Source organism: Streptomyces sp. NPDC006368 (assembly GCF_040612535.1).
Taxonomy (GTDB): Bacteria; Actinomycetota; Actinomycetes; order Streptomycetales; family Streptomycetaceae; genus Streptomyces.
Window position 1 is genome coordinate 1 of record NZ_JBEXQK010000042.1, and the last position, 57,671, is coordinate 57,671.

A 57,671-nucleotide genomic window follows, 5' to 3' on the forward strand; every position below is an offset into this window, starting at 1 on the left:
GGTCGTGCTCGACGGCGACGACCTGGGGCGGCTGTCGCGCCGCGCCGCCGCCCGCCGGGTCGCCCTGCTGCACCAGCAGGCCCCCGCCGTACCCGGCATGACGGTTCGCCAGCTGGTACGGCAGGGGCGGTACGCCGCGCGCGGGCCGCTCGGCATGCTGCGCGACGGGGACGACGCGGTGTGCGCCCGCGCGATGGCCGACGTCGGCGTGACGGAGTGGGCGGACCGGCCGGTGGACGCGCTGTCGGGCGGTGAGCGGCAGCGGGTGCGGCTGGCCATGGCGCTGGCCCAGGACACGCGCGTCCTGCTGCTCGACGAGCCGACGACGTACCTGGACCTGCGCCACCAACTGGAGGTCATGCAGACCGTGGTGCGGCTGCGCGAGGAGCGGGGGCTCACCGTCGTGATGGTGCTGCACGACCTGGGGCACGCGGCGCGGTTCGCGGACCGGATCGTCGCCCTGCGCGACGGCCGGGTGGCGGCGGACGGCCCGCCCGCCGAGGTCGTCACCCCCGCCCTCCTCGCGGACGTGCTGGGCGTGGCCGGGCGCGTGGGGCGGGATCCGGAGGGCGGGTGGCCCGTGTGTTACCCGGATCACCCTCTTCCTTCGCCCCAAGTCTTGAAAAATGAAAATCATATTCATTAGTGTCTGTGGTGCGTCGCCGGTCCGGCGGCGCGGTCACCCGTATGGAACGGAGGCTCAATTCATGGAGCACACCAAGGTGTTCACGCCGATCGCCGAGCAGGGCCAGCTCGCCCACCTGTCGGCGACCCACTCCAACGCCCTCGTCGAGAACCCCTTCGACGACGCGGTCGAGGCCGACGCGGACACCGAGAAGTAAGTCCCGCGCCATCCCGAACAGCGGGCCCGCCCGGATCGCCTTCCCGGGCGGGCCCGTCCCGTCCCCCTACCGCCCCTTCCCCGCTCCCGTCCCCTCTTGGAGGAACCTCGTGGCCACCGCGCGGCTCGCCCCCGGCACCGTCCTCGTCACCGTCCCCGGCCGGGGCCTCGCCGTCCGTACGCCCGACGGAACGTTCCTCCGGGTGGACACCGGAGCGGTCGACGCGCAGGCGCTGGTGGACCATCTGACGACGGGTCGGCCGGACGTCCCCGGACTCGGGCCCCTCGTGACGGCGTTCGAGGACGCGGGCTACGCGCGCCGCGCCGACGACACGCCGCCCCCGCTCCACGGACGCACCGTGGTCGTGCTCGGGGACCCCGAGCTGACAGGGCCGCTCACGCGGTGCGTCCGGGACGCGGGGGCCACCGTCCGCACCGACCTCGCGGAGATCGACACCCCGGCCCCCGGCGCCCCGGTCTCCGGTACGGGTGCCCCGGCCTGCGGCGCCGACACCCCCGTCTCCGGCCACGATCTGGCCTCCGGGACAAGAACTCCGGTGCCGGGGACAGGAACTCCGGTCCCCGGCGCCGGCACTCCGGTCTCCCGCGCCGGCGCCCCGGTCCCCGGCCGCACGCCGGTCTCCGGCGCCCCGGCCCTCGGCGCCGGCATCGGTGCCCCGGGCCGTACCGCCGTCGTGTGGTGCCTCGACCGGCCGGGCGACGCGGCCCTCTGGCAGGAGGCCGACCGGCTCCCCGCCCGGGGCATCGCCTGGTTGCGCTGCCACCGCGAAGGGGCCCACGCCTGGCTGGAGCCCCTCGCCTGCGCGCCCGGCGACGTCACCTCCGCGCACGTACGGCTCCGCAGGCTCGCCGCCACCCCCGCGCACCGCGAACTCGCCGCCTACTGGGCCGGCCACCGCACCCCCGACCGCACGCCCGCCCACACCGAGGCGTCCGCCGCCCTCACCGCCGCCCTGCTCACCGGCGACCTCATCGCCTGGGCGAACGGCGCGCCCCTGTCCGTACGGCGCCGGCTGCGCCGGATCGACCTGCGCGACCTCACCGTCACCGAACACCCCGTCCTGCCCGTGCCGGACGTCGCCCCGCTGGACGCGCCGCGATGACCACGACCGTCCGCATCGACGGCCTCGCGACCGACGTCTGCCTCCCGCCCACCCCCGCCACCCACCCCGCGGTCGTCATCCGCACGCCGTACGACCGCCGCCACCACCGCGCCGAACTGCGCGGCTGGGCCGCCCGGGGGTTCGCCGCGCTCGCGCAGGACGTCCGCGGCCGGCACGGCTCCCCGGGCGACTGGCAGCCCTACGGCGACCACGAGAAGAAGGACGGGGAGACGACCCTGCACTGGCTGCGCGCCCAGCCGTGGAGCAACGGACAGGTCGTCACCGCGGGCGCCTCGTACGCCGCGTACTGCGCCCTGGCCGTCGCGGACCTTGCCGACGCGGTGATCGCGGCCGTACCCGCGCTCGGCCTCGCCGAGACGGCCCGCGAGAGGACCGGCCCCGAACGGCTCCAGGCGCGCGCGGGCTGGTGGTCCACCCACGGCGCGTCCGGGGACCCCGCGCCCCTCGACCACCTCCCCGTCACCGGGATCCTGGACCACCCCTCCTGGCGCGCCCTCTGGCGCGCCCGGCGCCGCGACCTGCCGGCCGCGGAGATCCCGCTGCTCGCCGTCGGCGGCACCCGCGATCCGTTCGCCGGCGACACCGTCGAGCTCTGGCGCCACTGGCCCGGCCCCGCGCGCCTGCTGCTCGGTCCCTGGGGCCACCGCCTCACCGCCGAACCCGCCCCCGAAGCCCGTCCCGCCCACCGCGTCGACCTCGGCGCCCTTTACACCGGCTGGGCCCGCGCCGCCCTCGCCGGCACCCTCGCGGGCCGCACCGGGGCCGTGGCGCTCGGCGGCAGCGACCACTGGTGCCCCGCCGGCCACACCACGCTGCCCACCCGGCACACGTTCGGCACCGGCACCGGTCCGCGCCTGGTCCGGGGAGCGGCGTTCGTCGCCCACCCCGACCACCCCGTGCGCTCCGACGACCTGAACGTCTCCGAGCGCGGCGTCCCGGACCGCTGCCTCCTGGTGACGCCACCCCTCGCGCGCCCCCTCGACCTGCTCGGCCCCGCCGAAGCCCGCCTCGACGCCACCGCCGACGCCCCGTCCGCCGACTGGGCCGTGCGGCTCGTCGCCCTCGACCCGGCCGGCCGGGCCGACCCGCTCACCACCGGCATCGTGCGCCGCACCCGCCCCGGCCCGTTCACCGTCCCCCTGGGACACCTCGCCCGGCGCCTGCCCGCCGGCACGCGCGTCCGTCTGGAAGTGGCCGGCCACCACTTCCCCGCGCACGCCCGCAACCCGCACACCGGCGAGGACCCGGTGACCGCCACGCGCCTGGAGCCCTCGCACCGCACCGTACGCATGCGGGGCAGCGCCCTCTGCCTCCCCGTCGTCCGGGGTGTCCCGCACATCGACCCCGTACAGGAGATACAGACGTGAACCTCGAAGCGCTGGTGGACCCGGTCTGCGGGCTGATACGGGGCGTCGAACCCGTACCGCACCCCACCGGAGCCCCCTCCCGCTACACCGCCATGACCGCCGACGTCTCCGACGCCCGCCGCTTCGGCGCCTGGCCCGCCGACCGGGTCTCCCTCGGCACCACCTTCGGCGACCCCGAAGGCGCCCGGATCGCGGCCATCGCCGAGGCCGTCGAGCGCTACTGCGGCAACCGGCTGCCCCCGCCCGGCCACCCCGACGAGCCGCGCCGCGCCACCGCCGCCGAACTCGCCGCCGAGGGGCTGCGCTTGTACGGCCCCGGCGACCTGCCCGCCTACGCCCCCTGGCAGTACGAGCGGGCGGGTTTCCCCTACCGGCCGCTCACCCCCGACACCCCCGCACTGTGGGCGCGCGCGACCGAGGACGGCGAGGAGTGCTGGGCCCCCGTCGCCCTCACCCACCTCAACTGGCGTCAGGGGGCCCACCGTTCACTGCCGCGCACCCACCACCTCAACTACGCGGGCATCGCCACCGGCCAGGGCTTCGACGACGCCGTCGAGCGGGCGCTGCTGGAGGTGGTCGAGCGCGACGCCCTCGAACTGTGGTGGCACCTCGACGGCCCCACGCGCGGCATCGACCCGGCGAGCGTTCCCGGCCTCCTGGACGACCTCACCGACTCCGCCCTGGACGTGTGGATCGTCGAGATGCCCTCCGCGCTCGCCCCCTGCATGGCCGCGCTCGTCCACGACCCGGCACGCGGCATCCACGCCGCCGGGTTCGCCTGCCGCTTCGACCCGGCGGAGGCGGCCCGCAAGGCGGTCCTGGAAGCGGTCCACACCTGGGTCTTCACCCAGGGCGCCACCGAGGCCGACGGCTGGGTCTTCCGGGCCATCGAGGCGGGCATGCTGGCGCGCGGCCTCTACCTCGACCACCGTCCCGACCGCCGCTACCTCGACGACTGCGGCGAGGACTTCCGAGCCGTACGCGACCTGGGGGCCCACGTCCAGGTGTGGCTGGACCCCCGCATGGCCGCCTACGCCCGGCGCTTCACCGACCCGGCCCTCGGCACCGTCGCGGTCACCGACATCACCCCCGCCACCCGAGCCTCACTCGACACGGGCCTCGCCGAAGGCGGCCACCGGGTCATCACCCTGGACCTGACCACCGAGGACATCGCCGAGACACCCCTGCGCGTCGCCCGCGTCCTCGTCTCCGGCCTCGTCCCCAACCAGCCCGCCGCCTTCGCCTACCTCGGCTGCCCCCGGTTCGCCGAAGCCGCCCTCAGCCGGCACTGGCGCACCAAGGCACCCGGCGGACCGGCGGACTTCACCCTCGCCCCGCCGCCCCACATGTGAACCGCGCCATGACACCCTCCCTGACACCGCCCCTGACACCGTCCCTGCGCACCGCGCTGGCGCGCGCCCGCTCCGCGGAGCCCCCGGGCCCCGACTTCCCGGCCGGCCGCCAGGTCACCCCCTGGCCGGGCGAGCCGCTCCCCGTACCGCCCTGCCTCGACCGCCTCCTGCGCCTGTCACTGGCCGGCGGCCGGCTGCGCCCCGCGGCTTCAGCGGGCGCCCTGCACCCCGTCAACGCCCATGTCCTCCTGGGCCCGGGTTCCGCCCTCCCGCCCGGCCGGTACGCGTACGACCCCGTACGCCACCGGCTGCGCCGGCGAGGGGCCGCACCCGCGGACGCGCCGCGCGGGGCGATCACCGTCCTGACCGTCACCGCGCGGCGCACCGTCTCGCACTACGGCCACCGGGGCTGGCCGCTGCTGCTCCTCGACACCGGCCACGCGGCCGCCGCCCTCGCCCTCGCGGGCGCGCCCGAGTGGTGCCCGGACGCGGACGGCGCGCTGCTCGCCGCGGCGGCCGGCCTCCCGGCCGACCGGCACGACTGGCACGGCGCCGAACCGGAACACGCCCTGGCGGCCGTCCGCCTGACGCCCGGGCCGGCCGATGCCCTCGCCGCCTGGGCCGCGTACGCACCCACCCCGCCCCCGCCTCCGACACCGCACCCGCCACCTCCCGCCCTTGAGGAGACCTGGCACCTCCTGGCCGCCCTGACCGGCCCGACCGGCCCCACCCGGGCCGCCGACCCCGTGCCGGGGGCTGCCGGGGCCTGGCAGCCGACGCGCGCCCCCGCGGTCCCGGCCGCCGTCCTCCTCGCCCGCCGCAGCGCGACCCCGCCCTTCCGGGGCGTACCGGAAGACACGGTCCTCCAGACGCTCCTCACCACCGCGCGGACAACGGGCGCCCCCGCCTGGTCCCTGGCGGTGGCACCCCACCCGTCGGAAGGGGCACCGCCCGCAGCGGGACCGCGCGGGGCCGCCCCCGCCGGATCCACCGGCCCCCGGGAGCCGTGTCCGCAGGAGCCGTGTCGGCAGGGGCCGCGTCCGGAGGGGCCCCGCACCACCCCCGCCGGACTCGCCGGCCGGGCCGCGCGGCAGGCCTGGCCGACCGAGGCCGGCGCCCTCCTGCTGGCCCACGGCTGCCCCGACGACGCGCCACCCGACCGGATCCGCCGCGACCACCTGCTCGCCGGGTACGGCGTCGGCCTCGCCCAAGCCGTGGCCACCGCCCTGGGCCTCGCCTCACGCCCCGTCGGCTCCTGGCAGGACGGGCCGCACGGCCCCGCCCACATCGTCCACGCCCTCGCCCTGGGCCTCCGCACAGAAGGGACCGACCGGTCATGATGCTCCACCCGGAGCTGCTGCGCGCCGCCCGGATCGCGCGCCGCCCGCTGCTCGGGGCCACCGCTCTGCTCGCGGCCGTGGCCGTCACCCACCTCGCCCAGGCGGTGCTGCTCGCACTCGCCCTCGCCCGCATCGCGCGCGGTGACACGGCGGGACTGCCGGCCCTGCTGGGCGCCGTCCTCGCCGCCGTCGCCGTCCGCGCCGCACTGACTCACCGTCAGCGCACGCTCGCGGCCCACGCCGGCGCCCGCGTCCGCACCGGTCTGCGCGACGCGCTCCTCGCCCGCCTCGGCACCGTGGGCCCCCTGCGCGGCAGCGACGCCCGCGCCGGAGCCGTACGCGCCACACTCGTCGACGGTGTCGAGGGCGTCGACGCGTACGTCTCCCGCTACCTCCCCCAAGCCCTGATCACCTGCGCGCTGCCGCCCGTCCTCCTCGCCGTCATCGCCTTCGCCGAGTCCCGCGCCCTTCTCGCGCTCGCCCCCGCGCTCCTCCTCGCGCTCCTCGCACCCCGCTGGTGGGACAGGCTGCTCGCCCGGCGCGGCCAGGAGCACTGGGAGTCGTACGAGGCGCTCGCGGCCGACTACCTGGAAGCGCTCCAGGGCATGCCGACGCTCCGGGCCACCGGAGCGGTGTCCCGCGTCCGGACCCGGCTGGAGGCGCGCTCCGCGGCCCTGCACCGGGCGACCGTCGCCAAGCTGCGGGTCTCGCTCGTCGACACGGGCATCACCGATCTCGCCGTCCAGGGCGGCACCGTCGCCGCCGCGCTGGTCGCGTGCGCGTCGGCCGCGTCCGGCCGGACCGCCGCCACCGGCACCTACCTGGTCCTGATGCTGGCGTCGGAGTGCTTCCGCCCCATCCGCGACCTGTCCCGCGAATGGCACGCGGGCTACCTCGGCGTCTCGGCGGCCGACGGCATCACCGCGCTGCGCACCGCGCCCCCCGCCGTCCCGGACACCGGCACCGCCCAGCCGCCCGCCCACCCGCCCCGCATCCGCTTCGAGAACGTGCGCTTCACCTACCCCGACGCCGCCCACCCCGCCCTGCGCGGCGTGTCCTTCACCGCCGAAGCGGGCCGCACGACCGCCGTCGTCGGGCCCTCGGGCGCCGGCAAGTCCACCCTGCTGGCGCTCCTCCTGCGCCAGTGGGACCCGGACGGCGGCCGGGTGACCCTCGACGGAACCGACCACACCGCGTACGCCCTCGACGCGCTGCGGCGCGGCATCGCGGTCGTGTCGCAGGACACGTACCTCTTCCACGCCTCCGTCGCCGACAACCTCCGCCTCGCGCGCCCCGACGCCTCCGACGAGGAGCTGTACGCCGCCGCGCGGGCGGCCGGCGTCCACGACGAGCTCATGGGCCTGCCCGACGGCTACGCCACGCAGGTCGGCGAGCGGGGCGCGACGCTCTCCGGCGGCCAGCGCCAACGCCTCGCGCTGGCCCGGGCGCTGCTCGCCGACGCGCCCGTCCTCGTCCTGGACGAGGCGACGAGCGCCGTCGACGAGCGCCGCGAGGCCCGCATCGGCCGCGCCCTGCTGCGCGCCGCGCGCGGCCGTACCTGTCTGGTGGTCGCCCACCGGCTCGCGTCCGTGCGGGACGCGGACCGGATCGTCGTGCTGGACGGCGGCCGGGTCGACGCGACCGGCACCCACACCAGCCTGCTGGCCCAGCGCGGCCTGTACGCGCGGCTGGTCGCCGCCGGCCGCACCCACGAGGAGGCAGCGTGACCACCGCTACGACCAGCACCACCGCCGGCGCCACCGTCACCGGCCGGGAACGCGGCGCCCTGCGCGCCCTGCTGCCGGTCCTCGCGGCGCACAAGGCGATGACGGTACGGACGTTCGCCGCCGCCCTCGTCGACCAGGCGGCGCTCGTCGCGCTGGTGACGCTCGCCGCGCACACGGTCGGCACCGCGGTCGTGGACCGCGCCGCCCCCGGCGCCGGCACGGTCGCCGCCCTGATCGGGCTCGTCCTGCTCCGCTCGGTCGCCACCTGGCGGGAGATGGACCTGTCGCACGACCTGGCGTACCGGGTCCTGGCCGAGCTGCGGGTACGGGTCTTCGACGGGCTCGCCCGCAGCGCGCCCGCGCGGATCGCCGGCCGCCGCAGCGGTGACCTCGCGGCGGCGGCGCTGGGCGACGTGGAGGCGCTGGAGTTCTTCTACGCGCACGCCCTCGCGCAACTCGCCGCCTCGGTCACCGTCTTCGCGGGCGGCACGGTGGCCCTCGCGGTCGTCGACCCGTCGCTCCTGGCCGCCGTCCTCCCCGCCGCGGGGCTGCTGATGCTCGCCCCGCTGCTGGACGGCCGGGGCCGGGCGGCACGCGGTGCCCGCACCCGCCGGGCCGCCGCCGACCTGTCCGCCGAGGCCGTGGAGACGGTCGACGGCCTGCGCGAACTCCTCGCGTTCGACGCCCTGGACCGGCGCAGGGCGCGGCTGCGGGAGCACGGCGAGCGGCTGGGCGCCGCGCAGCGCGCCGAGCACACCTGGGAGGCGGGCGCGTCCGCGGTCCGCGACCTGCTCGTGGTCGCCGCGGTCGTCGGGGTCGTCGCCCTGGTCGCCGCGGCGCCCACCGGGGCGTGGGCGCCGGCCGCGATGGCTCTCGCGCTCGGGGTCCTCGCGCCGGTCGCCGACTCGGCCGCGGCGCTCGGCCAGGCGGGCGGCCTGCGCGCCGCGGCGGCCCGGGTCGGCGCCGCCGTCCGGGCCCGCGCCGGGGCGCCCGCGCCCGCGACCCCGCGCCCGGCGCCGGCCGGCCCGCTGGGGATACGGTTGCGGGGGGTGCGTTTCGACTACGGCGCCGCGCCGGTCCTCGACGGCGTCGACCTCACCGTGCGCGCGGGGGAGACCGTCGCGCTCGTCGGGGCGTCGGGCGCGGGCAAGTCCACCTGCGCGCATCTCCTGGCCCGCTTCTGGGACCCGACGGACGGCACGGTGGAACTGGTGGGTTCGTACGGCGACCCCGTCGACGTACGCGAGCTGGCGGAGGACGAGCTGCGCCGTACGATCGCGGTCGTCGGCCAGGACGCGCCGCTCTTCCACGGCACCCTGGCGGACAACCTGCGCCTCGCCCGCCCCGGCGCCGGCGACGAGGAGCTGTACGCCGCCGCCCGGCTCTGCGGCGTCGACCGGATCGCCGACGCCCTGCCCGACGGCTACGCCACCCGGGTCGGTGAGCGGGGCGCGACCCTCTCCGGCGGCCAGCGTTCCCGCGTCGCGCTGGCCCGCGCGCTGCTCTCCCGCCCCCGGGTCCTGGTCCTCGACGAGACGACGGCCCACCTGGACACCGAGGGCGACGCGGAGGTCTCGGCCGCGCTGTCGGCGGCGTCCCGGGGGCGTACGACGGTGGTCATCGCCCACCGCCCGGCGACGGTCCGCCGGGCCGACCGGATCGCCGTCCTGGAGGGCGGCCGGATCGTGGAGGAGGGCACCTGGGACGAACTGGCCGGCCGAGAGGGCGCGTTCACCCGCGTGCTGACCCGCTGACGCCCCATGGACGCGGGACGGTCCCCGTGAGCCCCGCGCCGGGCGGCGCCTCCGCCGTCCCGGCCGGCTAACACTCCCAGTGGGCCGGGCGGGTGAGCGTCCCGGGCAGCACCGTGCGGGCGTCGCCGCGCGCCGCGTCGATCTGCGGCTGGGTGAGGAACAGAGCGCCGGTGAGGTCCGCGCCCGCGAGCCGCGCGTCGCGGAGGTCCGCGCCGAGGAGGTCGGCCCGGCGCAGGTCGGCGCCGGTGAGGTCGGCCGCGATGAGGTACGCCCCGCGCAGGGTGGCGCCCCGCAGGTCGGCGCCCTTGAGGCGCGCGCCCATGAGGTCGGCGCCGCGGCGGTCCTTCTTCCGGCCGTTCGCGCCGGGGACCTCGGCGCGGGCGAGCGCGCTGGTGCGCAGCAGCAGGTCACCGACGGTCCGGCGGTGGGCCGGGACGTCGAGGACGGCGAGCTCGTCGGGGGAGAGGAGGGTGAGGCGTTCGGTCTCGTCGAGGAGGCGGCGTGTCTCGCCGCGCAGGTCGCGGGCGGACGGGAGCGTCAGCGCCTCGGTGAGGTACCAGAGCAGCTCGTGGAGGTGGCGGACGACGGGGAAGGCCGCGAACATCCGCCGGGCCGTGCCGGGATCCCGCCGCCAGTCCCGGCCGCCGAAGGTGACCTGGGAGACCTTCTGGCCGGCGCCGAAGCAGTCGTACACCGTGCACCCGGAGAACCCCCGGTCCCGCAGGCGGGTGTGGATGCCGCAGCGGGAGTCCTCGCGCAGATTCGTACAGGGGGTGCCGGCGGGCTTGTCGACGGCGAAGTCCGCCGACGCGGAGAAGGGCAGGGCGACGCAGCACAGGCCGAAGCAGTTCGCGCAGTCACCGCGCAGGGCGTCGCGCGTGTCCTCGTGTCCGGACATCAGGTGGGGCTTCCAGCCTTCCGGGTTCGAAGTGCTCCCGGTCGAAGGGACGGGGAGAAGTGGAGAGGGGAGAGGGCGTGCGGTGAGGTGAGGCGGGGATGGGGGGCCGTCAGGACATGCGCAGGGCGAGGAAGAAGTCCAGCTTGTCCTCCAGGCGCGACAGGTCACGCCCCGTCAGCTGCTCGATGCGCCCCACGCGGTACCGCAGCGTGTTCACGTGCAGGTGCAGCCGGGTCGCACACCGCGTCCAGGACCCGTCGGAGTCCAGGAACGCCTCCAGCGTCGGGATGAGCTCCGCGCGGTGGCGCCGGTCGTAGTCCCGCAGCGGGTCCAGCAGCCGCGCCGTGAACGCCCGCCGCACGTCGTCCGGCACGAACGGCAGCAGCAGCACGTGGGACGCCAGCTCGTGGTGCCCCGCCGCGCAGACCCGCCCGGGCCGCGCCGCCGCCACCCGCCGCGCGTGCCGCGCCTCCTCCAGCGCACCGCGCAGCCCCTCGGCGGAGTGCACGGCGGCGCTCACGCCCAGCGTGAGACGCCCGTCGTCCGCGAGCCCGGCCGACAGCGGTGCCCGCACGCTTGCCAGCAGGGCGTCCGCGTGCAGACCGGGCCCGCCGGTGCCCGCCGGGCCCGCCTCCTCGTCGGCGCCGTCCTCCGGGGCGGTGCCGTCGGGCACCACGGGCAGCGGCACCAGCGCGATCGCCTCGTCACCGGTGTGCGCCACCGCGATCCGGTCGGCCGAGTCGGGGCCGACCGTCGCGGGGTCGACCAGGATCTCCTCCAGCAGCGACTGGGCGACCTGCCCGGGGTCCGCGCCCGGCGCGCCCTTGCCGCCCCCGGCCGCGCCTTCCTCGCCCCACTCGACCCGGGCCACCACGACCTGCCAGTGCGGCGCCGTCCCGAGGCCCGGCAGCAGCACGGGCGCGGCCACCCGCAGGCGCGCGGCGATCTCCGCCGGGGCGGCGCCCGTCTGGACGAGCTCCAGGACCTCCTGGGCGAGCCGTCGCCGTACCGTCCGCGCCGCGTCCCGCCGGTCGCGCTCGACGGCGATCAGCTGGGTGACGCCCTGGAGGAGGTCCAGGCGGGCGGCCGGCCAGTCGCTCGCGTCCGCCTCGACGGCCAGCAGCCAGTCGGAGAGCACGGTCTCGCGGACGTCCCGCGACGCGGGCGTGGCGCCGCGCCCGGTGTTCCGGATCGGGAAGAGCGAGTACGTCGCGCCGCCGGTCACCGCGCGGTGCGGCCCGCGCCGCCCGGTGCGGGTCGCGGCCAGGTGCTCACCCGCGAGCGTGGCGCTCACCTCGGCGGGCAGCGGGGCGCCGGCGCCCGCGATCTGCCGCCCGGTCGGCGAGAGCACCCAGGCGCGAAGGTCCAGGTCGGAGCCGAGGAGGTCCAGGACGACCTCGGGTCCGCCGCCGGCGGGGCCGGAGGTCATCAGCCTTCTGTGGCGATCGACGACAGCCGCGAGGTCTCCGGCCCGCTCGCCCGACACCTGTCGAACAACATGCTCCGTAATGGTTGCGAAAGCAACGGATTCGTTTACTGCGAACAGGGGGAGGCGGTGGCGCAAACAGGCCTGGACCAGATCGTCCGGGATGGCCCCGAGCTCGGCCTCGCCGGCCGCCAGCCCCGCGACGCCGGCCGCCGACAGGATCCGGACGAACGGCTCGGAGTCGGCGGCGTCACGCCGCCAGGCCAGCCCGGTGAGCACCAGTTCTCCGCCGGACAGGTAGCGGCTGGGGTCGCGGAGGTCCGTCGTCATCACGCCGCGGACCGTGCGGTCGAGTTCGTCCTCGCCGCCGAGCAGCCGCAGCCCCAGCGCGTCGGTTTCCAGCAGTGCGCGCAGCCGCATCTCGTCGCCGCCGATCTCTTTCGTGGGTGTCTGGTTGTGGCCGGTGACCCGTGGCCACCGTTTCCGGGGGGAAACGGAGAGGTTACCGATGCTCTCCTTTCGTTCGAATCTACAAGACGAGGGGGGCGACCAGCCAACTCCTTCATGGTTTCGGTGACTGCACCGGGTGGAGCACCGCTGGGTGTACTTGGCCCACGACGCGTCAACAGCACGTGAACATGAAGACGAAGACGTGGGCCCGGCCGTCCCCCGTGCCCCAGCGAACGAACGATCACGCAGATCACGGACCACGTCGATCACTCGGATCACGTAACACCGGATCACGTAGAAGAGAGCCACTCATGGACTTCCTTCGCCCCGCAAGCTGGGAGGAGGCGCTCGCCGCCAAGGCGGAGCACCCCACGGCCGTGCCCATCGCGGGTGGCACCGATGTCATGGTCGAGATCAACTTCGACCACCGGCGTCCCGAGTACCTGCTCGACCTCAACCGCATCGAGCTGCTGAACGAGTTCGAGGTCGGCGAGGAGAACGTCCGCCTCGGCGCCTCCGTCCCGTACACGCGGATCATGGAGAACCTGCGCGAAGAGCTCCCGGGCCTGGCCCTGGCGTCCCACACGGTCGCCTCGCCGCAGATCCGCAACCGCGGTGGCGTCGGCGGCAACCTGGGCACCGCGTCCCCGGCCGGTGACGCCCACCCGGCCCTGCTGGCCGCCGGCGCCGAGGTGGAGGTGGAGTCGGTACGCGGCTCCCGCCGCATCCCGATCGACGAGTTCTACACAGGCGTGAAGCGCAACGCGCTCGCCCCCGACGAGCTCATCAGGACCGTCCACATCAAGAAGGCGGACGGCCCGCAGCAGTACTCGAAGGTGGGTACCCGTAACGCCATGGTCATCGCGGTCTGCGCGTTCGGCCTGGCGCTCCACCCGGAGACCCGGACCGTCCGCACCGGCATCGGGTCCGCCGCCCCCACCCCCGTGCGGGCGAAGGCGGCCGAGGAATTCCTGAACGCCGCGCTCGAAGAGGGCGGTTTCTGGGACAGCGGAAAGATCATCACTCCCTCGATCGCCAAGCAGTTCGCGGAGCTCGCCTCCGCCGCCTGCAACCCGATCGACGACGTACGGGGCACCGCCAAGTACCGCCGTCACGCCGTCGGCATCATGGCCCGCCGCACGCTCGGCTGGACCTGGGAGCAGTACCGCGGCACCGGCCGCACCCTTGAAGGAGCTGCATAACCATGCGCGTCAATTTCACGGTCAACGGACGTCCGCAGGAGGCAGACGACGTCTGGGAGGGCGAGTCCCTCCTGTACGTCCTGCGTGAGCGCCTGGGCCTGCCCGGCTCCAAGAACGCCTGCGAGCAGGGCGAGTGCGGCTCCTGTACGGTCCGCCTGGACGGCGTCCCGGTCTGCTCCTGCCTCGTCGCCGCCGGCCAGGTCGAGGGCCGCGAGGTCGTCACCGTCGAGGGCCTGGCCGACTACGCCAAGCAGCGTGCCGAGCACAGCGGCGCGTGCGGCACCGGCGCGTGCGGCTCCGCCGCCCCCGACGGCAAGCAGGGCACGCCCCTCCAGGCCGCCCAGCAGTGGTCCGCTCGCCCCTCCGACGGGGCCGGCGACTCCCGGACCGGCGAGGGCGGCACCTCCCCGCGTGCGGCACTCTCGCCGATCCAGCAGGCGTTCATCGACGCGGGCGCCGTGCAGTGCGGTTTCTGCACCCCCGGCCTGCTGGTCGCCGCCGACGAGATGCTGGAGCGCAACCCGACCCCGTCCGACGAGGACATCCGCGAGGCGCTCTCCGGCAACCTCTGCCGCTGCACCGGCTACGAGAAGATCCTCGACGCGGTCCGCCTCGCGGCCGCCCGTCAGGGAGAGGCGGTCTGACCATGTCGCAGAACACCCGCGTCGCGTCCGCTCCGGCGGGCACGCCCACCAAGGTCACCCAGGGCTCCAAGACCAAGGGCGGCATCGGCGAGTCGACGCTCCGCCCCGACGGCACCCTCAAGGTCACCGGCGAGTTCGCCTACTCCTCGGACATGTGGCACGAGGACATGCTGTGGGGCCAGATCCTGCGCTCCCCGGTCGCGCACGCCGAGATCGTCTCCATCGACACCTCCGAGGCCCTCGCCCAGGCCGGCGTGTACGCCGTCCTCACCTACGAGGACCTGCCGACCGAGGTGAAGAACTACGGCCTGGAGATCCAGGACACCCCGGTCCTCGCCAACGGCCGGGTACGCCACCACGGTGAGCCCGTCGCCCTGGTCGCAGCCGACCACCCGGAGACCGCCCGCCGCGCCGCCGCCAAGATCAAGGTCGAGTACCGCGAGCTTCCCGTCGTCACCGACGAGGCCTCCGCGACCGCCCCCGGCGCGCCGCTGCTGCACCCCGGCCGCGACGACCACCACGCCGGTCACGTCCCGCACCCGAACATCGTCCACCGCCAGCCGATCATCCGCGGCAACGCCGACGAGGCCGCCGGGCGCGCCGACGTCATCGTCTCCGGCGAGTACACCTTCGGCATGCAGGACCAGGCCTTCCTCGGCCCCGAGTCCGGCCTGGCCGTGCCCGCCGAGGACGGCGGCGTCGACCTGTACGTCGCCACCCAGTGGCTCCACTCGGACCTCCGCCAGATCGCGCCCGTCCTCGGCCTGCCCGAGGAGAAGGTCCGCATGACGCTCTCCGGCGTCGGCGGCGCCTTCGGCGGCCGCGAGGACCTGTCGATGCAGATCCACGCCTGCCTGCTCGCCCTGCGCACCGGCAAGCCCGTCAAAATCGTCTACAACCGGTTCGAGTCCTTCTTCGGCCACGTCCACCGCCACCCGGCGAAGCTGTGGTACGAGCACGGCGCCACCAAGGACGGCAGGATCACGCACATGAAGTGCCGGATCGTGCTGGACGGCGGCGCGTACGCCTCCGCATCCCCGGCGGTCGTCGGCAACGCCTCCTCGCTGGCCGCCGGCCCGTACGTGATCGACAACGTGGACATCGAGGCCATCGCCCTCTACACCAACAACCCGCCCTGCGGCGCCATGCGCGGTTTCGGCGCGGTCCAGGCCTGCTTCGCGTACGAGGCCCAGATGGACAAGCTGGCGGCGAAGCTGGACATGGACCCGGTGGAGTTCCGCCGGCTCAACGCCATGGAGCAGGGCACGCTCATGCCGACCGGCCAGCCGGTCGACTCGCCCGCCCCGGTCGCCGAGCTGCTGCGCCGCGTCAAGGCCCGCCCGCTGCCGCCGGAGCGCCAGTGGGAGACCACCGAGGGCGCCGACGTCCGCGCGCTGCCCGGCGGCCTGTCCAACACCACCCACGGCGAGGGCGTCGTCCGCGGCGTCGGCTACGCGGTCGGCATCAAGAACGTCGGCTTCTCCGAGGGCTTCGACGACTACTCCACCGCCAAGGTGCGCATGGAGGTCATCAACGGCGAGGCGGTCGCCACCGTCCACACCGCGATGGCGGAGGTCGGTCAGGGCGGCATCACCGTCCACGCCCAGATCGCCCGTACGGAGCTGGGCGTCACCCAGGTGACCATCAACCCGGCCGACACCCAGGTCGGCTCCGCCGGTTCCACCTCGGCCTCCCGCCAGACGTACGTCACCGGCGGCGCGGTGAAGAACTCCTGCGAGCTCGTCCGCGAGAAGGTCCTGGAGATCGGCCGCCGCAAGCTGGGCACGTACCACCCCGCCTGGGCCACCGCCGAGCTGCTGCTCGAAGGCGGCAAGGTCGTCACCGACGGCGGCGAGGTCCTCGCCGACCTGGTCGACGTCCTGGAGGACGAGGTCGTCGAGATCGAGGCCGAGTGGCGCCACCGCCCGACCGAGGCGTTCGACCTGCGTACCGGACAGGGCAACGGCCACGTCCAGTACTCCTTCGCCGCGCACCGCGCGGTCGTCGAGGTGGACACCGAGCTCGGCCTGGTCAAGGTCATCGAGCTGGCCTGCGCCCAGGACGTCGGCAAGGCGCTCAACCCGCTGTCCGTCATCGGCCAGATCCAGGGTGGCACCACCCAGGGCCTCGGCGTGGCGGTCATGGAGGAGATCATCGTCGACCCCAAGACGGCGAAGGTGCGCAACCCCTCCTTCACCGACTACCTGATCCCCACCATCCTCGACACGCCGACCATCCCGGTCGACGTGCTCGAACTCGCCGATGACCACGCCCCCTACGGGCTGCGCGGCATAGGAGAGGCCCCCACCCTGTCGTCGACCCCGGCCGTCCTCGCGGCGATCCGGAACGCGACGGGTCTGGAACTGAACAAGACGCCGGTACGCCCCGAGCACCTCACCGGCACCCAGTGAAGCCCTCCGGGCGGTGCGCGCCTCCCGGGAACGTCACACTTCCACAGCCGCACCGCCCGGAGTAACCGCACCGCTCGCGGTATCCGCCCCACCAGCCCCCACCACCCCATCCCCACCACCCCATCCCCCCCACGAAGTACCCCCACGTACCACCCCGTTCGTCTCGGGCCGTCCCCCGGGTCGTGCAGCCCACGCACCATCCCAAATCCCGCAGCTTTTGCCCCCGGGCAGCGGGTGCCCCTTTGAACCTTGGGAGTAGGCACCATGACCCAGTCGTCAGTGGAGCCGAAGACCGTCGCCGAAGACGCGGGACCCGGTTCCCGCGTCCCCGCCGGACGGTCTTGGCTCGACCGGTACTTTCACATAACCCACAGAGGATCCACGGTCGCGCGTGAGGTGCGCGGCGGCATCACCACCTTCATGGCGATGGCCTACATCCTCCTGCTCAACCCGCTGCTGCTCGGCGGTGAGGACTCGCTCGGCGACAAGCTGAGCCAGCCCGCGCTGATCACCGCGACCGCCCTCGCGGCAGCGGTCACCACTCTGGCGATGGGTTTCATCGGCAAGGTCCCGCTCGCCCTCGCGGCGGGCCTGAGTGTCGCGGGCGTCATCTCCACGCAGGTCGCCCCGGACATGACCTGGCCGCAGGCCATGGGCATGTGTGTCATCTACGGCGCCGTGATCTGCCTCCTGGTGGTCACCGGCGTCCGTGAAGTCATCATGAACGCCATCCCGCTGGCGCTGAAGCACGGCATCACGATGGGCATCGGCCTCTTCATCGCGATGATCGGTTTCGTGAACGCCGGCTTCGTCGGCAAGGGCGAGGGCGGCGGCCCGGTCACCCTCGGTGTCGGAGGATCCCTGACCGGCTGGCCGGTCCTGCTCTTCTCCTTCACGCTCCTGCTGATCTTCATGCTCCAGGCCCGCAAGGTGCCCGGAGCCATCCTCCTCGGCATCGTCGCCGGCACCATCGTCTCCGTCGTCGGCACCGCCACCGGCCTCATCGACGAGGCGTCGTGGGGCGGCAAGGCGCCCGTCCTGCACGGCAGCGTCGTCTCGATGCCGGACTTCTCGCTCATCGGCATGGTCGAGTTCGGCGGCTGGGAGAAGATCGGCTACACCACCGTCTCGATGATCGTCTTCACCCTGGTGCTGGCCGGCTTCTTCGACGCCATGGCGACCATCATCGCCGTCGGCCAGGAGGCCAAGCTGGCCGACGCCCAGGGTCGTATGCCGGGCCTGAGCAAGGCGCTGTTCATCGACGGCGCGGGCGGCGCGATCGGCGGTGTCTCCGGCGCCTCCGGCCAGACCGTCTTCATCGAGTCCGCCACCGGAGTCGGTGAGGGCGCCCGAACGGGCCTGTCGGCCTCGGTCACCGGTCTCTTCTTCGCCGCGTGTCTGTTCTTCACGCCGCTCACCCAGCTGGTGCCGGGCCAGGTGGCCTCCGCCGCCCTGGTCGTCATCGGCGCGATGATGCTGCAGAACGCCCGGCACGTGGACTGGAGCGACTGGTCCGTCGCCGTTCCGGTCTTCCTCACGGTCGTGCTGATGCCGTTCACGTACACCATCACCACGGGTGTCGGCGCCGGTGTCATCGCGTACTGCGCGATCAAGGCCGCCCAGGGCAAGTGGCGCGAGCCCAGCATCCTGATGTGGGTGCTCTCGGCGGTGTTCGTCTTCTACTTCGCCACGGGTACCGCCCACTGACGCGGGCCCTCCCCACCTCACGCTTCTCGAAGGAGGCCGACATGCTGGACATCGCCGAGGAACTCACCCGGTGGGTCGAGCAGGGACGCGACTTCGCCGTCGCCACCGTGGTGGCGGTCGGCGGCAGCGCGCCCCGGCAGCCGGGCGCCGCCCTCGCCGTGGACAGCGAGGGCACCGCGATCGGGTCGGTCTCGGGCGGATGTGTGGAGGGCGCGGTCTACGACCTGTGCAGGCAGGCGCTCCAGGACGGCGAGACCGTCCTGGAGCGCTTCGGCTACAGCGACGAGGACGCCTTCGCGGTCGGCCTGACCTGCGGCGGCATCATCGACATCCTCGTCACCCCGGTCCGCGGCGGGGTCTGCCCCGCCGCCCTGAGGGCCGCCGCCGGAGGGGAGGCGGCGGCCCTCGCCAGGATCACGGAAGGGCCGGCGGACCTGTTGGGGCAGGCTCTGCTGGTCCGCCCGGACGGCTCGTACGAGGGCGGCCTCGGCGGCCACCCCGAACTGGACCGGACGGCGGCGGGCGAGGCCCGCGCCATGCTCGACGCCGGCCGCACCGGCACCCTCACCATCGGCGAGGACGGCTCCCGCTGCGGGCAGCCGCTCACCCTGCTGGTGGAGTCCAGCGTCCCCGCCCCCCGCATGATCGTCTTCGGCGCGATCGACTTCGCGGCGGCGCTCGTCCGGGTCGGCAAGTTCCTCGGCTACCACGTCACCGTCTGCGACGCCCGCCCCGTCTTCGCGACCCCCGCCCGCTTCCCCGAGGCGGACGAGGTCGTCGTCGAGTGGCCGCACGAGTACCTGGCGCGCACCGAGGTCGACGGCCGCACCGTGCTGTGCGTCCTCACCCACGACGCCAAGTTCGACGTCCCCCTGCTCGAACTGGCGCTCAGGCTTCCCGTCGCGTACATCGGCGCGATGGGCTCCCGCCGCACCCACGAGGACCGCAACAAGCGCCTGCGCGAGATCGGTGTCACCGAACTCGAACTCGCCCGCCTGCGCTCCCCGATCGGCCTGGACCTCGGCGCCCGGACGCCCGAGGAGACCGCCCTGTCGATCGGCGCGGAGATCGTCGCCAACCGGCGCGGCGGCAGCGGCGTCTCCCTGGCCGGCGCCCACACGCCCATCCACCACGACGGGCCCGACGCCCCGGCGGGGCGGATCGGGTCCGTGGCCTGACGCCCGGCTCCACATAGCCTCCCCGCAGTCCCCTCCCCGGCACGGCGGAAAACCCCCGTGCCCGTCCGCTATCCGGAGACTAGAGTCCGGCGCATGGACATCCGCGATGTGCCCGAGGCCCATCTCGACCGAGCGCTGGAGCTCGCCTACCTCGTCTTCCATGAGAAGCCGGACGAGGAGAAGCGCAAGCACCACCGCGAGCTGATGCGCCCGTGCGAGCGGATCGGCGCGTACGACGGGGACACCCTGGCCGGCTTCGTCGCCGCCCACCCCTTCACCCTCTCCGTGCCCGGCGGCGAACTGCCCTGCCCCGGACTGACGTTCGTCTCCGTCGCCCCCACCCACCGCAGGCGCGGTGTGCTGTCCGCGATGATCGCCGAGCTGTTCCGGCGCGCCACCGCGCAGGGCCGCCCGCTCGCCGCGCTGTGGGCCTCCGAGGACGCGATCTACGGCCGCTTCGGCTTCGCCCCCGCCACCCAGGGGCTGAGCGTGGAGATCGACTCCCGCCGGCCGCTCGCCCTGCGCGTCGACCCCGACGAGCGGCCGCTGCGGCTGGTCGACCCGGCGGACGCGCCCGCCGTCGTCGGCCCGTACTTCGACGCCACCCGCGCCGTCCGGGCGGGCCGCATCGCCCGCGACGCGGAGCGCTGGCGCGGCGAGTGGCTGCCCGAGGACGCCGAGGAGGACGCCGAGCTGTCCCCGCCCCGGATCGTCGCGCTCGGCGACCCCGGCGGCCCGCTCGCCGGGTACGCCGTCTACCGCACCAAGGGCGGCAACGACGACACCGGCACGCCCGGGGTGGTCCGGGTCGACGAGCTGGAGGCGGACGACGCCGCCGGCGCCGCCGCGCTGTGGCGGTACATCGCGTCGATCGACCTCACCGGAACGGTCCGCGCCTGGGGCCGCCCGGTCGACGACCCCCTGCTGCTGTTCGCCGCCGACCGGGACCAGGTGCGCGTGACGGGGCTGCACCCGGGCCTGTGGGTGCGGCTCATCGACGTACGGGCGGCGCTCACCGCCCGTGCCTGGGCGGCCGGAGCCGACCTCGTGCTGGAGGTCCGCGACCCGCACCTCGCGGCCAACGCCGGACGCTTCCGCCTCACCGCCACGGCGCGCGGCTGCGCGTACGAACCGACCGGCGACGCCCCCGACCTGACCCTGGACGTGCGGGAGTTGTCGGCCTGCTACCTGGGCGGGACCCGGGTCCGCCACCTGGTACGCGCGGGTCTGGTGGACGAGCACACGGCGGGTGCGGCGGACCGGCTGGACGCGGCCCTGCGCACGGACCCGGCGCCCCACACGGCCGACGAGTTCTGACGGGCGGGGAGAACCGCCGACGTCCCGGGGGCCGGGGGTCCCCGGGTTCCGGCCGGAAGCGACGGGAACGCGCCAGACCTGGTAGGCGGTGGTGTGCCTCGCGTCCGGAGCCGGGATGATGGTGCGTCCCGCGCGGTCCCCGCCGGATGCGATGGAAAGGTGGTTTCCGTTGCGCACTGTCGGAGTGGAAGAGGAACTTCTGCTGGTGGATCCGCGGAGCGGAGAGCCAGTCGCCCTGTCCGCGGCCGTCCTGGACGCCGCCGCCAAGGAGAGCGGAGACGGCCGCGCCCACGTGTTCCAGAAGGAACTGCAAGGACAGCAACTGGAGTTCGCCACCCGCCCGCAGTCCGACATGGGTGAGCTGGCCGCCGAGATCGAGCGCTGCCGCGCGGAGGCGGCCCGGCACGCGGCCGAGGTGGGAGGCGCGGTCGCCGCCCTGGCGACCTCTCCGCTGCCCGCCCGGCCCGCCCTCGGCGAAGGTGAGCGCTACCGGTGGATCCAGGAACAACTCGCCCTGAGCGCCCAGGAACAGCTCACCTGCGGCTGCCATGTGCATGTGTCCGTCGTGTCCGACGAGGAGGGCGTCGCCGTCCTCGACCGCATCCGGCCCTGGCTGTCCGTGCTGCTCGCCCTGAGCGCCAACTCACCGTTCTGGCAGGGCCAGGACAGCGGATACAGCAGCTACCGCAACAGGGTCTGGGGCCGCTGGCCCGGCACGGGACCCGTCGAGCTCTTCGGCTCGGCGGACCGCTACCACCAGCAGGTCCGCGACCTCGTCGGCACCGGCGTCCTGTACGACGAGGGCATGGTCTACTTCGACGCCCGGCTGTCGCGCAACTACCCGACCGTCGAGGTCAGGTCCCCCGACGTCTGCCTGGACGCCGCCACCACCGCCCTCGTCGCCACCCTCACGCGCGGCCTCGTCGACACGGCGGCCCGCCAGTGGCGCGAGGGCGTCCCCCCGGAGCGCCATGGCATCGGCCTGCTGCGCGCGGCGGCCTGGCGGGCCGCCCGCTCGGGCCTGGACGACACGCTCGTCCACCCGCTGACGATGCGGCCCGCCCCGGCCGAGCGGGTCGTCCACGCCTTGCTCGGCCACATCGAGGACGCCCTGGAGGACAACGGGGACCTGCCGTACGCCCGCAAGGGCATCGCCGAGCTGCTGAGCCACGGGAACGGCGCACGCGTACAGCGCCGGCTGCTGCGCCGCACCGGCAGCCTCCGGGAGGTCGTCGCCGCGTGCGTCCGCCGCACCCAGGAGGGCGGATACCGGGACGACGGGTACCAGGCCACCCGGGCCGCCCGCGCGAAGGGCAGGGCGGTGCGGGGGACGTCACACGGCGGGGCGGCATGATCCGCGGGACCACGGGCAGGTGGCGGGAGGCCGGGCGGCGCCCCGGCCCCCCAGCAGTCCCCGCACCGAGGAGATCCGCACATGGCCGTCCGTTCCGCGAACCACCCCGGCTCGCCGATATACGACCAGCTGGTCGAGGAGCACGGAGACGTGCTCGTCGAGGTGAGAGAGCTCGCCGACCGCACCCGTCGGCAGGCCGACCGGCTGCTGCACTGGGATACCGGCTCCCGGAGCCGGGGCCACTTCGAGGAGGCCTGAGGGGCCCGGTCGCGTTTGGCCCGCGCCGCGCCGGGCACGCGGTCCGTCGTACGGGGGTTGGCTCGGCACCGAGGAGCGCGACCATGGACAAGGACAGGAAGAGGACCTCCGGGAAGTTCGACCAGATCAGGGGCGCGGTCAAGGAGACCGTCGGTCGCCGGACCGGCAACGAGCGGATGACCACCGAAGGTCGCGGCGGGCGCGCCAAGGGCGACCTGCGCGGAGCCGGCAGGAAGCTCAAGGACGCGTTCAAGCGGTGAGCGAAGAGGTGCGTGAGCGCACCCCCCGTCGACGGCGGGTGCGGGGGCGCACCCACGCCCGTGGTGGCCCGGCGGACACGTCCGCCGGGCCACCACGCGTTCCGACCCGTTCCCACGCTGTTCCGGCCCCGTACCGCTTCGCCCGGAATGCCGGGATGTGTGACCTGTTCCAGGCTGGATACGCGATCAGGCGTACAGCCGTAGAGCCGTGAAGCAGCGCGCGGCCAGGAGCAGGCGAGCAGACACGGGAGCCACGCCATGGGAACCGAGAACGCGATGGGCGACGACGTCTACCAGCCCGACGGCACCGAGGGCCGGGAGGACGACGGCATCCTCGACCCGGAGGACACGCTGTCGGACCGGGAGGCCAACCCCTACGACGAGGGCTGGTCGCCGCCCGAGCGGCCCCTCGCGGTCGAGCACGTCGGCACCACCGCCCGCGAGCAGCACGAGGGCGAGACGCTCGACCAGCGGCTCTCCGAGGAGATTCCCGACCCGGCCCTGCAGGAGCCCGACGACTCCAACGGCATCGGCGACCTGCCCGGCGGCGACGGCGAGCCCTATGACGACCAGGTCGGCCGCGAACGCTCCGGACGCCTCGTCGCCCCGGACGAGGGGGCCCACCCGGACACCGAGAAGGACGTCGTGGCCCGGGACGTCGGCATCGCCGGCGCCGCGGCCTCGGCCGAGGAGGCCGCCATGCACACCGTCCCCGACGAGGGCGACGAGAGCCTCTGATGCGCACGGAACACCCGCGCCCCACGCACTCGCGCATCGACCTGACGGTGAACGGCGCGCCGCACACCCTGGCCGTCGACCACCGCACGACGCTCCTGGACCTGCTGCGCGAACACCTCGGCCTGACCGGCGCCAAGAAGGGCTGCGACCACGGCCAGTGCGGCGCCTGCACCGTCCTGGTCGACGGCCGCCGCGCCAACAGCTGCCTGCTCCTCGCGGTCGCCCAGGACGGCGCCGCGATCACCACCGTGGAGGGGCTCGCGGCGGGCGACGAGCCGCACCCCCTCCAACGCGCCTTCCTGGACCGCGACGCCTTCCAGTGCGGCTACTGCACGCCCGGCCAGCTCTGCTCGGCCGCCGGCGTCCTCGACGAGGCCGCGGCGGGGCATCCGTCGTACGCCACCGACCCCGCGGCACCGCCCGGCCAAGGGCCCGCCCGCCTCACCGCCGACGAGATCCGCGAGCGGCTGAGCGGAAACCTGTGCCGCTGCGGCGCGTACCCGAACATCGTCGCCGCCGTCGAAGACGTGGCGAGCACGTGATGCGTGGTGAGGACGTGATCAAGTGAAGTTGCGTGGTGAGGACGTGATCAGGTGAAGCCCTACGCGTACGTACGCGCCACCAGCGTCGAGGAGGCCACGGCCGCCCACGCGAGCAGCCCCGGGGCCCGCTACCTCGCGGGCGGCACCAACCTCGTCGACCTGATGAAGCACGGCGTGGAGAGTCCCGGCACCCTCGTCGACATCAGCCGGCTGCCGCTGGACGCCGTCGAGGAGCAGCCGGACGGGGGGCTGCGCGTCGGAGCGACGGTGCGCAACAGCGACCTCGCCGCCCACCCGCTGGTACGCGTTCGCTACCCCGGTCTGTCGCAGGCGCTGCTCGCCGGCGCCTCCGGACAGCTGCGCAACATCGCCACCACCGGCGGGAACCTGTTGCAGCGCACCCGGTGCCCGTACTTCCAGGACACCTCCAAGCCCTGCAACAAGCGCAGCCCGGGCAGCGGCTGCGGCGCCCGCGACGGCATCCACCGCGACCACGCCGTCCTCGGCCACTCGCCGCACTGCGTCGCCACGCACCCCTCCGACATGGCCGTGGCCCTCGTGGCCCTCGACGCGACCGTCGAACTGCACGGCCCGGACGGCGCCCGGTCCGTACCGGCGGCCGACTTCCACCGCCTGCCCGGCGACCACCCCGAGCGGGACACGGTGATCGCGCCCGGCGAGCTGATCACCGCCGTCGTGCTGCCCACCCGGACGGCGGGCCTGCCCTCCGCCTACCTCAAGGCCCGCGACCGCGCCTCGTACGCCTTCGCGCTCGCCTCGGTGGCGGGCGTCCTCGACGTCGGCGAGGACGGGACCGTACGGCACGTGGGGCTCGCGTTCGGCGGCCTCGCCCACCGGCCGTGGCGGGCCCGCCTCGCCGAGACGGCGCTGCTCGGTCGCGCCCCGACCGCCAGGAACATCGACCACGCGGTCGACGCCGAACTGGCCCTGGCCGAGCCGCTGCGGGACAACGCCTTCAAGGTGCCCCTCGCCCGCAACCTCGCCCGCCGCGTCCTCGCCGCACTGGCCGAGCCCGCCCGGCCGGCCGAACCGGCCGCCCGCTGACACCCCCGGAGGGTCCCGCGATGCGCCCCACCGCGCCCACCACCGCGCCCGCCCTGGGCGCCCCCGCCGAGCGGCTCGAAGGCCGCGACAAGGTCACCGGCACCGCGCGCTACGCCACCGAGCTCGCGCACACCCCGCCCGACTGCGCCTACGCCTGGCCCGTCGCCGCCACCGTCGCCCGCGGCCGGGTCACCGCCGTCGACACCGCCTCCGCCCTCGCCGTCCCCGGTGCCCTCGCCGTCCTCACCCCCTGGACGGCGCCGCGGCTGGCCGAGCCCGACGACCCGACGCTCGCCGTCCTCCAGAACGACACCGTCCCGCACCGCGGCTGGTACGTCGCCCTCGCCGTCGCCGAGACGCCGGAGGCGGCCCGCGCCACCGCCGAGGCCGTCGACGTCACGTACGCCACCGAGCCGCACGACGTCACCCTCACCCCCGACCACCCCGACGCCTACGCACCCGAGGAGGCCAACGGCGGGCAGCCCGCGCGCACCGAACGCGGCGACGCGGACGCCGCCTTCGACGCGGCGCCCGTACGGGTCGACGTCACCTACCGCATACCGCCGCTCCACAACCACCCCATGGAGCCGCACGCGGCCTACGCCCGCTGGGACGGCGCCACCGGCGGCGAACACCTCACCGTCTACGACTCCAGCCAGGGCGCGGGACCGGTCCGCTCCGTCCTGGCCCGGATGTTCGGCCTGCCCGAGGAGCGCGTCACGGTCGTCTCCGAGCACGTCGGCGGCGGCTTCGGTTCCAAGGGCACGCCCCGTCCCCACGTCGTCCTCGCCACCATGGCCGCCCGCCACACCGGCCGCCCCGTCAAACTCGCCCTCCCGCGCAGGGACATGGCGGCCGTCGTCGGCCACCGCGCCCCGACCGTGCAACGCCTGCGCCTCGGCGCCGAGCGCGACGGCACCCTCACCACCGTGAGCCACGACGTCACCACGTACACCTCCCGCATCAAGGAGTTCGTCGAGCAGGCCGGCGTCCCCACCCGGGTGATGTACGCGTCACCGCACGGCCGGACCGCCCACCGGGTCGTCCCCCTCGACGTACCGAGCCCCTCCTGGATGCGCGCCCCCGGCGAGGCGTCCGGCATGTACGCCCTGGAGTCCGCCATGGACGAACTGGCGGACGCCCTCGGCCTCGACCCCATCGAGCTGCGCGTCCGCAACGAGCCCGTCACCGAACCGGACAGCGGCCTGCCCTTCAGCAGCCGCAACCTCGTCGCCTGCCTGCGCGAGGGAGCCCGCCGCTTCGGCTGGCACGACCGCGACCCGCGCCCGGGCATCCGCCGCGAGGGCGCCCACCTCACCGGCACCGGCGTCGCCGCCGCCACCTATCCCGTCCTGTTGTCCCCGTCCACCGCCACCGCCACCGCCCACCCCGACGGCACCCGCACCGTGCACGTCAACGCCACCGACATCGGCACCGGAGCCCGTACCGTCCTCGCCCAGATCGCCGCCGACGCGCTCGGCGTCGGTCTCGACTCCGTACGCATCCACATCGGCAGCACCCGCCTGCCGCGCGCCCCCCTCGCCGGAGGCTCGTCCGGCACCGCGTCCTGGGGGTCGGCCGTGCACGCCGCCTGCACGCGCCTGGTGGAGCGGCTCACCCGCCACGAGGGCCCGCTGCCCGTGGAGGGGCTGTCCGCGTCGGCCGACACCACCGAGGAGGCCGGCCGCACCCCGCCGTTCGCCCGGCACGCCTTCGGCGCCCACTTCGCCGAGGTCGGGGTCGACACCGGCACCGGCGAGGTGCGGGTGCGGCGGCTGCTCGGCGTGTACGCCGCCGGGCGGATCCTCAACCCGCGCACCGCCCGCTCGCAGTTCATCGGCGGCATGACCATGGGGCTCGGGATGGCCCTGACCGAGCACGCGGCCGTCGACCCGGCCTTCGGCGACTTCGCCGAGCGGGACCTGGCCGCCTACCACGTGCCGAGCCACGCGGACGTGCCCGCCATCGAGGCGCACTGGGTCGACGAGGAGGACAGCCGGCTCAACCCGATGGGCAGCAAGGGCATCGGGGAGATCGGCATCGTCGGCACGGCCGCCGCCATCGGCAACGCCGTCCACCACGCCATCGGCGTCCGCCTCCGCGAACTGCCGCTCACCCCGGACCGGGTGCTGCCCGCGCTCGGCAGCCGTCAGCCCGCGTAGGTGACGGTCACGTTCCGGAAGCCGAGGGAGCGCAGCAGGCCGCGCAGCATCCGGGTGGTGTTCTCCTCGGCGCGGGCGGTCAGCCGGCTCTCCTTCGCGGCCTGCGCGATGTGCCGGACGGCGAGCCGCTGCACGGCCTGCTCGCTGCCGGGATTGTCGGAGAAGAGGTCACCGAGCCGGTCCAGCAGGCCCCGCTGCTTGGCCACCGCGTAGGAGCGGTCGGGGTCGAGGGCCGGTGTGCCGAGCGCGGCGCGTGGCAGCCGGAGCGTGGCGGTCGTGCGTTCCTCGTCGACCGTCACGTCGCCGGCGCCGAGCCGGCCCAGGTCGACATAGGCGTCCACGGTGCCCGCGCCGACGTACAGCGTGCGGGTGCCGCGCAGGGCGTCGGGGAGGAGCCGGGCGTCCTTCTCCAGGTCGACGACGACCTGGAAGTTGCCCGAGGCGGCGTCGTAACGGCTGATGTCCTGGAGGGATTCGAGCAGGACGGGCCCGGAGCGGTCGTGCGTCTCCTCCCCGAAGACGTCACCGAACCCGGGGACCAGGTCGAGGCGGAGGGCGGCGAGCAGGAGCGCGGTCACCACGGCCACCGCGCCCGCTGCCTTCACCCACCACGGAACGTGCTGCTTGGCGGAGCTCATGGCGACGGTCCTCCTTCCGCCGTACATGTGCCCCCGAAACGCGAACGTCACCCGGCCCGGGTTTGGTTGACGGTGTGTCAGTCCACCGGGATCGGTGCGAACCGCCCCGCCACCCGAAGGTCCGCCTCGATCCGGTCCGCCGTCGCCCGCAGCTCCGGCAGGATGTCGCCGACGCACTCCTCGGCGGTGCGCCGCACGCTGTGCATGGCGACGTTCACCGCCGCGACCACCGTCCCCCCGCGGTCGCGGACCGGTACGGCGATGGAACGCAGGCCCTCCTCCAGCTCCTCGTCGACCAGCGCGTGACCGGAGCGCGCCACCTCGTCCAGGACGGCGGCGAGCTCCCCCCGGTCCGTCACCGTGTGCGGGGTCAGGGCGCGCGGCGTGACGCGGGCGAGCCGCTCGGCGCGCTCGGCGCGCTCCAGCCCGGCCAGCATGACGCGGCCCATCGAGGTCGCGTACGCCGGGAAGCGCGTCCCCACGGTGATGTTGACGCTCATGACGCGGCTGGTGGCGACGCGGGCCGTGTACCGGATGTCGTCCCCGTCGAGCACGGCCAGTGACGCCGAGTCGTGCACCCGCCCCGCCAGCGCGGCCAGGTGCGGCGCGGCGATCGCCGAGAGCGTCGTACGCGACAGCGGGGGATACCCGAGGCCCAGGACGCGCGGTGTCAGCCGGAACGACCGCTCCCGCGCGGTGACGTACCCCAGGTGCTCCAGGGTGATCAGCGCGCGGCGGGCGGTGGCCCTGGCCAGGCCCGTCGCCTCGGCCACGGCGCTCAGCGTCAGCGTGTCCCGGCCCTCGCCGAACGCGGTGAGCACGGTCAGCCCGCGCGCCAGCGACTCGATGAACCCCCGGCCCAGCTCCTGCTTGGACGCGCCGGTCCAGGCGGCCAGCCCGGCGGGCGGCCCGTCCGCCGGGGGCGCCGGCGCCGGCGGGAACTCCGCCGCGTCGCGCAGCGCCCCCTCCATGGCCCGTACGGTCGCGCGCAACCGGGGCAGCGCGGCGTCCCGCAGTGAGGCGACGCTGTGCCGGCTGGTGTGGCTCACCACGCTGACCGCGCAGGCCGGCCGGCCGTCCGCGTTCCGTACGGGGGCGGTCAGGGCGACCAGGCCGGGCTCGATGAGCTGGTCGTCGAGCGACCAGCCCCGCTCGCGGGCCTGTGCGACGCGCTCCTCGAAGTCGTCCCCCTCCGGCCGGGCGCGCGGGGGTACGGCGGGGAAGGTCAGGTCCTCGGGGTCGGCGGCACGGCGTTGGCGCCACCGCTCCCACTCCTCCCCGGTCCAGTCGGCGGCGAACAGGGGGCCGGGGCCGGTGCGTTCGGCGGGCAGCAGGTCACCGATGCGGAAACTGAGGGACATGGCCCGGCGCCGGGTCGCCTGGTGGACGAACCGGATGCCGTCCCCGTCGGCGACCGCGAGGGACACCGACTCGTCGAGCTCGTCGGCGAGGGCGTCCGCGTGCGCCCCGAGCAGGTCGGGCAGCCCGATCGCGGCCAGATAGGCGTTGCCGAGCTCCATCAGGCGCGGGGCCAGGGTGGCGTCGCGGCCGTCCAGCCGGAGGTGGCCCATGCGCGCCAGGGTCGCGGTCACCCGGTCGACGGTGGCGCGCGCGAGGCCCGTGGCGCGCTCCAGTTCGCTCAGGCTCAGCGTCCCTCCCGCGTCGGTGAGGCGGCGCAGGACCGCGATGCCGCGCATCAGCGGGGCGACGGCCTCGGGCGGCGTCTCGATGGGGGTGGTGGAGGGCATCGGGCTCTTTCGTCGCGGACGGGGGGACACCGTGGAGGCCCGCGGGCGTTGACAGCGCCGGGCCCCGGGCGCAGACTCACCGCACCCATTTTCGTGAAGTTTACTTCACTCTGCGAACAGGAGAGTCGCCCATGCACACCACCGTCGGGATCGTCGGCGGCGGCCCGGCCGGACTGCTGCTCGCGCGGCTGCTGCACCGTGCCGGCGTCGACAGCGTCGTCCTGGAGCGCCGCGACCGGGCCTACGTCGAGGCGCGGCAGCGCGCCGGCATCCTCGAACAGCCCACCGTGGACGTCCTGCGCGCCGCCGGGGCCGGGGACCGCCTCGACCGCGAGGGCCTGGTCCACGACGGCATCGAACTGCGCTTCGCCGGGCGCGCCCACCGCGTCGACTTCCCCTCCCTCACCGGTGGCCGCAGGGTGACCGTGTACGCCCAGACCGAGGTCGTCAAGGACCTCATCGCCCTCCGGCTCGCCGACGGCGGCCCGCTGCTGTTCGACGCCGAGGTCCACGCCGTCGACGGCGCCGACACCGACCGCCCCGTCGTCCGCTACGCGCACGAGGGCCGCGAACACACCCTCACCTGCGACTACGTCGTCGGCTGCGACGGCTTCCACGGGATCGCCCGCGACGCCGTGCCCGAGCACCTGCGCACCACGTACGAGCGGACCTATCCGTACTCCTGGCTCGGCATCCTCGCCGAGGCGCCGCCCGTGTACGACGAGCTGATCTACGCCCACTCGCCGCGCGGCTTCGCGCTCGCCAGCATGCGCACGCCCACCGTCAGCCGCCTGTACCTCCAGGTCCCCAACGGCACCGACCCCGCCGACTGGCCCGACGAGCGCGTCTGGGACGAGCTCGACGCCCGCCTCGCGCTCGACGCCGACCCGGACCGGCGGCTGAAGCGCGGCCCGGTCACGCGGAAGTCGGTGCTGCCCATGCGCAGCTGGGTCACCGAGCCGATGCGCCACGGACGGCTCTTCCTCGCCGGGGACGCCGCGCACATCGTGCCACCCACCGGGGCCAAGGGCCTCAACCTCGCCGTCGCCGACGTGGTGGTGCTGGCCCGCGCCCTGGAGCTGCGCCACACCACCGGCTCGGAGGAACTCCTGGAGGCGTACTCCGACACCTGCCTGCGCCGGGTGTGGCGGGCCGAGCACTTCTCGTACTCCATGACGACGACCCTGCACACCGACCCGGACCAGTCGCCGTTCGACACCCGCCTCCAGCTCACCCAACTCGACCGGATCGCCACGTCACCGCACGCCGCCGCCGACCTGGCCGCGAACTACACCGGCCTGCCCCTCGCCGCCGGCTGACGCCCCGCCCGGGCGGCGACACCTCCGGGCCCACCCGAACGGCCGCTGCGGCGGGGAAGGCGAGGGGCGGAAGGGGAAAGGACACCCGAGCCCCGGAGGGAGCCGCCATGCCGCCGCAGAGACACCCCGTGCGCGAACCGCACCTGGTGCTGGACACCCATGTCGCCGTGGTGGGCGCGGGCGCGGCGGGCCTCTCCCTCGCCCACCACCTGTGCGCGTCCGGCACCGCAACGGGGGACGGACGTCACCGCCCCGGCACGGTCCTCATCGACGCCCCCACCGGGCCACTCCGGCCACCCGAGCGCACCTGGTGCCACTGGGAGGAACCCGGCGGCGACTACGACGACGTGCTGGTCCGCTCCTGGGACCGCCTGCGGGTACGCGACCCCGACGGCACCGCCGTCACCCGCCGCACGGCACCCCTGCGCTACAAGATGCTCCGCTCCGGAGCCTTCGCGGACGCCGTGGGCGCACGCCTCGACGACACCGTCACCCGGGTCGAGGCGACCGTCCACGCCGTCCGCGACCGGCCCGGCGGCGCGGACGTCCTCGGCGTCACGGCCCTCGGACAACGCCTCCGGGTCCGCGCCCGCTGGGTGTTCGACTCCCGCCTGCCCCGCTGCCCGCCCCCGGCCCGCACCCGGCTCCTCCAGCACTTCCGCGGCTGGTTCGTGCACGCCGAGCGGGCGGTGTTCGACCCCACCACCGTGGAGCTGATGGACTTCCGCACCCCGCAGCCCCGCCACGGCCTCTCCTTCGGCTACGTCCTGCCCCTCACCCCTCACGACGCGCTCGTCGAGTACACCGAGTTCTCCCCGGCCGCCCTCGACCGGGGAGCGTACGAACGCGCCCTGCGCCACTACACCGGCGAGGTGCTGCGCCTCGGCCGGTTCGAGGTGACCGGCACCGAGCAGGGGGCGATCGTCATGAGCGACGCGCGCCACCGGCGCCGCGCCGGGCACTCGGTGTTCCGCATCGGGACGGCGGGCGGCGCGACCCGCCCCTCGACCGGCTACACCTTCGCCGGCGTGCAGCGCCAGACCCGCGCCGTGGCCGCCGCCCTGCGTGCCGGACGCGTCCCCCTGCCGCCCGCCGCGCACCCGCCACGCGCGCGTGCCCTGGACGCGGTGGTGCTGCGCGCCCTGCACAGCGGACGCGTCGACGGACCGGCGTTCTTCACCGGCCTCTTCCGCACCGTGCCCACCGAGCGACTCCTGCGCTTCCTCGACGGGGACACCCGCCTCCTGGAGGACCTGCGCATCGGACTGCGCACCCCCGTGCTGCCCATGCTCCGCACCGTCGCCGAACTGCCCCTGCTGCCCCGGCGCCCCGCCCCGACCTTTCGCGAAGGGAACCGCCCATGAGCCCGCCGCCCGCCGACGGACCGACCCCCGCGTCACCGGGACGACCGGCCCCCGCACCGCCCGCCCGGCCCGTGACCCCCTCCGCCCGGCCGGCCCGGGCCCCCCGGCGCGGCCGGGACCGGCGGGCCCGGATCGTGACGCCCCGGCCCGGCCTGCCACGCGTCACCGGCGAGCCGCCCCGCACCGCGGTCATCGGCGGCGGCATCGCCGGACTCGCCGCGGCGACCGCGCTCGCCGAGCGAGGCGTACGCGTCACCCTGTACGAACGCGAACGGCAACTGGGCGGACGGCTCGCCGGATGGCCCGTGACCCTGGCGGACGGCACCCCCGCCACGATGAGCCGCGGCTTCCACGCCTTCTTCCGCCAGTACTACAACCTGCGCGGCCTGCTGCGCCGCACCGACCCCGCGCTCGCCCGGCTCACCCCGCTCCCCGACTACCCCCTGTGGCACAGCGGTGGCCTGCGCGACGGCTTCGCCCGCGTCCCGCGCACCCCGCCGTGGAACGCCCTCGGCTTCGCCGCGCTCAGCCCCTGCTTCACCGCCCGCGACCTCGCCGCCATGAACCCCCGCGCGGCGCTGCCGCTGCTCGACGTCCGCGTCCCCCAGGTGTACGAGCGGCTCGACACCATCAGCGCCCTCGACCTGCTGGAGCGGATCCGGTTTCCCGAGGCGGCCCACCACCTGGCGTTCGAGGTGTTCTCCCGGAGCTTCTTCGTCGATCCCCGCACCCTGTCCGCGGCCGAGCTGGCGCTGATGTTCCACATCTACTTCCTCGGCTCCGGCGAGGGACTGCTCTTCGACGTCCCCCACGAGCCCTACCCGCGCGCACTGTGGGAGCCCCTCGGGGACTACCTCGCCGGACACGGCGCCGAACTCCTCGAAGGCCGCGCCGCCGAGTGCGTGGAACCCGGCCCCCGGGGCGGCTTCACCGTCACGGCCGACGACGCCGGACGCCACCACGACGCCGTGGTCCTCGCCCTCGACACCTCCGGGCTGCGCCGCCTGGTGAACGACTCGCCCCGGCTGGGCGACCCGGCCTGGCGCACCCGTCTGCGCCGCCTGCGCACGGCCCCGCCCTTCCTCGTCTCCCGGTACTGGCTCGACCGGCCCGTCGCCACCGACCGCCCCGGCTTCCTCGCCACCAGCGGATACGCCGGGCTCGACAACGTCAGCGTGCTGGAACGCTGGGAGGGCGAGGCGGCGCGCTGGGCCGCCCGCACAGGCGGCAGCGTCGTCGAACTCCACGCGTACGCCATCCGCGCGGGCGTCCACCGGCCCGCCTTCCAGGAGCGGCTGCTGACCCGGCTGCACTCCGTGTACCCGGAGACCCGCGACGCCCTCGTCGTCGACGAGCGGCACGAGTGGCGCTCCGACTGCCCGAGCTTCCCGGTGGGCGGCTACCGGGACCGGCCCACGGTCCGCACGCCCGACCCGGCCGTCATGGTGGCGGGCGACCTCGTGCGCACCGGCCTTCCGGTCGCGCTGATGGAACGGGCCGCGACGAGCGGCTTCCTCGCCGCGAACGCGCTGCTGGAGCGGTGGGGCGTCACCGGGCAGACCCTGTGGACGGTGCCCACGCGCGGCAGATCCGCGCCCCTGCGGGCACTCGCCCGGCTGGCCGCGGGCTGACCGGCCCGGCCCGGGGACGCGGGCCCGCCGAGCGGGGGGAACGGGAAAGGGGCACCGTGGAAGCGACAGGACCGTCGAGGCAGGAGCCCCCATGACCGACCCGAACGGCGCACCGCTGTGTCTCGTCACCGGCGCCACCGGCTACATCGGCGGCCGGCTCGTGCCGGAGCTGCTGGCCGCCGGCCACCGCGTCCGCTGCCTGGCCCGCTCGCCCGGCAAACTCCGCGACCACCCGTGGGCCGACCGCGTCGAGGTGGCCGAAGGGGACGTCACCGACGAGGACACGGTCCGCGACGCGATGCGCGACGTCGACATCGCGTACTACCTGGTGCACGCCCTCGGCAGCGGGCGGGACTTCGAGGAGACCGACCGGCGGGCGGCCACGATCTTCGGCCGCAGCGCCCGGGCGTCCGGCGTCCGGCGCATCGTCTACCTGGGCGGCCTCACCCCCGCCGCCGTACCGGAGGGTTGGCTCTCCCCGCACCTGCGCTCCCGCGCCGAGGTCGGCAGGATCCTGCTCCACTCCGGCGTGCCCACGGCCGCGCTGCGCGCCGCCGTCGTCATCGGCTCGGGCTCCGCCTCCTTCGAGATGCTGCGCTACCTCACCGAACGCCTCCCCGTCATGGTCACCCCCAGCTGGGTGCGCACCCGCATCCAGCCCATCGCCGTCCGCGACGTCCTGCGCTACCTCGTCGGCAGCGCAGCACTGCCCCCCGACGTGCACCGCCCCTTCGACATCGGCGGTCCCGACGTCCTGACCTACCGGGATCTGATGCGGCGGTACGCCACCGTCGCCGGCCTGCCCCGCCGGATCATCCTGCCGGTACCCGTCCTCACCCCGAGCCTCTCCAGCCACTGGGTCGGGCTCGTCACCCCCGTGCCCCCCGGCATCGCCCGCCCGCTCGTCGAGTCGCTGCGCCACGAGGTGGTCTGCCGCGACCACGACATCGCCCGGTACGTCCCGGACCCTCCCGGACAGCCCCTCGGCTGCGACGAGGCACTCTCCCTCGCCCTGCGAAGGGTCCGGGAGGCCCAGGTGGCGACCCGGTGGTCCTCCGCCTCGGTACCGGGCGCGCCGAGCGACCCGCTGCCCACCGACCCCGGCTGGGCGGGCGGCAGCCTCTACACCGACCGGCGCGAGCGGTCCGTCGACGCCTCGCCCGACGCACTGTGGCGCGTCATCGAGGGCATCGGGGGTGAGAACGGCTGGTACTCCTTCCCGCTCGCCTGGGCCGTGCGCGGCTGGCTCGACCGGCTCGCCGGCGGCGTCGGGCTGCGCCGCGGGCGCCGCGACGCGCACCGGCTGCGGGTCGGCGACTCGCTGGACTTCTGGCGCGTCGAGGCCCTCGAACCGGGGCGGCTGCTGCGGCTGCGCGCCGAGATGCGGCTGCCCGGCCTGGCCTGGCTGGAGATGTACGCCGAGGAGGACGGCGAGGGCCGCGCCCGGTACCGCCAGCGCGCCCTGTTCCACCCGCGCGGCCTGCTCGGGCACGCCTACTGGTGGAGCGTGTCACCGTTCCACGCGGCGGTCTTCGGCGGCATGGCCCGCAACATCACGCGGGCCGCGGCGGCCGAGGACCGCGCCCGTGCCGCCACGGCCCCGTCCGCGCGGACCGCGTCCTGAACCCCGCGTCGGTCCCGCCCACCCGTACCGCCCCGGACGTGCCCGCCCGGGCCCGTACGGGCGACCGCGTACCGCCCCGGAGGTGCCCCGGCCGGGCCCGTACGGACTGCCCCGCGTGACCGGACGGGGACGCGCCGACCCCGCGCGGCCGGGAAGCGCGCGGGCCGGCGGGACGCGCCGCCCGGACCCGTACGGGCGACCGCGCACCGCCCCGGAGGTGCCCCGCCCGGGCCCGTACGGACTGCCCCGCGTGACCGGACGGGGACGCGCCGACCCGGCGCGGCCGGGAAGCGCGCGGGCCGGCGGGACGCGCCGCCCGGACGCGTACCGCCGTACCGCCTACCGCCGTGCCCCCGGCGCCCGGCCGGGAAGCGCGCCGCCCGGACGGGGACGCCCGCCCCCACGCGATCCGCCCGCCCCCACGCGATCCGCCCGGCCGGACACGCCGCCCGCCCGGACGCGTGCCGCCCGGACAGGGCGTCGGCGCGGCGCTGGCCAATACGGGTGACGTCCCCCCACCCGGCGAGCCCAAGGCGCTCCGTACGGCCGCGCACTGCGTAGGTTGCCGCCCATGGTGACTTCCACCGAGCCCGTCGCTCCCGTACCCGCGGCTCGGCGTGGTCCGGGCCGCGCCGTGGTGGGCTGGCTGACCACGACGGATCACAAGAAGATCGGGCACCTGTACCTGATCACCTCGTTCGGGTTCTTCCTCTTCGCCGGGGTGCTGGCGCTGGTGATGCGCGCCGAACTCGCCAGGCCCGGCCTCCAGCTCATCACGAACGAGCAGTACAACCAGGCGTTCACGCTCCACGGGACCGTGATGCTCCTGCTGTTCGCCACCCCCACCTTCGCCGGCTTCGCCAACGCCGTCATGCCGCTCCAGATCGGCGCGCCCGATGTGGCGTTCCCCCGTCTGAACATGCTGTCGTACTGGCTGTTCCTCTTCGGGGGGCTGATGGTCGTCGGCTCCCTGCTCACCGCCAACGGCGCGGCCGACTTCGGCTGGACCGCCTACACCCCGCTCAGCCGCCAGGAGCACACCCCGCAGCTCGGCGCCGATCTGTGGATCATGGGGCTGGCGCTCTCCGGCTTCGGGACCATCCTCGGCGCGGTCAACTTCATCACCACGATCGTCGGGATGCGCGCGCCCGGCATGACGATGTTCCGGATGCCGATCTTCACCTGGAACGTGCTGCTGACGTCGGTCCTGGTGATCCTGGCCTTCCCGGTGCTAGCCGCCGCGCTGCTGTGCCTGGAGTCGGACCGCGCCTTCGGGTCGCACGTCTTCGCCCCGGCGAACGGGGGAGCGCTGCTGTGGCAGCACCTCTTCTGGTTCTTCGGCCATCCCGAGGTGTACATCCTGGCGCTGCCGTTCTTCGGGGTGGTCACCGAAGTCCTGCCCGTCTTCTCCCGCAAGCCGCTCTTCGGCTACATCGGGCTCGTGGGGGCCACCATCGCGATCACCGGCCTGTCGGTCGTGGTGTGGGCCCACCACATGTTCGCCACCGGAGCGGTGCTCCTGCCGTTCTTCTCGCTCCTCAGCTTCCTCATCGCCGTGCCGACCGGGGTGAAGTTCTTCAACTGGATCGGCACCACCTGGAAGGGCTCCCTCAGCTTCGAGACGCCGATGCTGTGGGCCGTGGGCTTCCTCGTCACCTTCCTCTTCGGCGGGCTGACCGGCGTGGTCCTCGCCTCGCCCCCGATGGACTTCCACGTCACCGACTCGTACTTCGTGGTCGGCCACTTCCACTACGTGCTCTTCGGCACGATCGTCTTCGCGATGTTCGCGGGCTTCCACTTCTGGTGGCCCAAGATGACCGGGCGCATGCTCGACGAGCGGCTCGGCAGGATCCACTTCTGGACGCTGTTCACCGGCTTCCACATGACCTTCCTCGTCCAGCACTGGCTGGGGGCGGAGGGCATGCCGCGCCGGTACGCCGACTATCTGGCCGCGGACGGGTTCACCGCGCTGAACACCCTGTCGTCCCTGGGCACCTTCCTCCTGGGCCTGTCGACGCTGCCGTTCCTCTACAACGTGTGGAAGACCGCCCGCCACGGCGAGCGGGTGGAGGTCGACGACCCGTGGGGGTTCGGGCGGTCCCTGGAGTGGGCAACCTCCTGCCCGCCGCCCCGCCACAACTTCACCACCCTGCCCAAGATCCGGTCCGAGTCACCCGCCTTCGACCTGCACCACCCGGCGATCGCCACCCTGGAGAAGATCGAGACGCCGGGCCGCCGCCGCGACGTGGTCGAACCGGGCGCCGGCGAGCAGTAGGACATGCTCCGGCCCGCGGGGCGTGCGGACCGGGGCGCGGGTGACTACCGTGAGGACATGGCGCCCTTCGACCGGAGGGACGGTGCCTCATGTCCGAGAAACCGCTGCTGCGGAGCCCTGAGACGCGGACGCCGGGCCACTGCCGGGGGGACATCGGCCGCCGCGTCGCCGCCCGCCGGGAGCAGCTCGGCCTCAGCCGCGAAGAAGTGGCCCTCCGCGCCGGTTCGGCGCCCGGCTACATCCAGTACCTGGAGGAACAGCCCGCCACCCCGGGCATCGGCTTCCTGCTCAGACTGGCCGACGCCCTCGAGACCAGCGTCATGGAGCTGGAGGGCGGCACCGTGGAGTTGCCGCCCGGCGCAGGCCACTCCGCCTACCGCCCGCACCTGATGGACCTCGGCCTCGACGAGTGCGGCGCGCTGCTCGGCACCCACGGCGTCGGCCGGGTCGCGGTCACCACCCACGACGGCCCCGCCATCCTGCCCGTCAACTACGTGGTCGCCGATGGTGAGGTGGCCTTCCGCGCACCGCCCGGCGCTGTGGTGTCCACGGCGCCGGGCAGCGAGGTGGCGTTCGAGGTGGACCACATCGACGACGCCCTCGGACGCGGGTGGAGCGTCCTGGTCGTCGGCGAGGCGCATCCGCTCACCGACCCCGACTCCGTACGCCGCGTCGAGGCGCACGCGTACGACACCCCGTGGGCCGGCAGCGACAACGCGCCCTGGGTGGCCGTCACGCCCAGCCACGTCACCGGCCGCAAGGTCGACGCGCCGTACGCCCACCGCCCGGCGCACTGAGCCTCGCCCGGCGCACCGAGCCTCACCCGGGGCTCTGGGCGTCACCGACCCCGGGCAGCGGCAGCTCGCACTCCCCGCCGGGCTCGATGAGCACGGACCGCTCCGGCAGCTCGACGTCGATCGGGTCCCGCCCCGAGCCGGGCACCGCGATGTGCAGGCTCCCGGGCGCCATCCGCAGCCGTACGCCCCAGTGGCCCCGGTAGCGCAGGGTGAAGCAGAACTCGGACAGCTCCGGCAGCGGCACCGGGTCCAGCCGCAGCGCCCCGCCCCGCGTCTCCAGACCGGTCAGACCGCGCTGGACGAGGTCGAGGGTGCCCGCCATCGCGCCCAGATGGATGCCCTCGCCCGTCGTACCGCCCTGGACGTCCGCGATGTCGCCCTCCAGGGCCTCCTGGCAGAACCGCCAGGCCTCCGCCCGCCGCACCCGCGCCAGCACCCAGCCGTGGACCAGGCCGCTCAGCGTCGAGCCGTGGCTGGTCCGGTGCCGGTAGTAGTCGACGGTCCGGCTCCACATCTCCTCGTCCAGGACGTAACCGAGGCGGCTGAAGAGCGCGCGCAGCTCGGCGGGGGAGAACAGGTAGCCGAGCATCAGCACATCGGCCTGCTTGGACGCCTTGTAGCGGTTGACGCTGTCACCCTCCGCCTCCAGGATCCGGTCGAGCCGCCGGACGTCGCCGTGCCGGCGGCGCAGCCCCTCCCAGTCGAGCTCCGCCAGGTCCCCGAAGCCCTCGAACTGGCTGATGACCCCCTCGTGGAACGGCACGTGCAGCATCCGCGACACGTCCTCCCACAGCTCCAGCTCGCTGTGGTGCAGCTCCGTGCGCTCGACGAGCTCCCGGCGGCGCGGCTCGGGCAGCGAGCGCAGCAGGTCGAGGGTGTGGGCGAGCACCCAGGCCGCCGTGACATTGGTGTACGCGTTGTCGTCGAGGCCCGGCTCGACGGCTCCCGGATAGGCGTCGTGGTACTCGTCGGGGCCGACGACCCCGCGGATGCGGTACCGGCCGAGCTCCGGGTCGTGCGTGGCGCGGCAGGCCCAGAAGCGGGCGATCTGGAGCAGCATCTCCGCGCCCTTGGTGTGCAGGAACTCGCTGTCGCCGCTCGCCTCGCAGTACTGCCACACGTTGTACGCGATGGCCGAGCCGACGTGGTGCTGGAGGTGCGAGTGGTCGGGCAGCCAGCGCCCCGAGCGCGGGTTGAGATGGAGCCTCTGGGTCTCCTCACGGCCGTCACTGCCGCTCTGCCACGGGTACATCGCGCCGATGCAGCCCGCGTCGAGGGCGGTGAAGCGGGCCCGCTCCAGTCGCCGGTGACGATAGGTGAGCAGCGCCCGGGACACCTCGGGGAAGTGCAGGTTCAGATACGGCAGGACGAACAGCTCGTCCCAGAAGATGTGCCCGCGGTACGCCTCGCCGTGCAGCCCCCGTGCCGGGACGCCCACGTCGAGGTCGGCGGTGTGCGGGGAGAGCGTCTGCAGGACGTGGAACAGGTGCAGCCGCAGGATCCGGCCCGCCTCGTTCGGCACCTCGATCTCGGCCCGGCGCCACAGCTGCTGCCACGCGGCGTGGTGTGACGACAGCAGCGTCTCGAAGCGGCCGGCGCGGCGCACCCGGTCGAGCGAGGCGTGCAGCGGATCGCTGATCGCCGGATCCCGGGAGGTGTGCACGGCGACCGTCTTGTCCACGACGGAGGCCCGCTCCGGCTCCAGGTCGAGGCGGAAGCGCTGCACGGCACGCCGACCGGGGTGGTGGGAGGTGCCGGGCAGCGCCGCGGTGGTGCGGGACGCCATGCCGACGCGGATGTCGGACGTGCTGGTGCGACACCTCAGCCACACCGTGTCCGAGGCCGCGTCCCCCGTGTGGACGTGCATGAGGTGGCGGGTGGCCAGCTGCCGGTAGCGGGGCACGCCCGTGTTCTCGACGGAGCCGTCGATGGCGGCCTCCACTTCGAGTGTGCCGGACCAGTTCTCGGCGACGAACACCGTGCGCAGGGCCGCCAGGTGCGGGTCCGCCATGTGGACGAGCCGCTGCTGGCGGACGGTCAGGCGGCGGCCCTGGTCGTCCTCGTACCGCGTCTCGCGCTCCAGGGTGCCCTGGCGCAGGTCCAGGGTCTGGCGGTGGCCGACCTGCCACCGGCTGTCCGGCGTCAGCCAGGGGCCCGGTCGCCCCTCGCCGTTGAGGCGGTAGCGCAGCATCAGCCAGTTGGGCAGGTTGACCATGTCCTCGTTCTCGACCCGCCGGCCGGCCACGTCGGAGGTCAGCCGGTTGTAGCAGCCGGCCACGTACGTACCGGGGTAGTGAACGCCGTTCGCCCCGCACTCCGTGGCGGCGCCCCGGGTGGCGAAGTAGCCGTTGCCGAGGGTGCACAGGGATTCCCGCAGGCGCTCCTGCTCGGGCGAGTACCCCTCGTACTCCCAGGTCCAGTCGGTCCCGTCGGTCACGGATGCGCTCCTTCGCCCTCAGTTCGTTCGCCCTCGGCTCCTGTGTTCTCGGCTCCTTCGTCCCCGGTCAGCAGCTCTCCGGGATCGTGTACGACGAGGTCGGCGCCCGCGTGCCGCAGCGCGTCCCCCGTGCCGGGGCCCGCCGTCCGGTCCACGCCGATGACCAGCCCGAAGCCGCCGCGCCGCCCCGCGGCCACGCCCGCCAGGGCGTCCTCGACGACCGCGCACCGCCCGGCCGGCACCCCGAGGCGGCGGGCCGCCTCCAGGAAGAGCGCCGGGTCGGGCTTGCCGGGCAGTCCCAGGCGTGCCGCCTCCGTGCCGTCCACGACCACGTCGAAGAGACCGAGCACGCGGGCGTGGGCCAGGACCTCGCGCGCGTGCCGGGACGCCGAGGCCGCCGCGAGCGGCACCCCGGCGTCGCGCAGCGCGTGCAGCAGCCGCACGGTGCCCGGGTAGGCGTCGACACCGTTCCCGCCGAGGGCTTCCGTGAACGCCCGCTCCTTCACCGCCGCGACCTCCTCCACCGCGGCGGGGGGCAGCCGCAGCCCCCGCGACGCGAGGAAGGACGCCGCTCCGTCGAGGCGGGACCTCCCGTCCACGTACCGCAGGTAGTCCTCCTCTGCGAAGGGGCGGCGCTGCGCCGGGTCCTCGGGCGGGTGGGCGCGCAGAAAGGCATCGAAGGCCGCCTTCCAGGCCGCGGCGTGGACCCGGGCGGTGTCGGTGATCACCCCGTCGGTGTCGAGGATCACCGCACGCACCGCACGCACCGCACGCAGCGCACGTGCGGCCGGTGCGTCGGGCACCCCTGGGGTCACGGTTTCCTCCCTCGGCTGTCCCGTTCAGGAGATGCGAGTCCCCAGGAACGCCCGCCGTACCCGTCCGGCCACGTCCGTCATGGAGGCGGACCACGTCCCGGAGACCCCGACCGTGGTGGCCGCGGCCATGTCCGCGGAGGTCGCACGCCCCTAACCTCCGGTCGTTCACCCACATCGCGGCACATCCCACCGGAGGTTCCTGATGCTCCCGCCCCCGCGAGCCACGAGCGCCCCACGGAGCGCGCGACGACGGCTCACCGCCCTCACCGCCCTGGCCCTGGCCGCCCTGACCCTCGGCGCCGCCCCGGCCCCCTCCGACGGCCCCGGAGCACGCCCCGCGCCCTCCCGCCGCGGGGCGCGCGCCCCGGTGAGTCAGCTGCGCGGGGCGAGGTGGGGCAGCGTTCCGTTGAGGTAGTGGTCGCCGATCTCGCGGAGCCGGTGGGCGGGTGACGTGCGGGCGGTCAGCACGCGCGCGTTGCGCCAGAACCGGTCGAACCCGGTGGTGTCGGTGAGTTCCAGTACGCGGGTGGTGATGTGCACGGCCGCCCGGCCGGTGACGGCCTCGGCCGCGGCGACCGGTACGGCGATGCCGGCGAGCCCGTCCACGTCGAGCGCGGTCCCCGCGGCCAGCCCGCGCGCCAGGGCCTCCGTCGCGTGATCGACGACCGTCGCCGCGGTGTGCGCGGCGGTCGCCAGCTCGCCGTAGGCGAGGAGGAGGTACGGGTCGTCGCCGTCCGTCGCGGGCCGCCGTGCCGCCTGCGCGGCACGGCTGATGTCCCGCGCCTCGGCCAGGGCCCCCTCGGCGACGCCCAGCGTGACGTGGACCAGCGTCAGCCGCAGCGCGAGCGGGGCGAGGGCGGTGAACGGCGCGATGGCGTGCTCGTCGCGCGGGACGGTGCCGAGGATGTCGGCCACGTCGATCGGGACGTCGTCGAAGCCGACGCCGCCGCCGCCGGTGAGCCGCTGCCCGAGGCGATCGTGGTCCGGATCGACGCGGACACCCGGGTCCGCCGGGTCCACCAGCGCGATGCGTACGTCACCCGTGGCGGTGCACCGCGCGCCGACGATCAGCCGGTCGGCGACGGCCACCCCCGCGTCGAAGTCCCGGCGCCCGTTCAGTACGTAGCCAGCGCCCTCCGGTGTGAGGGTGAGGCCGGGGCCCGCCTCCGTCCCGGGAACGTCGATGCCGCCGCCCAGGAGCCACCCCTCGCGCAGGACGCGCCGTTCGAAGCGCCGTTCGAAGCGCCGCTCAAGGCGCCGTTCGCCGCCGGAGCCGAGGAAGCGGGCGCTCCAGGTGAGTACCGAGTGGTGGGCGAGGAGTTCGCCCATGGAGCTGTCGGCCGCGGAGATCTCCCGGATCGCCGCGCACGCGGACCGCCAGTCGGCACCCGGTCGGCCCGTGGCGGGTGGGGTGAGCAGCGCCGGCAGACCGGCCTCCCGCAGCCGGGCGGCCTCGTCGTACGGCGGCTTGCCCGCCCGGTCACGGACCGACGCGTCGACGGCGAGGTCGTCGGCGACTTCCCGGGTGACGCGTGGCCAGTCCACCTCGTCGGCCGGAGTCGGCGTTGTCGCGGTCGCCACGGGCGGTCACCTCACAGAAATCCCGGTTTCCCCACTGAATTGGTAGGGATACTGTCAGACGTACTCCCGTGCCCCAAGGGGGAGTTCGAAAGGTGGACGCCGTCCGGCCAACAGGTGAGACCGGCGGCCCCCGTCACACCTCGACCGAATGAGGACGCAACGAGCCACCGACTCCGTGCGCAGTGCCTAGGGGTTGGTCCAGGCGGCCGGGTCGTCCGTCAGGGCCGCCACCTCGGCCGGGAGCCTGGACGACGCCACGTCGGCCAGGCTCACGCCCTCCAGGATCTGCCGGACGTTGGCCCGCAGGGCGATCCACAGCGGCAGCAGCGACGCGGCGGCGCCCGAGTACGCCAACTCCGGCGGGCGCACCCCGCGCACCGAGACCAGCGGCCCGTCCACGACCCGGATGACGTCGGCGACGGTGATGGAGCCGGCCGGCTTCGCCAGCCAGTAGCCGCCGTTGCCGCCGCGCTGGCTGTACACCAGCCCCCCGCGCCGCAGGTCGTTGAGGATGCCCTCGAGGAACTTGTGCGAGATGCCCTGCGACGCGGCGATCGCCTCAGCCTTGACCGGGCCCGAGTCCTGCGCGGCGGCGAGCTGGAGCGCGGCTCGCACCGCGTAGTCGGCCCTGGCTGAAATGCGCATGGTCCCATTATCCCGTACGTGCCGCCCCGGGCCGGTCGCCCCGGCGAACCGCGACGCCCCGTCCGTAACCGCGCCTCGATGCCCGTGAATCGGGTCGCGAGAAGCGTCGCCCGGGGGGCCGGTCGGGCAGAATCGCCCGTATCGGGTCCACCCACGACGCACGCACACCCCAGGGAGAGCGGATGGCGATCACCGAGACACCCGTACCGGGCCCGGCAGGTCTGCCGCTGCTCGGCTCGATGCTGGACCTCAGGAGCGACTCCCTCGCCACCTATCTGCGCGCGCACCGCGCGTACGGCGACGTCGTCCGGCTCACGGCGGGCCCGCCCGGCCTGCGGGTGCAGCTGTACGGGGTGTTCTCGGCCGAGGGCGCCCAGCACGTCCTGGCGACGGAATCGGCCAACTTCCGCAAGGACAACACCTTCTACCAGGAGATCCGCGAGTCCTTCGGCAACGGCCTGCTGACCAGCCAGGACGACGACTACCTACGGCAACGGCGGCTCGTGCAGCCGCTGTTCACCCGCCGCCGGGTCGACGGGTACGCCGGGGCGGTCACCGCCGAGGTCGCGGCGATGACGCGCAAGTGGCGCACCGCTCCCGGCGACACGGTCGACGTGGTCGACGAGATGACCCGGCTCACGCTGCGCGCCGTCGCCCGCGTCCTCTTCGGCGTCGACGTCGACGAGGCCGTCGGCGTCGTGGAGCGCTGCTTCCCGGTCATCGGCGCGTACGTCATGCGGCGCGGCTACTCCCCGCTCAACGTCCCGCGCGAATGGCCCACGCCCGGCAACCGCCGCGCCGCCGCCGCGACGGACGAGCTGTACGCGGTGTGCGACCGGATCGTCGAGGAGCGCCGCGCCCGGGGGGCCGACGCGACGGGCGAGGACCTGCTGACGCTCCTCGCGCAGGCCGGCAGCGACGAGGACGGCAGCCTCGACGCGTCCGAGATCCGAGACCAGGTGCTCGTCTTCCTGCTCGCCGGGCACGAGACGACGGCCACCTCCCTGGCCTTCGCCCTGCACCTGCTGGCCCGCCACCCCGAGCAGCAGGAACGGGCCAGGGCCGAGGCCGCGCGCGTCCTGGCCGGACGGACCCCGTCGGCCGCGGACCTCGAAGCGCTGCCGTACCTGACCATGGTCCTGAAGGAGACCATGCGCCTCTACCCGGCGGGGCCGGTCATCGGCCGCCGCGCCGTCGACGCCACCGTCATCGACGGCCACGCGATCCCCGCCGGCGCGAACGTGATCGTCGCCCCCTGGGTCACCCACCGCCACCCGCGCTATTGGGACGACCCGGAGCGCTTCGACCCCGAGCGGTTCACCCCCGCACGCGAGCAGGAACGGCCGCGGTACGCCTGGTTCCCCTTCGGCGGCGGCCCCCGCGCCTGCATCGGCCGGCACTTCTCCATGCTGGAGTCCGTCCTCGCACTCGCCATGATCGTCCAGGAGTACGAGGTGACCGCCGTCGACCGGACGGTGCCGGTGAGCGCGGGCATCACCCTGCGCGCGACGGGCCCGGCGCGCTGTGCGCTGCGCCCCCGCTGATCGGGTACTTCGCGGGCCGCGACCGGTACGGGAGGAACCGTGGCGGGTAGGGCCGCGCCCATGACCGGAATCGATCTCAGCAGCGCGGCGTTCGGCGACCACGAGACCATCCCGCGCCGCTACACCGGCGAGGGCGAGGACATCTCCCCGCCCCTGACCTGGTCGCCGGCGCCGGACGGCGCGGCGGAACTGGTCCTCGCCTGCGAGGACCCCGACGCGCCCAACGGGACCTTCCTGCACTGGCTGGTCACCGGCATCGACCCCCACAGCTCCGGCACGGAGGAGGGCGAGACGCCCCCCGGCGGCAGGGAGTGGCCCAACGGCTTCGGAGGGACGGGCTGGGGCGGCCCCCTGCCCCCGCCGGGGCACGGCCGCCACCGCTACTTCTTCCGCCTCTGGGCCGTCTCCGAGCCGCTCCCGCTCGACGACCACCCGACGGCCGACACGGTGCACCGCGCGCTGGCCGGCCGGGAGCTGGCGAGCGGCGCGCTCATGGGCACCTACCAGCGCTGACCGGCGGCCCCGCCGACCCCGGCCTCAGGAACGCGGCGGGGCCCGGGGCGGGGGTAGACCCGGGACTGCTTGACGCTGCCGAAGGCGAAGCTGGACTCGATCGACGCGATCCCGGGAATGGCGTGGATCCGCGTGCGTACCAGCACTTCGTACGCCTCCAGGCTCTCGATGACCACGCGCAGCAGGTAGTCGCTGCTGCCCGCCATCAGGTAGCAGTCCTGGATGTGCTCGATGAGGCCCACGTGCTCCTCGAACACGTTGACCGCCTCGGCGGTGTGCCGCTCCAGCCGTACCCGGACGAACACCGTGATCGGCAGCCCGAAGGCCACCTGGTCGACCATGGCCGTGTAGCCGCGGATCAGCCCGGAGTCCTCCAGGCGGCGTACCCGGCGCAGGCAGGGGGAGGGCGACAGCCGGACCCGGTCGGCGAGGTCCTGGTTGGACAGCCGCCCGTCCGCCTGGAGCTCACGGATGATGTGGAGATCGACGGCGTCCATGCGAGCCCTTCCTTGGCAGATCCTGCCCCAAAGGTAGGGGTGTGGGGGTGGAAGTAGCAATCGCCTGCCCCGCCTCGCGACCTAATGTTGCTCATCGCAAGGTCAGAGGCTGGAGGAGTCCCCTTGGTCCCCACGAACACGACGGCCGACGCCCCGGCCCCGATACCGACGCCGCCGCCGTCGTCCGGGCCGCCGTCACCCGGGTCGGCGTCCCTCGCGTCCCCGTCACCCGCGTCGCCGTCACCCGCGTCGCCGTCGTCCGCCGCCCGGCCGGTCCGCACCCGCGGACTGTCCCCGCACGCGGTCGGCATGGCCGCGCTGCTGCTGACCGTCGCCATCTGGGCCGCCTTCGCCCTGAGCGCCCGTGCCCTGAGCGCCTCGACCCTCCTGCCGGCCGACGCCGCCCTGCTGCGGTTCGGAGTGCCCCTGCTGGTCCTGGCGCCCGCGCTGTGGCGGCGGCGCCGGCAGTTCGCCGCCGTTCGGCCGGGCACCGCTGCCAAGATCGTCTGCGGGGCGGGGGTGCCGTTCTTCCTGGCCGCCATGTACGGCGGCTCGCTGACCTCGGCCGCGTTCGTCGGCTCGATCGTCCCCGGCATGGTCCCGCTCTTCGTCTCCGCGCTCATGGTCGCGGCCGGCCGGGGCGTGCCGCGCTCCACCCAGGCGGCCGGGCTCGTCCTGATCGCGGTCGGTGTCGTCGCCCTCGTCCAGCGGCACGCCGTTCCGCTCGACACCGACGTGATGACCGGCTCCGGCACGCTCCTCGTCGCCAGCGGGCTGTGGGCGCTGTACACGGTGGGGCTGCGGGAAGTGAACCTCGACCCGGTCGGGTCCATCGGGCTGCTGTGCCTGCCCTCCCTGGCCGTGATCGCGCTCATGGTCGCGGCGGGCGTCCTCCCCACCGGCCTCGCGCACGCGGCGGGCGGCGACATCGCGCTGTTCCTCGTCGTCCAGGGGCTCGGGGTCGGCCTGTGCGCCGGGCTGCTGTACGCGTTCGCCATCCGCCGGCTCGGCGCGGAGCGCGCGTCCGTCGTCGGCAGCCTCAGCCCCGTCGCCGTCGTCCTCCTCGCCATCCCCCTGCTCGACGAGGCGCCGACGCTGTCCGTCCTCGTCGGCGTACCCCTCATCACCGCCGGCGTCGTCCTCGCCAACCGACGCCCCCGACCCAAGGCTCCCACCCATGCTTGAACTGCTCCCCGCCCCGCCCGCCGACCCGCTGTGGGACCTGGCCGCCGAGTTCGCCGCCGACCCCCGCCCCGAGCGCCTGGACCTCGTCCTCGGCGTCTACCGCGACGCCACGGGCGCCACCCCCGTCATGGCGGCGGTCCGCGAGGCCGAGATACGCCTGGCGGAGCGCTCCGCCTCCAAGGAGTACCGGGGACCGTCGGGCAACACGGCGTTCAACCGCGCCATGCTCTCCCTGGTCCTGGGCGCCGACGGACCGGCCGCCGACCGGGCCACGGCCGTCCAGACCGTCGCGGGCACCGGCGCGCTGCGCCTGCTGGCCGACCTCATACGCCGCACCCGGCCCGCCACCACGGTGTGGATCAGCGACCCCGCCTACGTCAACCACCGGCCCATCCTGGAGGCGGCCGGCCTGACGGTACGGACGTACACCTGGCCCGACATGACCGCCGACCTGCGGGCCGCCCGGCGTGACGACGTCGTCCTCCTCCAGGGCTGCTGTCACAACCCCACCGGAGTCGATCCGTCCGCCGACGAGTGGGAAGCGCTCGCCGAGCTGGCCGTCCGCAACGGCTGGGTGCCCTTCGTCGACCTCGCGTACCACGGGCTCGGCGACGGCCTGGAGCCCGACCTGTGGGCCACGCGGATGCTGGCCGAGCGGGTGCCGGAGATGCTGATCGCCGTCAGCTGTTCGAAGAACTTCGGCCTCTACAGCGACCGCACCGGCTGCGCCGTCGTCATCGGATCCTCGCGAACGGCCCTGCGGCACGTCGAGACCGCCCTGCAGAACGCCGCCCGGACGCTGTACTCCATGCCGCCGGAGCACGGCGCCGCCGTCGTCACCACCGTCCTGGAGGACGCCGGGCTGCGCGCGGCCTGGCGGACCGAGCTCGACGGCATGCGCGCCCGGATCACCGCCAACCGCGCCGACCTCGTCGCCCACCTGGGCGCGCTGGGCCGCGGCACCCAGGCGGAGTCGCTCGCCCGGCAGAAGGGCATGTTCTCCACGCTGCCGCTCACCCCCGACGACATGCGCCGCCTCCGCCGGCGGTTCGGCATCTACGGCACCGCCTCCGGGCGGATCAACATCGCCGGCGTCCCGGCCCACCGGATCCCCTACCTCGCGCAGGGCATCGCCGCGACGCTCTCCACCCTCGACCCGGCGCGCGCCGCCCGGCCGACCGGATGAGGGCGAGGCGTTAGCGATCGCCGGGCCGGGGCACCTCACCAGGAGACGTGCCGGAGGAGGTCTGCCCATGCGAGCCCTGACCGTACGACCGTCCCACCCCCGTTCGCTGGAGGTGACGGAGGTCCCCGACCCGTCCCCCGGCCCGGGCGAGCTGCTGGTGGACGGCCTGGCGGTCGGCGTGTGCGGCACGGACAAGGAGATCGTCGCGGGCGAGTACGGCTGGGCACCGCCCGGCCGGGAGCGGCTGGTGCTGGGTCACGAGTCGCTCGGCCGGGTCCGCCAGGCCCCGCCGGACAGCGGGTTCGCCGCCGGTGACCTGGTGGTCGGCGTGGTGCGCCGGCCCGACCCGGTGCCCTGCGGGGCCTGCGAGCGCGGCGAGTTCGACATGTGCCGCAACGGCCGGTACACCGAGCGGGGCATCAAGGAGCGCGACGGGTACGCCTCCCGGTCCTGGACGGTGGAGGGCGACTACGCGGTCCGGCTCGACCCGCGCCTGGAGCGGGTCGGGATGCTGATGGAGCCCACGACCGTGGTCGCCAAGGCGTGGGAGCAGGTGGAGCGGGTCGGCTCCCGCGCCTGGTTCGCACCGCGACGCGTCCTGGTGACCGGCGCGGGCCCCATCGGCCTGCTCGCGGCGCTCCTGGGCGTACAACGCGGGCTGGAGGTCCATGTGCTCGACCGGGTCACCTCCGGGCCGAAGCCGGGCCTGGTCGCCGCACTGGGGGCGACGTACCACGCGCAGGACATCGACCGGGTGACCTCGGCCGTGCGGCCCGACATCGTCATCGAGGCGACGGGGGCCGGCGCGCTGGTCTTCGACGCGATGGCCGGGACGGACACGTACGGGATCGTGTGCCTGACCGGCGTGTCGCCCAAGGGGCGCACCCTGTCCGTGGACGCGGGCGCCCTCAACCGCGAGCTCGTCCTCGGGAACGACGCGGTCGTCGGCTCGGTCAACGCCAATTTGCGCCACTACCACCAGGCCGCCGACGCCCTGGCCAAGGCCGACGACGCTTGGCTGGAGCGGTTGATCACCCGCCGCGTGCCGCTGGAGCGCGCAACCGAGGCGTTCACCGCACGGGACGACGACATCAAGGTCGTCATCACCCTGGACGACGCGCACTGACCGGATGATCCCGGCGAAGCGGGGCCGGCGGGACCGCCGCCGTGCCGGGCCACGTCGTCGTCCGCCTGAGTACCCGTACTCATGTGCGGCCCCGGGCCCCGGCGTGACCATGGAACGCAGCGTGGCAGCCGCCGCGCGGGTCGGCGGGGGACGGCGGGGACGGCATGGGGAAGTTCTTCGGTGCGGTACTGGCGGTCGTGGTGGCCGCCGCGGCCCTGATCCTCGCCCATGTGGCCGGGGCGCCGCCGGAGCTGGTCCTGGTGGCGGCGGCCGGGGTGATCAGTCTGCTGTGGCTGCTGGTCCTCCTCACCGTGCCATGGAACCTGTACTTCCGGGCGCATGCGGTGCTCGCCGAGATCGCGGTGAGCAGGCACAAGGGCCTGAACGTCCCGGCGGCGCGGGACGACGAAGCGGCGCGCATCGCCCGCGTGATGCTGCGGGCGGCCGTGGCGGGGCACGTCCTGACCGCCGGTCTCGTGGTGGCGGTGACCTGGGTGACGGGGCACGCCGCGGGCTACTGGTTCGCCGGGTTCTTCCTGCTCAGCACCCTTTTCCGCCCGGCGGGCGCCTACTTCGCGCAGCTGCGGCGGCGCCTGGGGACGCTGCTCAAGGACGTCACGTACCCGCGCGACGACGTGGTCGAGCTGCGCGCACGGGTGGACCACGCCGAAGCCGGGGTGAAGGTCCTGGAGGACAAGGCCGAGGAGCAGTACCGCGCGCTGGCCGAACTGCGGCGCACGGTGGACGCGTTGGGCATGGCGTCGTACGAGCGGGCCGACGAGGCCGACCGCAGGATCACCGCGCTCGGCAGGGAGTTCGAGTCGACGGTGAACCGGCTCACCGACAACCAGGAGATCATCGCGGGCGTGAAGGCCTTCCTGCGCCTGCTCCAGGCCGGTGGCGAGACCATCGAACCGTCGAGGGACCCGCGCCCGCTGTGACCTCCCGCCGCCGCGGCCCCCGGCCGTCCGCGTGGGCCGGGCTCGTCCCGGGCGCCCTGGGCGGCGCCCTGTCGAGTGCCCGGCCGGCCGGCGAGGGAGGCCGTGGCCTCCTCCTGGTGGCGCGGCTGACCACCGCTGGGGCAGCCGGTGGACGGGCCGCCGGCACGACCATGTGGACCGAGCCACTGTTGGGGGAGGCGGTCCGCCCCCGCCGCGGGGGCGTCGTCAGCCGCGGACCAGCAGCTGGAAATCGAAGGTGTACCGGGACGCCCGGTAGATGTGCGTGCCGAACTCCACCGCCCGGCCGGTGTCGTCGTACGCGGTGCGCTGCATGGTCAGCAGGGCGGCTCCCTCCGGCTCCTCCAGCCGTTCGGCCTCCCCGGCGGTCGCGCAGCGGGCCCCTATGGACTGCCGGGCGCTGTGGAGGGTGATCCCCGCGGCGCGCATCAGCCGGTACAGGCCGGTGGACTCCAGCTTCGCGGTGTCCAGGTCGAGCAGGTCCGTCGGAACGAAGTTGCACAGGAGCGCGACGGGCTGTCCGTGGGTGAGGCGCAGGCGTTCCACCATCCGCACGTCGCTTCCCTCCGCGAGCGCGAGGGCCGCCGCGACCTCGGCGGAGGCGGGCCGGGTCTCGTTCAGCAGGACCCGGGTGGTGGGGTTCTGGTCGGCGGCCTGGAGGTCGTCGTACAGACTGCTCAGCTCCAGGGGGCGCTTGACCTGGCTGTGCACCACCTGGGTGCCGATGCCGCGGCGGCGCACCAGCAGACCCTTCTCCACCAGGGACTGGATGCCCTGCCGCACCGTGGGCCGGGACAGGCCGAGCCGCGCCGCGAGCTCCACCTCGTTGCCCAGGAGGCTCCCCGGCGTGAGGACGCCCCGCTCGATGGCGGCCTCCAGCTGCTGGGCGAGCTGGTAGTACAGCGGCACCGGGCTGTTACGGTCCAGGGCGAAGTCGACGTCTGCGGAGGCGGAAGCGGTCACGGCAGGAGAATACCCGTACGTCAGGATGGCAGTAAGTCCTCTCGTCGTTTTGTCCGGACAAAGGGCGCGGCGCGGACGGTGGGGGTGGCGCGGCTGTACGCAGCCGGGTGACCATCCCCGCCGCCTCGGCCTCCGGCCGGAAGCGGCGGGGGCGCCACCGCCACCGAGAGGTGCCCGGCGGGCTTGCGGCCCATCCAGTGCTGAGCGGTCTTCGGTGGGTGTGTGGAACCCCTTCCCAAGAGGGGATTCACAGGTGGCGGCGGCGGGCGGCCGCCTGGCGGTCGTAGGCGTCGCGGGCCGCCACCGCGGCCTCGCGGGTGGCGGTGGCGGCGACCGGGACGTCCCACCAGGCCTGCGCGGCGGGGGAGGTCGGCGTCGGGTCGGTCTCGACGTACACGCAGGTCGGGCGGGTCGAGGCGCGGGCGGTGCCCAGCGCCTCGCGCAGTTCACGCACGGTCTTGGCGCGCAGGACGTCCATGCCGAGGCTGGCGGCGTTGGCGGCCAGGTCCACGGGGAGCGGATCGCCGGTGAAGGTGCCGTCGGCGGCCCGGTAGCGGTAGGCGGTGGCGAACCGCTCCCCGCCGGTCTGCTCGGACAGGCTTCCGATGGAGGCGTATCCGTGGTTCTGGATCAGCACCACGTTGACGGGCAGGCCCTCCTGGACGGCGGTGACGATCTCGGTGGGCAGCATCAGGTAGGTGCCGTCGCCGACCAGTGACCACACGGGCGTGCCGGGCGCGGCCAGCTGCACGCCGATGCCGGCGGGGATCTCGTAGCCCATGCAGGAGTAGCCGTACTCCAGGTGGTACTGGCGCGGGGAGCGGGCCCGCCACAGCTTGTGCAGGTCGCCCGGGAGCGACCCGGCCGCGTTGATGACGACGTCGTCGTCGCCGACCACGGCGTCCAGGGCGCCCAGCACCTGCGTCTGGGTCGGCACGGCGTCGTCGTCCGCCCGGAAGGCGCCGTCCACGACCCCCTCCCAGCGCTCCTTGCCGGCGCGGTACTCGGCCTCGTACGCCGGATCCACCCGGTGGCCGGCGAGGGCGGCGGTGAGCGCCTCCAGGCCCGCGCGGGCGTCGGCGACCAGGGTGCGGGCGGCCAGCTTGTGGGCGTCGAAGGCGGCGACGTTGAGGTTGACGAAGCGGACGCCGGGGTGGGCGAAGAGCGTCGATGACGCGGTGGTGAAGTCGGTGTGGCGGGTGCCGACGCCGATGACCAGGTCGGCGGTGCGGGCGATGTCGTCGCAGACCGCCGTCCCGGTGTGCCCGATGCCACCGAGGTCGGCGGGGTGGTCGTGGCGCAGGGAGCCCTTGCCCGCCTGCGTGGAGGCGACGGGGATGCCGGTGGCGTCCACGAGCGCCGCGAGGGCGGCCTCGGCCTCGCTGTGGTGGACGCCGCCGCCCGCGACGATCAGCGGTCGTTCGGCCGCCCGGACGGCGCGGACGGCCTCGGCGAGCTCGGCGGGGTCGGGGGCGGTCCGGCGCACCGGCCAGACGCGGTCGGCGAAGAACTCCTCCGGCCAGTCGAAGGCCTCCGCCTGGACGTCCTGCGGCAGGGCGAGGGTCACGGCGCCGGTCTCGGCCGGGTCGGCGAGCACCCGCATCGCGTGCAGCGCGGACGCGATCAGCGCCTCGGGCCGGGTGATCCGGTCGAAGTACCGGGATACGGGACGGAGGGTGTCGTTGACCGAGACGTCGGCCGACACGGGGTGCTCCAGCTGCTGGAGCAGTGGGTCGGCGGTGCGGGTGGCGAAGTAGTCGCCGGGCAGCAGCAGCACGGGCAGGCGGTTGATCGTGGCCAGGGCCGCGCCGGTGACCAGGTTGGTGGCGCCGGGGCCGATGGAGGTGGTGACCGCATGGGCGGAGAGCCGGTTGAGCTGCCGGGCGTAGCCGACGGCGGCGTGCACCATGGACTGCTCGTTGCGGCCCTGGTGGAACGGCATGGTGGCCTCGCCGGTCTCCAGCAGGGCCTGGCCGATCCCCGCCACGTTGCCGTGGCCGAAGATGCCCCAGGTCCCGGCGATCAGGCGGTGGCGGACGCCGTCGCGTTCGGTGTACTGCGCCGACAGGAAACGCACCAGCGCCTGGGCGACGGTCAGGCGGCGGGTCAGCTGGCTCATCGGTACCTCACGGGGACGGGGCGGTGTACAGGGGGAGCCGGGGGTCGACCGGCTGGTCGGGCCAGGTGTCGCGGATCCAGGCGTGGTCGGGGTGGTCGCTGATCAGCCAGGCGCGTTCGCCGCCGGGCCCGGCCATGACGTTCAGGTAGTACATGTGGTGGCCGGGCACGGCCATGGACGGGCCGTGCCAGCCGTTCGGGATGAGGACGGTGTCACCGCCGCGCACCTCGGCCAGCACATCCGTACCCCGGCCGTGGCCGGAGGGCGACACCCGCTGGTAGCCGAGGCCGGGCGCGCCGCCCGGGGCGTCGGCGAACTCGAAGTAGTAGATCTCCTCCAGCTCCGACTCCTCGCCGGGCCGGTGCTCGTCGTGTTTGTGCGGGGGGAAGGAGGACCAGTTGCCGCCCGGCGTGATCACCTCGACGGCGATGAGCCGGTCGCACGGGAACACACCCGCCGCGCCGAAGTTGTTGACCTGGCGGCTGCAGCTGCCGGTGCCGCGCAGCTCCACGGGGACGGCGGAGGCGGGGGAGTGGCGGGCGGGGAGCCGGCGCTCGCAGCGCGCGCCGGCGAGGGCGAAGCGTCCACCGGCGCGCGAGGCGAGGGAGGCCTGCGCGTCGCGGGGTACGTACGCGAAGTCGGTCACCGAGGTGAAGACGCTCTCCCGGCCGGTCAGCCGGAACGTCTCACCGTCGACGGCGACGGTGCAGGAGCCGGACAGCGGCAGCACGATCCACTCGCTGTCGCCGGTGTCGAAGGCGTGCCATCCGTCCGGAGGCAGCTCCAGCACGCGCAGGCTCGCATGGCCCCAGCCGGCCGACGCCGGGCTGACGTCGACCGCGTACGGACCGCGCGCGGCCTCTCCCGCGGGCAGGTGGAAGGGGGTCGTCATGGTGTGCTTCCTCGAAGGTCCGGTGGGAGGGTGCCGCCCGGCGGCCGGGCGGCACCGTGGGCGGGGCGTTCGGTCACAGCAGGCCGACGGCGGTGTCCACGGCCGTCTCCACACCGCCCTCGGCCGGGTAGAGCAGGGAGCGGCCGACGATCAGGCCGTGCACGGTGGGCAGGCGCAGCGCCTTGCGCCATCTCTCGTACGCCGCGTCCTGGTCCCGGCCGACCTCGCCGCCGAGCAGCACCGTGGGCAGGGTCGAGGTCTCCAGGACCGAGGCCATGTCGTCCGGGTCGTCGGTGACCGGCAGCTTCAGCCAGGTGTACGCCGACGTCCCGGCCAGGCCCGAGGCGATGGCGATCGACCGGGTGACGGCCTCGGCGCTCAGGTCGTTGCGCACCACCGTCCCCACGCGCCGTGAGATGAAGGGCTCGACGAACACGGGCAGCCGCCGGGCGGCCATGTCGTCGATGGCGCGCGCGGTGGACAGCATCGTGGCGAGCGACCCTTCGTCCTCGTAGTCGATCCGCAGCAGGAGCTTGCCGGCGTCGAAGCGCAGGCGGGCCATGTCCTCGGCGCGGTGGCCGGTGAAGCGGTCGTCCAACTCGAAGCGTGCCCCGGCCAGGCCGCCCCGGTTCATCGAGCCCATGACGACCTTGTTCTCCAGCGCGCCGAGGAGGAGCAGGTCCTCCAGGATGTCGGCCGTGGCGAGCACGCCGTCGACGCCGGGCCGGGACAGCGCCACGCACAACCGCTCCAGCAGGTCCGCGCGGTTGGCCATGGCGAGGCGGTCGTCGCCGACCCCGAGGGCGCCGCGCCCGGGGTGGTCGGCGGCCACCACCATGAGACGGCCGGAGGCGCCGAGCAGGGGACGGCGGGTGCGGCGGGCCGCGGCTTCGGCGATGGCCTCGGGGTGCCGGGCCCGCACGGTGGCGAGGTCCGAGATGCTGATGGGCAAGGAAGGCTCCGTAGGAGGGCGCGAGCGGTTCAGCCGCGGGCGATCAGGGCTTCGATCTCGTCCAGGGTCGGCATGGCGGAGGAGCACGCGAGCCGGGAGGCGACGAGGGCGCCGGCGGCGTTGGCGTACCGCATGGTCTTCTCCGGTTCCCAGCCGGAGAGCAGGCCGTGGCAGAGGGCGCCGCCGAACGCGTCGCCCGCTCCGAGGCCGTTGACGACCTCGACCGGCACGGGCGGGACCTCGGCGGTGCGGCCGTCGCGGTGAACGGCGAGGACACCCGCGGGTCCCTGTTTGACGACGGCGAGTTCGACGCCGGCCTCCAGCAGCGCCCGGGCGCAGGCCCGTGGCTCACGCACACCCGTGGCGACCTCGCACTCGTCGAGGTTGCCGACGGCCACGGTGGTGTGGCGCAGGGCTTCGGCGTAGTACGCACGGGCCTCGGCGGGGTCCCGCCAGAACATCGGGCGCCAGTCGAGGTCGAAGACGGTGATGCCCGCCTTGTCGCGGGCGGCGAGGGCGGCGAGGGTCGCCGAGCGGCTGGGTTCCTCGCTGAGGCCGGTGCCCGTCATCCAGAAGACGCGCGCCGCGCGGATCGCCTCAAGATCCAGTTCGCCGGGATGGATCACCAGGTCGGGGGCCTTGGGCAGCCGGTAGAAGTACAGCGGGAAGTCGTCGGGCGGGAAGATCTCGCAGAAGGTGACGGGCGTGGGGTAGGCGTCGACCGGGGTGACCCACCGGTCGTCGACGCCGAACTCCTTGAGCGCCTGGTGCACGTACGCGCCGAAGGGGTCGCGGCCGGTGCGGGTGATCAGCGCGGTGGTGCGGCCGAGCCGGGCGGCGGCGACGGCCACGTTCGTGGGCGAGCCACCCAGGAACTTCCCGAAGCTCTCCACCCGCGCCAGCGGAACGCCGGTCTGCAGGGGATAGATGTCCACCCCGGTCCGGCCCATGGTGATCAGGTCGAAGATGTCGGCGGACTCAGCCATACGCGTCGCTCCCGGTGCCGGCGGTCGGGCATCCGAGGCCCGTGCCCACAAGGTTTAGGGGGTGCGGCGAACCCCTGTCAACAGTTTGTACGGACATTCGCACCTACACCTGAAATGATGTCTTGACATATTGACAGTGGAGGTCGTCACGGACTTGTATCCCCTCCCAACAGCCGCGTCGACGGCTCCTGACCCGGGTTCATCCCGGGCCCGCCTTCCCCCGGGCCCGGTTTCCTCGAATTTTCCCTGTCACGCAGTGAGGTGCCGGACAGATGGACCACAGAACGCAGCCCCGCCCCCGCCGTGGAGCCGCCCTGACCACCGCCGTCGTGGCGGCCTTCGCCCTGACCGCCACAGCGTGCTCCAGCGGCTCCGGCGGGAAGAAGGCCGAGGAAGGTGCCGGCAACGCCCCCGCCGGCAAGGCCCGTACGCCCGCGATGACGGTCGCGATGATCACCCACGCCGCGCCCGGCGACACCTTCTGGGATCTCATCCGCAAGGGTGCCCAGGACGCCGCCGCCAAGGACAACGTCAAGCTGGTCTACTCCGCCGACCCCAACGCCGCCACCCAGGCCAACCTGGTCCAGAACGCCATCGACCAGAAGGTCGACGGCATCGCCGTCACCCTCGCCAAGCCCGACGCGATGAAGGCCGTGGTAGCCAAGGCGAAGAAGGCCGGGATACCGGTCGTCGGCTTCAACGGCGGCATCGAGGACTGGAAGGAGCAGGGGCTGCTC

General features: G+C 74.6%; 48 protein-coding genes (1 of these 48 running past the window's edge). 34 read left to right on the plus strand and 14 right to left on the minus strand.

Annotation, left to right across the window (positions count from 1 at the left end):
• The 8 genes from ABZZ38_RS24825 to ABZZ38_RS24860 all read left to right on the plus strand — a co-directional run.
• On the plus strand, positions 1–646 hold a 646-nt coding region (locus ABZZ38_RS24825), incomplete at its 5' end, for an ABC transporter ATP-binding protein (RefSeq protein WP_356743712.1).
• A gap of 61 nt (positions 647–707) precedes the next feature.
• On the plus strand, positions 708–842 hold the full coding sequence (gene amiA / locus ABZZ38_RS24830; RefSeq protein WP_356743715.1) for a streptamidine family RiPP: 135 nt from the start codon (positions 708–710) through the stop codon (positions 840–842).
• 109 nt (positions 843–951) lie between these two features.
• Positions 952–1,965, plus strand: a complete 1,014-nt coding sequence (locus ABZZ38_RS24835) for a hypothetical protein (RefSeq protein ID WP_356743717.1) — start codon at positions 952–954, stop codon at positions 1,963–1,965.
• Complete coding sequence (locus ABZZ38_RS24840) at positions 1,962–3,353, plus strand: CocE/NonD family hydrolase (RefSeq protein WP_356743719.1); 1,392 nt, start codon at positions 1,962–1,964, stop codon at positions 3,351–3,353. Before ABZZ38_RS24835 ends, ABZZ38_RS24840 begins: the two co-directional genes overlap by 4 nt.
• Positions 3,350–4,705 (plus strand): YcaO-like family protein, encoded by a 1,356-nt coding sequence (locus ABZZ38_RS24845; protein WP_356743721.1) that lies wholly within the window; start codon positions 3,350–3,352, stop codon positions 4,703–4,705. Before ABZZ38_RS24840 ends, ABZZ38_RS24845 begins: the two co-directional genes overlap by 4 nt.
• Before the next feature lie 8 nt (positions 4,706–4,713).
• The gene (locus tag ABZZ38_RS24850; RefSeq protein ID WP_356743723.1) at positions 4,714–6,045 is read left to right on the plus strand and encodes a hypothetical protein; all 1,332 of its coding nucleotides are present in this window, start codon (positions 4,714–4,716) and stop codon (positions 6,043–6,045) included.
• Positions 6,042–7,772, plus strand: a complete 1,731-nt coding sequence (locus ABZZ38_RS24855) for an ABC transporter ATP-binding protein (protein ID WP_356743725.1) — start codon at positions 6,042–6,044, stop codon at positions 7,770–7,772. Before ABZZ38_RS24850 ends, ABZZ38_RS24855 begins: the two co-directional genes overlap by 4 nt.
• Positions 7,769–9,526, plus strand: a complete 1,758-nt coding sequence (locus tag ABZZ38_RS24860; RefSeq protein ID WP_356743727.1) for an ABC transporter ATP-binding protein — start codon at positions 7,769–7,771, stop codon at positions 9,524–9,526. The genes ABZZ38_RS24855 and ABZZ38_RS24860 overlap by 4 nt, the downstream gene beginning before the upstream one ends.
• A 67-nt stretch (positions 9,527–9,593) precedes the next feature.
• Here ABZZ38_RS24860 and ABZZ38_RS24865 read toward each other — a convergent pair whose 3' ends face one another.
• Both ABZZ38_RS24865 and ABZZ38_RS24870 read right to left on the minus strand, forming a co-directional pair.
• Complete coding sequence (locus tag ABZZ38_RS24865) at positions 9,594–10,424, minus strand: pentapeptide repeat-containing protein (protein ID WP_356743729.1); 831 nt, start codon at positions 10,422–10,424, stop codon at positions 9,594–9,596.
• A gap of 109 nt (positions 10,425–10,533) precedes the next feature.
• Complete coding sequence (locus ABZZ38_RS24870; protein WP_356743731.1) at positions 10,534–12,270, minus strand: PucR family transcriptional regulator ligand-binding domain-containing protein; 1,737 nt, start codon at positions 12,268–12,270, stop codon at positions 10,534–10,536.
• 341 nt (positions 12,271–12,611) lie between these two features.
• Here ABZZ38_RS24870 and ABZZ38_RS24875 point away from each other — a divergent pair, with 341 nt between their 5' ends.
• From ABZZ38_RS24875 to ABZZ38_RS24935, 13 genes are all read left to right on the plus strand, one after another.
• Positions 12,612–13,502 (plus strand): xanthine dehydrogenase family protein subunit M, encoded by an 891-nt coding sequence (locus ABZZ38_RS24875; protein ID WP_356743733.1) that lies wholly within the window; start codon positions 12,612–12,614, stop codon positions 13,500–13,502.
• A 2-nt stretch (positions 13,503–13,504) separates the two neighbouring features.
• Positions 13,505–14,146 (plus strand): (2Fe-2S)-binding protein, encoded by a 642-nt coding sequence (locus ABZZ38_RS24880; protein WP_356743735.1) that lies wholly within the window; start codon positions 13,505–13,507, stop codon positions 14,144–14,146.
• Between the two features lie 2 nt (positions 14,147–14,148).
• Positions 14,149–16,557 (plus strand): xanthine dehydrogenase subunit D, encoded by a 2,409-nt coding sequence (gene pucD, locus ABZZ38_RS24885; RefSeq protein ID WP_356743737.1) that lies wholly within the window; start codon positions 14,149–14,151, stop codon positions 16,555–16,557.
• Positions 16,558–16,821: 264 nt separating this feature from the next.
• A complete protein-coding gene (locus tag ABZZ38_RS24890; protein ID WP_356743739.1) occupies positions 16,822–18,264 on the plus strand; it encodes an NCS2 family permease in 1,443 nt (480 codons plus the stop codon).
• A gap of 41 nt (positions 18,265–18,305) precedes the next feature.
• Complete coding sequence (locus ABZZ38_RS24895) at positions 18,306–19,442, plus strand: XdhC/CoxI family protein (protein WP_356743741.1); 1,137 nt, start codon at positions 18,306–18,308, stop codon at positions 19,440–19,442.
• A gap of 93 nt (positions 19,443–19,535) precedes the next feature.
• The gene (locus ABZZ38_RS24900) at positions 19,536–20,759 is read left to right on the plus strand and encodes a GNAT family N-acetyltransferase (RefSeq protein ID WP_356743743.1); all 1,224 of its coding nucleotides are present in this window, start codon (positions 19,536–19,538) and stop codon (positions 20,757–20,759) included.
• Between the two features lie 169 nt (positions 20,760–20,928).
• Complete coding sequence (locus ABZZ38_RS24905; protein ID WP_356743745.1) at positions 20,929–22,113, plus strand: glutamate--cysteine ligase; 1,185 nt, start codon at positions 20,929–20,931, stop codon at positions 22,111–22,113.
• A gap of 81 nt (positions 22,114–22,194) precedes the next feature.
• Positions 22,195–22,371, plus strand: coding sequence for a hypothetical protein (locus tag ABZZ38_RS24910; RefSeq protein ID WP_356743747.1), 177 nt, complete (start codon positions 22,195–22,197; stop codon positions 22,369–22,371).
• An 83-nt stretch (positions 22,372–22,454) separates the two neighbouring features.
• On the plus strand, positions 22,455–22,631 hold the full coding sequence (locus ABZZ38_RS24915; RefSeq protein WP_356743749.1) for a CsbD family protein: 177 nt from the start codon (positions 22,455–22,457) through the stop codon (positions 22,629–22,631).
• A 258-nt stretch (positions 22,632–22,889) separates the two neighbouring features.
• A complete protein-coding gene (locus ABZZ38_RS24920) occupies positions 22,890–23,369 on the plus strand; it encodes a DUF5709 domain-containing protein (RefSeq protein WP_356743752.1) in 480 nt (159 codons plus the stop codon).
• Entirely contained in the window at positions 23,369–23,911 is a 543-nt protein-coding gene (locus tag ABZZ38_RS24925; RefSeq protein WP_356743755.1) for a 2Fe-2S iron-sulfur cluster-binding protein, read from the plus strand. Before ABZZ38_RS24920 ends, ABZZ38_RS24925 begins: the two co-directional genes overlap by 1 nt.
• Before the next feature lie 51 nt (positions 23,912–23,962).
• On the plus strand, positions 23,963–24,976 hold the full coding sequence (locus ABZZ38_RS24930) for a xanthine dehydrogenase family protein subunit M (protein WP_356743758.1): 1,014 nt from the start codon (positions 23,963–23,965) through the stop codon (positions 24,974–24,976).
• Positions 24,977–24,996: 20 nt separating this feature from the next.
• Positions 24,997–27,138, plus strand: coding sequence for a xanthine dehydrogenase family protein molybdopterin-binding subunit (locus ABZZ38_RS24935; RefSeq protein ID WP_356743760.1), 2,142 nt, complete (start codon positions 24,997–24,999; stop codon positions 27,136–27,138).
• Here ABZZ38_RS24935 and ABZZ38_RS24940 read toward each other — a convergent pair.
• The gene (locus tag ABZZ38_RS24940) at positions 27,126–27,776 is read right to left on the minus strand and encodes a DUF4230 domain-containing protein (protein ID WP_356743764.1); all 651 of its coding nucleotides are present in this window, start codon (positions 27,774–27,776) and stop codon (positions 27,126–27,128) included. The two genes, ABZZ38_RS24935 and ABZZ38_RS24940, sit on opposite strands and share 13 nt — an antisense overlap.
• Positions 27,777–27,853: 77 nt before the next feature.
• Positions 27,854–29,524: an IclR family transcriptional regulator C-terminal domain-containing protein gene (locus ABZZ38_RS24945; protein WP_356743767.1), complete on the minus strand. Its 1,671-nt coding sequence runs from the start codon at positions 29,522–29,524 to the stop codon at positions 27,854–27,856.
• A gap of 131 nt (positions 29,525–29,655) precedes the next feature.
• Between ABZZ38_RS24945 and ABZZ38_RS24950 the strand changes: the two genes are divergently transcribed.
• The 6 genes from ABZZ38_RS24950 (at position 29,656) to ABZZ38_RS24975 (ending at position 38,534) form a co-directional block, all read left to right on the plus strand.
• Positions 29,656–30,843, plus strand: a complete 1,188-nt coding sequence (locus ABZZ38_RS24950) for a 4-hydroxybenzoate 3-monooxygenase (RefSeq protein WP_356743769.1) — start codon at positions 29,656–29,658, stop codon at positions 30,841–30,843.
• A 107-nt stretch (positions 30,844–30,950) separates the two neighbouring features.
• Positions 30,951–32,207 carry a lycopene cyclase family protein gene (locus ABZZ38_RS24955; RefSeq protein WP_356743771.1) on the plus strand — a complete coding sequence of 419 codons (1,257 nt, stop codon included), beginning with the start codon at positions 30,951–30,953 and terminating at the stop codon, positions 32,205–32,207.
• Positions 32,204–33,838 carry an FAD-dependent oxidoreductase gene (locus ABZZ38_RS24960; RefSeq protein WP_356743773.1) on the plus strand — a complete coding sequence of 545 codons (1,635 nt, stop codon included), beginning with the start codon at positions 32,204–32,206 and terminating at the stop codon, positions 33,836–33,838. The genes ABZZ38_RS24955 and ABZZ38_RS24960 overlap by 4 nt, the downstream gene beginning before the upstream one ends.
• 91 nt (positions 33,839–33,929) lie before the next feature.
• Entirely contained in the window at positions 33,930–35,462 is a 1,533-nt protein-coding gene (locus ABZZ38_RS24965; protein ID WP_356743775.1) for an SDR family oxidoreductase, read from the plus strand.
• A gap of 571 nt (positions 35,463–36,033) precedes the next feature.
• On the plus strand, positions 36,034–37,737 hold the full coding sequence (gene ctaD, locus ABZZ38_RS24970; protein WP_356743777.1) for a cytochrome c oxidase subunit I: 1,704 nt from the start codon (positions 36,034–36,036) through the stop codon (positions 37,735–37,737).
• A gap of 89 nt (positions 37,738–37,826) precedes the next feature.
• Positions 37,827–38,534 carry a pyridoxamine 5'-phosphate oxidase family protein gene (locus ABZZ38_RS24975; protein WP_356743779.1) on the plus strand — a complete coding sequence of 236 codons (708 nt, stop codon included), beginning with the start codon at positions 37,827–37,829 and terminating at the stop codon, positions 38,532–38,534.
• A gap of 22 nt (positions 38,535–38,556) precedes the next feature.
• Here ABZZ38_RS24975 and ABZZ38_RS24980 read toward each other — a convergent pair whose 3' ends face one another.
• From ABZZ38_RS24980 to ABZZ38_RS24995, 4 genes are all read right to left on the minus strand, one after another.
• On the minus strand, positions 38,557–40,971 hold the full coding sequence (locus ABZZ38_RS24980; RefSeq protein ID WP_356743781.1) for a glycosyl hydrolase family 65 protein: 2,415 nt from the start codon (positions 40,969–40,971) through the stop codon (positions 38,557–38,559).
• Positions 40,968–41,786, minus strand: coding sequence for an HAD-IA family hydrolase (locus ABZZ38_RS24985; RefSeq protein WP_356743783.1), 819 nt, complete (start codon positions 41,784–41,786; stop codon positions 40,968–40,970). The genes ABZZ38_RS24980 and ABZZ38_RS24985 overlap by 4 nt, the downstream gene beginning before the upstream one ends.
• Positions 41,787–42,158: 372 nt before the next feature.
• Positions 42,159–43,367 (minus strand): acyl-CoA dehydrogenase family protein, encoded by a 1,209-nt coding sequence (locus tag ABZZ38_RS24990; RefSeq protein WP_356743785.1) that lies wholly within the window; start codon positions 43,365–43,367, stop codon positions 42,159–42,161.
• Between the two features lie 186 nt (positions 43,368–43,553).
• Positions 43,554–44,012, minus strand: coding sequence for an Rrf2 family transcriptional regulator (locus tag ABZZ38_RS24995; RefSeq protein WP_356743787.1), 459 nt, complete (start codon positions 44,010–44,012; stop codon positions 43,554–43,556).
• Between the two features lie 182 nt (positions 44,013–44,194).
• Between ABZZ38_RS24995 and ABZZ38_RS25000 the strand changes: the two genes are divergently transcribed.
• Both ABZZ38_RS25000 and ABZZ38_RS25005 read left to right on the plus strand, forming a co-directional pair.
• Entirely contained in the window at positions 44,195–45,556 is a 1,362-nt protein-coding gene (locus ABZZ38_RS25000; RefSeq protein ID WP_356743789.1) for a cytochrome P450, read from the plus strand.
• A 60-nt stretch (positions 45,557–45,616) separates the two neighbouring features.
• Positions 45,617–46,069, plus strand: coding sequence for a YbhB/YbcL family Raf kinase inhibitor-like protein (locus ABZZ38_RS25005; RefSeq protein WP_356743791.1), 453 nt, complete (start codon positions 45,617–45,619; stop codon positions 46,067–46,069).
• Here the strand turns inward: ABZZ38_RS25005 and ABZZ38_RS25010 are convergent.
• Positions 46,057–46,566: an Lrp/AsnC family transcriptional regulator gene (locus ABZZ38_RS25010; protein WP_356743793.1), complete on the minus strand. Its 510-nt coding sequence runs from the start codon at positions 46,564–46,566 to the stop codon at positions 46,057–46,059. The genes ABZZ38_RS25005 and ABZZ38_RS25010 overlap by 13 nt on opposite strands.
• Positions 46,567–46,689: 123 nt before the next feature.
• Here ABZZ38_RS25010 and ABZZ38_RS25015 point away from each other — a divergent pair, with 123 nt between their 5' ends.
• From ABZZ38_RS25015 to ABZZ38_RS25030, 4 genes are all read left to right on the plus strand, one after another.
• Positions 46,690–47,751: a DMT family transporter gene (locus ABZZ38_RS25015; RefSeq protein WP_356743795.1), complete on the plus strand. Its 1,062-nt coding sequence runs from the start codon at positions 46,690–46,692 to the stop codon at positions 47,749–47,751.
• A complete protein-coding gene (locus ABZZ38_RS25020) occupies positions 47,744–48,937 on the plus strand; it encodes an amino acid aminotransferase (RefSeq protein WP_356743797.1) in 1,194 nt (397 codons plus the stop codon). Before ABZZ38_RS25015 ends, ABZZ38_RS25020 begins: the two co-directional genes overlap by 8 nt.
• A gap of 67 nt (positions 48,938–49,004) precedes the next feature.
• A complete protein-coding gene (locus ABZZ38_RS25025) occupies positions 49,005–50,063 on the plus strand; it encodes a glucose 1-dehydrogenase (RefSeq protein ID WP_356743799.1) in 1,059 nt (352 codons plus the stop codon).
• A gap of 164 nt (positions 50,064–50,227) precedes the next feature.
• Complete coding sequence (locus ABZZ38_RS25030; protein WP_356743801.1) at positions 50,228–51,004, plus strand: hypothetical protein; 777 nt, start codon at positions 50,228–50,230, stop codon at positions 51,002–51,004.
• Positions 51,005–51,229: 225 nt separating this feature from the next.
• Here the strand turns inward: ABZZ38_RS25030 and ABZZ38_RS25035 are convergent, their stop codons facing one another.
• The 5 genes from ABZZ38_RS25035 to iolC all read right to left on the minus strand — a co-directional run bounded on the left by ABZZ38_RS25035 (position 51,230) and on the right by iolC (position 56,934).
• Positions 51,230–51,985: a GntR family transcriptional regulator gene (locus tag ABZZ38_RS25035; RefSeq protein WP_356743805.1), complete on the minus strand. Its 756-nt coding sequence runs from the start codon at positions 51,983–51,985 to the stop codon at positions 51,230–51,232.
• Between the two features lie 247 nt (positions 51,986–52,232).
• Entirely contained in the window at positions 52,233–54,104 is a 1,872-nt protein-coding gene (gene iolD, locus ABZZ38_RS25040) for a 3D-(3,5/4)-trihydroxycyclohexane-1,2-dione acylhydrolase (decyclizing) (protein ID WP_356743808.1), read from the minus strand.
• A gap of 7 nt (positions 54,105–54,111) precedes the next feature.
• Positions 54,112–54,996, minus strand: a complete 885-nt coding sequence (gene iolB / locus ABZZ38_RS25045; RefSeq protein ID WP_356743810.1) for a 5-deoxy-glucuronate isomerase — start codon at positions 54,994–54,996, stop codon at positions 54,112–54,114.
• 73 nt (positions 54,997–55,069) lie between these two features.
• Positions 55,070–55,948 (minus strand): deoxyribose-phosphate aldolase, encoded by an 879-nt coding sequence (locus ABZZ38_RS25050; protein WP_356743814.1) that lies wholly within the window; start codon positions 55,946–55,948, stop codon positions 55,070–55,072.
• A gap of 29 nt (positions 55,949–55,977) precedes the next feature.
• Positions 55,978–56,934 carry a 5-dehydro-2-deoxygluconokinase gene (iolC, locus tag ABZZ38_RS25055; RefSeq protein ID WP_356743817.1) on the minus strand — a complete coding sequence of 319 codons (957 nt, stop codon included), beginning with the start codon at positions 56,932–56,934 and terminating at the stop codon, positions 55,978–55,980.
• A 272-nt stretch (positions 56,935–57,206) separates the two neighbouring features.
• On the opposite strand from iolC, the gene ABZZ38_RS25060 reads away from it, so the two are divergent.
• On the plus strand, positions 57,207–57,671 hold the beginning of the coding sequence (locus tag ABZZ38_RS25060) for a substrate-binding domain-containing protein (RefSeq protein WP_356743819.1). 558 nt of this gene lie beyond the right edge of the window; the window shows 465 of its 1,023 coding nt (coding positions 1–465); it begins with the start codon at positions 57,207–57,209; its stop codon lies beyond the right edge, outside the window.

Bases quoted from the DNA above. Each gene is read 5' to 3' on its own strand.
- ABZZ38_RS25025 (WP_356743799.1), top strand. From the start codon at position 49,005: ATGCGAGCCCTGACCGTACGACCGTCCCACCCCCGTTCGCTGGAGGTG.
- ABZZ38_RS24890 (WP_356743739.1), top strand. From the start codon at position 16,822: ATGACCCAGTCGTCAGTGGAGCCGAAGACCGTCGCCGAAGACGCGGGA.
- ABZZ38_RS24855 (WP_356743725.1), top strand. From the start codon at position 6,042: ATGATGCTCCACCCGGAGCTGCTGCGCGCCGCCCGGATCGCGCGCCGC.
- iolC (WP_356743817.1), bottom strand. From the start codon at position 56,934: ATGGCTGAGTCCGCCGACATCTTCGACCTGATCACCATGGGCCGGACC.
- ABZZ38_RS24910 (WP_356743747.1), top strand. From the start codon at position 22,195: ATGGCCGTCCGTTCCGCGAACCACCCCGGCTCGCCGATATACGACCAG.
- ABZZ38_RS24960 (WP_356743773.1), top strand. From the start codon at position 32,204: ATGAGCCCGCCGCCCGCCGACGGACCGACCCCCGCGTCACCGGGACGA.
- ABZZ38_RS25020 (WP_356743797.1), top strand. From the start codon at position 47,744: ATGCTTGAACTGCTCCCCGCCCCGCCCGCCGACCCGCTGTGGGACCTG.
- ABZZ38_RS25000 (WP_356743789.1), top strand. From the start codon at position 44,195: ATGGCGATCACCGAGACACCCGTACCGGGCCCGGCAGGTCTGCCGCTG.
- ABZZ38_RS25030 (WP_356743801.1), top strand. From the start codon at position 50,228: ATGGGGAAGTTCTTCGGTGCGGTACTGGCGGTCGTGGTGGCCGCCGCG.
- ABZZ38_RS24955 (WP_356743771.1), top strand. From the start codon at position 30,951: ATGCCGCCGCAGAGACACCCCGTGCGCGAACCGCACCTGGTGCTGGAC.
- ABZZ38_RS24870 (WP_356743731.1), bottom strand. From the start codon at position 12,270: ATGCGGCTGCGCGCACTGCTGGAAACCGACGCGCTGGGGCTGCGGCTG.
- amiA (WP_356743715.1), top strand. From the start codon at position 708: ATGGAGCACACCAAGGTGTTCACGCCGATCGCCGAGCAGGGCCAGCTC.
- ABZZ38_RS24895 (WP_356743741.1), top strand. From the start codon at position 18,306: ATGCTGGACATCGCCGAGGAACTCACCCGGTGGGTCGAGCAGGGACGC.
- ABZZ38_RS24865 (WP_356743729.1), bottom strand. From the start codon at position 10,424: ATGTCCGGACACGAGGACACGCGCGACGCCCTGCGCGGTGACTGCGCG.
- ABZZ38_RS24995 (WP_356743787.1), bottom strand. From the start codon at position 44,012: ATGCGCATTTCAGCCAGGGCCGACTACGCGGTGCGAGCCGCGCTCCAG.
- ABZZ38_RS24920 (WP_356743752.1), top strand. From the start codon at position 22,890: ATGGGAACCGAGAACGCGATGGGCGACGACGTCTACCAGCCCGACGGC.
- pucD (WP_356743737.1), top strand. From the start codon at position 14,149: ATGTCGCAGAACACCCGCGTCGCGTCCGCTCCGGCGGGCACGCCCACC.
- ABZZ38_RS24940 (WP_356743764.1), bottom strand. From the start codon at position 27,776: ATGAGCTCCGCCAAGCAGCACGTTCCGTGGTGGGTGAAGGCAGCGGGC.
- ABZZ38_RS25005 (WP_356743791.1), top strand. From the start codon at position 45,617: ATGACCGGAATCGATCTCAGCAGCGCGGCGTTCGGCGACCACGAGACC.
- ABZZ38_RS24880 (WP_356743735.1), top strand. From the start codon at position 13,505: ATGCGCGTCAATTTCACGGTCAACGGACGTCCGCAGGAGGCAGACGAC.
- ctaD (WP_356743777.1), top strand. From the start codon at position 36,034: ATGGTGACTTCCACCGAGCCCGTCGCTCCCGTACCCGCGGCTCGGCGT.
- ABZZ38_RS24950 (WP_356743769.1), top strand. From the start codon at position 29,656: ATGCACACCACCGTCGGGATCGTCGGCGGCGGCCCGGCCGGACTGCTG.
- ABZZ38_RS24935 (WP_356743760.1), top strand. From the start codon at position 24,997: ATGCGCCCCACCGCGCCCACCACCGCGCCCGCCCTGGGCGCCCCCGCC.
- ABZZ38_RS24840 (WP_356743719.1), top strand. From the start codon at position 1,962: ATGACCACGACCGTCCGCATCGACGGCCTCGCGACCGACGTCTGCCTC.
- ABZZ38_RS24900 (WP_356743743.1), top strand. From the start codon at position 19,536: ATGGACATCCGCGATGTGCCCGAGGCCCATCTCGACCGAGCGCTGGAG.
- ABZZ38_RS24850 (WP_356743723.1), top strand. From the start codon at position 4,714: ATGACACCCTCCCTGACACCGCCCCTGACACCGTCCCTGCGCACCGCG.
- ABZZ38_RS24945 (WP_356743767.1), bottom strand. From the start codon at position 29,524: ATGCCCTCCACCACCCCCATCGAGACGCCGCCCGAGGCCGTCGCCCCG.
- ABZZ38_RS24965 (WP_356743775.1), top strand. From the start codon at position 33,930: ATGACCGACCCGAACGGCGCACCGCTGTGTCTCGTCACCGGCGCCACC.
- ABZZ38_RS25010 (WP_356743793.1), bottom strand. From the start codon at position 46,566: ATGGACGCCGTCGATCTCCACATCATCCGTGAGCTCCAGGCGGACGGG.
- ABZZ38_RS24875 (WP_356743733.1), top strand. From the start codon at position 12,612: ATGGACTTCCTTCGCCCCGCAAGCTGGGAGGAGGCGCTCGCCGCCAAG.
- iolD (WP_356743808.1), bottom strand. From the start codon at position 54,104: ATGAGCCAGCTGACCCGCCGCCTGACCGTCGCCCAGGCGCTGGTGCGT.
- ABZZ38_RS24975 (WP_356743779.1), top strand. From the start codon at position 37,827: ATGTCCGAGAAACCGCTGCTGCGGAGCCCTGAGACGCGGACGCCGGGC.
- ABZZ38_RS24915 (WP_356743749.1), top strand. From the start codon at position 22,455: ATGGACAAGGACAGGAAGAGGACCTCCGGGAAGTTCGACCAGATCAGG.
- iolB (WP_356743810.1), bottom strand. From the start codon at position 54,996: ATGACGACCCCCTTCCACCTGCCCGCGGGAGAGGCCGCGCGCGGTCCG.
- ABZZ38_RS24925 (WP_356743755.1), top strand. From the start codon at position 23,369: ATGCGCACGGAACACCCGCGCCCCACGCACTCGCGCATCGACCTGACG.